This is a genomic window from Pseudomonas putida, assembly GCF_001976065.1.
Classification (GTDB): domain Bacteria; phylum Pseudomonadota; class Gammaproteobacteria; order Pseudomonadales; family Pseudomonadaceae; genus Aquipseudomonas; species Aquipseudomonas serbica.
The window spans coordinates 745,446-803,116 of sequence record NZ_MNAH01000001.1 but is presented as its reverse complement, the minus strand read 5'-3'; the positions used below and the strand labels follow the sequence as shown (position 1 = coordinate 803,116).

Sequence of the window (57,671 nt, the reverse complement as noted above, 5' to 3'; positions counted from 1 at the left end):
AAAGCCGCAACGGGCGAAGTGGTCAGCGCCGAAGACCTTGGCGGGGCCGATGTGCACTGCAAGATTTCCGGTGTGGCCGACCATTACGCCGAAAGTGATGAACATGCCCTGGCCCTGGCCCGGCGCAGCGTCGCCAATCTCAACTGGCGCAAGCAGGGTGACGTGCAGCAACGCACCCCCATCGCCCCGCTCTATGCCAGCGACGAGTTGTACGGTGTGGTGCCGGCCGATGCCAAGCAACCGTTCGACGTGCGCGAAGTCATCGCGCGGCTGGTGGACGGTTCGGTGTTCGACGAGTTCAAGGCCTTGTTCGGGACGACATTGGTGTGCGGGTTTGCCTACCTGCACGGTTATCCGATCGCCATTCTCGCCAACAACGGCATCCTGTTCGCCGAAGCCGCGCAGAAAGGCGCGCACTTCATCGAGCTGGCGTGCCAGCGCGGTATCCCGCTGTTGTTCCTGCAAAACATCACCGGCTTCATGGTCGGCCAGAAATATGAAGCCGGCGGCATCGCCAAGCACGGCGCGAAACTGGTGACCGCGGTGGCCTGTGCCAAAGTGCCGAAATTCACCGTGATCATCGGCGGCAGCTTCGGTGCCGGTAACTACGGCATGTGCGGCCGTGCCTACGATCCACGCTTCTTGTGGATGTGGCCGAATGCGCGCATCGGCGTGATGGGTGCCGAACAGGCGGCCGGCGTGCTGGTGCAGGTCAAGCGCGAGCAGGCCGAGCGAGCCGGCCAGGGCTTCAGCGCCGAGCAGGAAGCCGAGATCAAGCAACCAATCCTCGACCAGTACGAAGAGCAGGGCCACCCCTACTACTCCAGCGCGCGCTTGTGGGATGACGGCGTCATCGATCCGGCCCAGACCCGCGACGTGCTGGCACTGGCCTTGTCCGCGTCGCTGAACGCGCCAATCGAATCGAGCCGCTTCGGCGTGTTCCGGATGTGATTTTCTGTGGGAGCGGGCTTGCTCGCGAAGGATTCGCCGCGGTTCATCTGATGCACCGCGTTATCGTTCTTCGCGAGCGTGCCCGCTCCCACAAGGACCGTGGAGACGGATGAATATGAGCGACTTCAACACCCTCGAACTGCTGACCGACCCTCGTGGCTTTGCCACGCTGTGGCTCAGCCGTGAAGAAAAGAACAACGCCTTCAACGCCGAGATGATCCGCGAACTGATCCTTGCCCTGGACAAAGTGGCCAGCGATGCCAGCCTGCGGTTCCTGATCGTGCGTGGCCGTGGCAAACACTTCAGCGCGGGTGCCGACCTGGCCTGGATGCAGCAATCGGCTGAACTCGACTACGCCACCAACCTCGACGACGCCCGGGAACTGGCGGAGCTGATGTACAACCTCGCCAAGCTGAAAGTCCCGACCCTGGCGGTGGTGCAAGGTGCAGCCTTCGGTGGCGCGCTGGGCCTGATCAGTTGCTGCGACATGGCCATTGGCGCCGATGACGCGCAGTTCTGCCTGTCGGAAGTGCGCATCGGCCTGGCGCCGGCGGTGATCAGCCCGTTCGTGGTGCAAGCCATCGGCGAGCGCGCGACGCGACGCTATGCCCTGACCGCCGAACGTTTCGGCGGCCAACGGGCACGGGAACTCGGCCTGTTGTCGGAGAGCTACCCGAGCGCCGAGCTGGAACAGAAAATCCAACAATGGATCGACAACCTGCTGCTCAACAGCCCCGCCGCCATGCGCGCCAGCAAGGACTTGCTGCGTGAAGTCGGCGACGGCACGTTGACTCCGTCCCTGCGTCGCTACACCGAGAACGCCATCGCCCGCATCCGCGTCAGCGCCGAAGGCCAGGAGGGCCTGCGCGCCTTCCTGCAAAAACGTCCGCCGAGCTGGCAAGCCGCAACCACCACCAAGGAGCCGCGTTGATGAGCGCACCCGTCCTCACTACCCTGTTGGTGGCCAACCGCGGCGAAATCGCCTGCCGGGTGATGCGCACCGCCAAGGCCCTGGGCCTGACCACCGTGGCCGTGCACAGCGCCACCGACCGCGATGCCCGGCATAGCCGTGAAGCCGACATACGTGTCGACCTGGGTGGCAGCAAGGCCGCTGACAGTTACCTGCAAATCGATAAACTGATCGCTGCGGCCAAGGCCAGCGGTGCCCAGGCGATCCATCCCGGTTACGGCTTCCTGTCCGAGAATGCCGGGTTCGCCCGCGCCATCGAAGCGGCGGGCCTGGTCTTCCTCGGCCCGCCCGCCTCGGCCATCGACGCCATGGGCAGCAAATCCGCGGCCAAGGCCTTGATGGAAACCGCCGGCGTGCCGTTGGTTCCGGGCTATCACGGTGAAGCCCAGGACCTGGAAACCTTCCGCGCCGCCTGCGAACGCATCGGCTACCCCGTGCTGCTCAAGGCCACGGCCGGTGGTGGCGGCAAGGGCATGAAAGTGGTCGAGGACGTCAGCCAGCTGGCCGAAGCCCTCGCCTCGGCCCAGCGCGAAGCGCAATCGTCGTTCGGCGATTCGCGGATGCTGGTGGAAAAGTACCTGCTCAAACCCCGTCACGTGGAGATCCAGGTGTTCGCCGATCAGCACGGCAACTGCCTGTACCTCAACGAACGCGACTGCTCGATCCAGCGTCGGCACCAGAAAGTCGTCGAAGAAGCACCCGCCCCAGGCCTCAGCCCTGAACTGCGTCGCGCCATGGGCGAAGCGGCCGTGCGTTCGGCACAGGCGATCGGTTACGTCGGAGCTGGCACCGTGGAATTCCTGCTCGATGCCCGCGGCGAGTTCTTCTTCATGGAGATGAACACGCGCCTGCAGGTCGAACACCCGGTCACCGAAGCCATCACCGGCCTCGACCTGGTGGCCTGGCAGATCCGTGTGGCCCGTGGCGAAGCCTTGCCAATGACCCAGGAACAGGTGCCGCTGATCGGTCATGCGATTGAAGTGCGGTTGTACGCCGAAGATCCGGGCAATGACTTCCTGCCTGCAACAGGTCGCCTCGAGCTGTATCGCGAATCTGCGCCGGGTGCCGGTCGCCGGGTGGACAGCGGCGTTGAAGAAGGCGATGAGATTTCGCCCTTCTACGACCCGATGCTCGGCAAACTGATTGCCTGGGGCGAAGACCGCGAACAGGCGCGCCTGCGTTTGCTGAGCATGCTCGATGAATTCGCCATCGGCGGGCTCAAGACCAACATCAACTTCCTGCGTCGAATCATCGCTCACCCGGCGTTTGCCCAGGCCGAACTCGATACCGGGTTCATCCCTCGTTACCAGGAACAGCTGCTGCCACAGCCGGCCGCGCTCAGCGACGACTTCTGGCAAGCCGCCGCCCAGGCATTTGCCCAGAGCCTGCACAGCACGGCGCGTGGCGATGATCCGAGCTCGCCATGGGCAATCGGCAACGGCCTGCGCGCCGGCTTGCCCGCGCAAATCACCCTGCACCTGAGTTGCGAGGGCCAGGATCGCGCGTTGACGCTGGGCAACTCCCAGTCCCACAGCGCACGCCTCACCGGCGAGCAGTTGCTGATCGATCACGATGGCGTGCGCCGCCAACACCGGGCGATCCGCCGCGGTGACTATGTATACCTGCAATGGGAAGGCGAACTGCGCCGCATCGAGACCTACGACCCGATCACGGCCGTTGAAGCCAGTCACAGTCATCACGGCGGGCTCACCGCCCCCATGAATGGCAGCATCGTGCGCGTGCTGGTGGAGGCCGGGCAATCGGTCGAGGCCGGGGCGCAACTGGTGGTGCTGGAAGCCATGAAGATGGAGCACAGCATCCGCGCCCCCCATGCCGGTGTGGTCAAGGCGCTGTATTGCCAGGAAGGCGAGATGGTCAGCGAAGGCAGTGCGCTGGTCGAACTGGAAGAAGCCTGACCACAAGGTCGGTCCTGCGCATGGCGCGGACCGGCCTGGCTAGAACTTCACGGTGGCCTGGACCACCACGCCGATGATTCGGCATTCTTCGGTGAACAGGCTTTTCGGATAGGTCGGATTGAGCGGGACCAGGTAACGCTGCCCGCCCTCTTCGCTCATCTTGCGGAAGATCGCCTCATTGCTGTCGGACCATTGCGCGATCACCAGTTTGCCCGGCACGGCTTCAACGTCCGGGTCTACCAGGATCAACATGCCCTCGGCTACGCTGGGACCACTGGGTGCGGTCATGGCATCGCCAACCACCGTCAGCCAGAACGCCGCCCCCTGGGCGTGGTAGTCGGACAGTTCGAAACGGTACGGCGCCTGCTCCCCATCGCGCACCTGCGCGGTGTCCCGCCAGTCACTGACCGGGTAGCGAAAGTACGGGTTGTACTTTTGCGTCAGGCAAACCTCGTCGTCCTGTTCGTGCGCAGGCTCGCGAATCACCAGCGCCACTTCGAGAAAGCCCAGGCCCAGCGCCTGCAGGACACGATTCATGTCGTCGATGCCGGGCTGACGGCGTTTCGTCAACCAATGCCCGATGCCGCCCTGGGACATCCCGAGGCGGTCGGCGAGTATTTCCTGAGTGATCTTGAGCTCACTCATCTTGGCCTTGACCAATTCTATCCATTTATCCATGTGCGGCACGATACGTGGCGGCCCTCGCCCAACAAAACACAAAATGTAGTATTAATACTATTGTCACAAATACGTAACGTATTAGGATGAGTTCACGGACCTGAATTTATCACGGAGCTCGCTTTAATCATGAATATACCCAGCAATGACTTGCCCGACCTGCAAATCGATACGTCCCTCAACACTCCCCTGGGCTCCGCGGCCGCACAGCGAGCACTGGATTACTACTTGAAACCAGCTGTTGCAGAGGAAGGGGTGCAGGAGCATTTCTTTGACGTAAACCGTAACGTCAGTATCGAGGAAGCCCTGGTGCATGCTTCCGGGCTGCTACGTTGCGCCGCCGCCACTGCCTATGAGTCAGCGAGCCACCTGCACGGTTCGCATAGGGACCTGGCGCTCTCGACCGTGCATATGATCGACATGGCAAAGGCAATGGTGAACCGCTCCCTGGAGGGCGGCAAGAAACTCTAGCGAGAAGAGGCTGAAGCGAAGGGACAGGAAAGAATTTTCCTGGCGCGCAGGGAAAATCGTTTGACTTGCAAACGAGAATGATTATTATTGCATCAGCTGGTCGCGAGATCAGTCGATGGACCAGGTGACCTTAGGTCGGTCTCCTGGACTATCTCCTCATCAGGCTAATCACGGTTTTTGACCCGGCTTTTTGCCGGGTCTTTTTTTGCCAGTTATCTGGCTTATGGCTTCAGGCTAATGAAGTCTGTATGTGTCGCAAATTCAATGGCGCGGATCATATCAAAAGAATATCAGTTGACAAGAGAAGCCTCATGGCATTGGGGCAAACTGATGGCAAAATAGCACTTGAGAATCAATCGCATAATCTCTAAGCTGCGACGGCGTCAGGGAAGACGCCCCCCTCAGATTATCAAAACACGGCGATATGCGCGTCCGCACGCGGCTCGGTCCCGCCACACAACACGCCGGTTTCAGGGTCGCGCAGGATGATTTGGCCACGCCCGTAACTCGTCCGATCACACACCACCTGCACTTCGTGCCCGCGACGTGCCAGTGCCGCCGCCATGTCTCGCGAAGCGTCCTGCTCGATGCCTACCTTCATTTCGCCCAACCACTGCCAGCGCGGCGCATCCAGAGCCGCTTGTGGGTTGAGCCCGAAATCCACCAGGTTCATGACCATCTGCACGTGCCCCTGGGGCTGCATGTAACCACCCATCACGCCAAAAGGCCCCAGCGCCTCGCCGTCCTTGGTAAGAAACCCGGGAATGATGGTGTGAAAGGTCTTTTTCCCGGGTGCCAGGCAATTGGCGTGACCCGGATCAAGGCTGAACTCCTCACCGCGGTTTTGCAGGGCGATGCCGCTGTCCGGCAACACCACGCCGGAGCCGAAACCGTGATAGTTGCTCTGGATGAATGAAACCATATTGCCGTCGACGTCGGCGGTCGCCAGGTAGACCGTGCCACTGGCATGGGGTTCGCCCGGTTGTGGTGCCACCGCGCGTTCGCCGATCTGGGCCCGGCGCTGGCTGGCATAGGCGTCGCTCAGCAAGTCGTCCACTGCCACCCGCATGTGCTGCGGGTCGGTGATGTAGTGCAAGCCATCGCTGTAGGCGAGCTTCATGGCTTCGAGCTGACGGTGCCAAGTCTGTTGGCTGTCACGGTGGTCGAACGCGAAACCTTCGAGAATCTTCAGCGTCATCAAGGCCACGAGCCCCTGGCCGCTCGGTGGAATCTCCCAGACGTCGACGCCGCGGTAGTTGACCTTGATCGGCTCGACCCACTGGGCGCGATAGTCTTGCAGATCACTGGCGCGCAGATAGCCGCCCGTGGCGCGCGAATGGGCGTCCAGTCGTTGCGCCAGCGCGCCGCGATAAAAGCTTTCACAACCGGTGGCCGCCAGTTCGCTCAAGGTGCGTGCCTGGGCCGGATTGCGAAACAGCTCGCCGGCGCGCGGTGCGCGGCCATCGATCAGAAAGGTGTCGAACCAGCTTTCAAGCACGTCCTGACGATCCGGGGTGAAGTCTTCCAGCGCGGTTTGCCACTGCAACGCAACCACCGGCGACACCGGAAAACCATCCCGCGCCAGGCTGATCGCTGGCTGCAACAAATCCGTAAAAGGCAGGCGACCGAAACGCGTGGACAACTCTGCCCAGGCGGAGGGACAACCCGGCACGGTCACGGGTGTCCAGCCATGCAGCGGCATTTTTTCGTGGCCGGCCGCCTTCACCGCCTCGATGCTCAGGGCTTGCGGGGCTGCTCCGTTGGCGTTCAGGCCGTGCAGTTTGTTTTGCGTCCAGACCAACGCAAAGGCGTCGCCGCCAATCCCGCAACCGGTGGGCTCGACCACCGTCAGGGCCGCGGCCGTGGCAATGGCGGCATCGATGGCATTGCCGCCGCGACGCATGATTTCAATGCCGGCTTCGGCGGCCAATGGCTGTGAGGCGGCGACCATGCCGCGCTTGGCAAAGACACTTTGACGTTGTGAGGCGTAGGGATACTCATGGGCAGAAAACTTGAACATGGCAGGACTCACACAAATGGGTTGGATGGGCTCAAAGCACGCGACTGAGAAACGCACGGGTACGGGCGTGCCTGGGCTGGCTGAAAATCTGCTCGGGCGGCCCCTGCTCGATCAGTTCACCCTGATCGAGCACCACCACCCGGTCGGCTACCTCGCGGGCAAACCCCATTTCGTGGGTGACCACGACCATGGTCATGCCCTCCTCGGCCAACTCCTTCATCACTTGCAATACTTCGCCGACCGTTTCCGGGTCCAGGGCACTGGTGGGTTCGTCGAACAGCATCGCCTGGGGTTTCATGGCCAGCGCCCGGGCAATGGCCACCCGCTGCTGCTGGCCACCTGACAACATCGACGGGTAGTGATCGGCCTTCTCCGCCAACCCGACGCGCTTGAGCAGCGCCCTCGCCTGTTCAAGCGCCGCCGCGCGCGCTACACCAAGCACCTGGATCGGCGCTTCGATGATGTTTTCCAGGGCGGTCATGTGCGGAAACAGGTTGAAGCGCTGGAACACCATGCCGATGTCCCGGCGCTGGCGCGCAATGTTGCGTTCCGAATCCCGGGCCAGGCTGCCATCGGCCCGGGTGCGATAGCCCATGGGCCGACCGCCGACACGGATCTGCCCGGACTGGATCTCTTCCAGCAGGTTGATGCAGCGGATAAAGGTGGTTTTGCCGGAACCGGAGGCGCCGATCAGCACCACCACTTCACCGCGTTTCACTTGCAGGGAAATGCCCTTGAGAATTTCCAGGTCACCGAAAGACTTGTGAATATCCAGCGCCTCGATGACCAGTTCTTCACTCATGTGCGCCATCTCAACGCCCCCTCAACAGTTTCATGGTGTTGCGGCCGAACATCCGGCTGGCGGCCGGGGCCGGACGATCGGACTGGCCGAAGCGCTGTTCCAGCCAGCGCTGGAAAAAGCCCCACAGGGTGGTCAATGCCAGGAAGTAGATCGCGACCACCAGGTACAGTTCGAACACGCGGAACGTCGCCGAGGTCACCATTTGCGTGCTAAGCAGCAGCTCCTGCACCCCGATGACGCTGACCAACGTGGTGTTCTTCAGCATCACGTTGAACTCGTTGCCCAGTGGCGGCACGATCACCCGGAATGCCTGGGGCAGGACGATGCGCCGCATCAACTTGGCAAAGGTCATGCCCAGCGAACGCCCGGCTTCGTATTGCCCCTTGTCCACCGCACCGATACCGGCGCGGATGATCTCCGCCATGTACGCGCCTTCATTCAGGCCCAGGGCGATGATCGCCGCCTGGATGTTGCCCGGCACGATGAACCAGCCGAGGTCCAGGTCTTCAAAGCGGAATATCCCCCCCGCCGCCAATGCCGTGTACAGAAAGACGATCTGCACCAGCAATGGCGTGCCGCGCATCAGCCAGACATACAGCCGCACCGGGTACTGCAACAACGGGTTACTCGACAGCTTCATCAACGCCGCGACCAGCCCCAGCACGCAACCGAGCAACATCGCCGACACGCTGATCAGGCAGGTCAGCCACAGCCCCGTCAGGTAGACATCGCTGGGCTGCAACAGGTACTGCCAGAACACTTCCCAATTGAAATTCATTCGGTTTGTCCTCAGTCCAGTTTGTCACCGTCGACATGCCATTTACTGAGGAGCGCGGCGTAACTGCCGTCGGCGCGCATGCCTTGCAGGACTTCGTTCAACGCCACAGTCAACTGCGGGTCGCTTTTACGCACCCCGAAGCCGGTGAGAATGCGGTTGAACGCCGGGACCGCCGACTGGAACAGATCCGGTGCGAGTTGTTGATAATGGCCGGCGGATTCGACCGTGGTGCCGAAAGCGTCCACCTGATTGATGCGCAAGGCCTGGAACGCATCGGCGTCGACGTTGTACACCACCAGTTTCATCGGCGCCTTGCCGGCCGCTTCGAGTTTTTCGTTTTCCTTGCCCAGCAGTACCCGGATCGTCGAACCGTTGCTGACCGCCACCTTGAGCCCGGACAAATCCTCCAGGGCAGTCACCGCTTTCGGGTTGCCCTTGGGCACCACGATGGATTGGCTGGAGTACATGAAGTTGACGATGTCGATCACCTCGCGGCGCTCGGGCTTGTCGAACAACTGATCGACGATCATGTCGCACTGCTGTGCCAGCAGCGCCGGGATCAGCCCGGCAAAAGGCGAAATACGCCACTCGACCTTCTTGTCACCCAGGCGCTGGGCAATCGCTTCGCCCATGTCGACCTGCAGCCCCACCGGCTTTTGCTTCATGTCGAACGACACCAGCGGAGGGGAATCCATGCCAGAGCAATAAACGATCTTCTCGCTCTTGCTCAATCGCTCGGGCAACTCGGGGGCGGCGAACGCCCATTGCGAACACAGACTCAAGGTGAACACGGCAACTAACGCGCAAGGCTTGTGCATGGGCATGACTCCAGTTGGCTGCAAGGGTGCCCCCTGTAGGAGCTGGCTGGCCAGCGATTGGCTCTTGAGTCTTGCTTCGCTCATTCGGCCGCCATCGCCGGCAAGCCGGCTCCTACAGGGAGGTGGGGTATCTGCTTTATTGGTGGGCTTCGAGGAATTGAATGAGTCGAGGAATGGTGCCCTCGATGTGCTCGCAAACCACCGCGGCCGCCTTGTCCGGATCGCCACTGCGCAATGCGGTAATGATCGAGGCGTGCTCGTCCCGGGCGCTGCGGGGTTTGTCGGCATGTTGCAGCCACAGGCGCATGTGCGGCTCGATCACCGAATACAGCGCCGATATCTGGCGCATCAGGCGCGGGCGCTCACTCAGGCTGCACAGGTATTCGTGAAAGGCCCGATGGCGGCTGACCCACTCGGCACCGTCGTCCCGGAAGTCGTCCATCTCGTCGAGCAGGCGTTCGAGATGGCTGAAATGGCGCTCGGTGATTTTCGCAACCGCGACCCGGATGGCGAGGCCTTCAAGGGCGCTGCGCATCTCGAAGACTTCACGCATCTCCTCGATGTTGAGACCGCGCACGATTGCGCCGCGATTGGGCCGCAACGTCACCAGGCCATCGGCATCCAGGCGCCGAAACGCCTCGCGCACCGGCATGCGGCTCATGCCGATTTCACCGGCGATGTCCTCGGCGATCAGGCGCTCGCCTGTGCGGTAACGGCCTTTGCAAATGGCTTCCAGAAGAAAGTTGTAGGCCTCCTCTTCAGCGGTCACGGGCTGGCGCTCGGTGTAGACAGGGGCAAATTTCATCGGTGCTCCTTTTGTATTTTTGTATCCAATTATCCATATATCCAAAAAAGCACATTGCATGCCAGTTTTCACTCGCCTCATGCAGGTAGCTGATTGGATTGAAGTATTGACGTATGGGAGGGCCTGCTCCCGCCATGTGGGTGCGTAGCAAGCGAGTTGAAATGCCCCAAGTTGTCACCTGACGGCCACAATGAGGTGCGCGGGGTAACACGACAGAAAAACAAACCGCAGCAGGCCGGGTGAAACGATTTGTCCGCGCTGCTAACCCTCTACGCTTGCGTGTAAAGTAGCCGCCATAAAAACTCAATCAGGAACCCTGACCGTGGCCAAATCCTCACTCGAAATCAGTGCCAACTTTGACAGCGGCAACATCCAGGTCATCGATGTCAGCGACCCGCTCAAGCCCCTGCTGGCCATCCGCCCCGATACCAAAAGCAATCATTTCCAGTGGTTCCACTTCAAGGCCAGCGGCCTGCATGTCGGCCAGGACCATTGGTTTCGCCTGAACAATGCCAGCCAGTCTTCCTACAACAAGGCCTGGACCGGTTATCAGGCGGTGGCGTCCTACGACCACGTCAACTGGTTCCGCGTGCCGACCATTTTCGAGGGCGACTGCCTGCGTTTCAGCCTTGAAGCTGAACAGACCCACGCCTGGTTCGCCTACTTCGAACCCTACAGCCGAGGTCGCCACGACTGGTTGATCGAGCAGGCGCTGAGCAAGGCCGGCACTGAACTGCTGGCCACCGGCAAGAGTGTCGAAGGTCGCGACATTCAACTGCTGCGCAAAGGCACCGGCACCGAAGGCCAGCGCAAGGTGTGGATCATCGCCCAGCAACATCCCGGCGAACACATGGCAGAGTGGTTCATGGAGGGTGTGATCGAGCGTCTGGAAAAACACGACGACCCGGTGCTGAATAAACTATTGGCGAGCGCCGACCTGTACCTGGTGCCGAACATGAACCCGGACGGTGCCTTCCACGGTCACCTGCGCACCAATGCCATGGGCCAGGACCTGAACCGCGCCTGGCAGAGTGCGAGCCAGGAACTCAGCCCGGAAGTCTTTTTCGTCCAGCAGCAAATGGAGAAGTACGGCGTAGACCTGTTCCTCGACATCCATGGTGACGAGGAAATCCCTCACGTGTTCACCGCCGGTTGCGAAGGCAACCCAGGCTACACGCCGCGGATCGAAAAACTTGAGGAGCACTTCCGCAGCCATCTGAAACACACCACCAAGGACTTCCAGACCAAGCACGGCTACACCCGCGACGAACCGGGCCAGGCGAACATGACCCTGGCGTGCAACAGCGTTGGCCAGAAGTACGACTGCCTGTCGCTGACCCTGGAAATGCCGTTCAAGGATCATGATGATCATCCGAATCCGTTGACTGGGTGGTCGGGGAAACGCTCGAAGCAGTTGGGTAAGGATGTGTTGACCACGGTGGCTGATATGGTTGATTCGTTGCGTTGATTCAAGATCAAAAGATCGCAGCCTGCAGTAGCTCCTGCAGGGGTTCACCGCGCAGGCTGCGATCTTTTAGTGCTTCGATCAACCGCGATCCTTGCCTCGCAACATGCTGTCCAGCACGTCATCACGCCGCACCCAACCATGAAACAACGCCGCCGCCAGGTGCAGCAACACGGTCAGGAACAGCAGATACGCCAGATACCCGTGAGCCTTGCGCAAGAAGGCGAACACCTGCGCATTCGCCGGCACGATCGATGGCAACTGCAATGAACTGCTGAGCATCACCGGTTCGCCCGACGCCGAGATCATTGCCCAGCCCAGCAACGGCAAAATCAGCATCAAGGCGTACAGCAGGACGTGCGATGCCTTGGCCGCCAGCACTTGCCAGCCTGGGAGGTCGGTTGGCAGCGGCGGTTGTTGTGTCGAAAAACGCACCGCCAGGCGCACGATCACCAGCAGCAGGATGGCGATGCCCAATGGCTTGTGCAGGTGAATCAGCCATTCATGACGCTCGGACACCGAGGCGACCATGCCGGCGCCGATAAACAGCATGGCGATAACCATGAGTGCCATCAGCCAGTGCAGCAGGCGCGCCAGGGGTGCGAAATGCTTCGGTTGAGTGCTCATTGCTGGGCCTCCTGCTTGGCGGCGGGCAATTGGCTGACTTCGCTGGTGCGACGCAGGTAGGAATTGGAATAACCGGCCGAACGAGCGGCGAGCAACGGGTCGTCGGAACCTTCGATCCCGGCAGGCAACACCAGCGGGTCGTAGTTGATGTCGCGGCATTCGCCGTTGAGTTGCGGCTGGGTGCTTTCAAGGACCAGGGTCCCGGCGTTCAACACTTTGCGCCCTTCTGGCCAAGCCTTGCTGGCATCGTTGACCGGATCGCCGGGGTTGGCCAGGATAATGTTCAATTGCCAACGCAGCGGCCCTGCGGCAATGCGCTGGACCAGGTCCTTCTCCAGGAAATCATTGCCCTGCGGCGCTGTGGCACCCGGCGCGTCCTGGGCCACCGGCACCATGCTCCAGCGCACCGCTTGCCGTTGTCCTGCGGCGTTCACCAGGTAAAACGCATTGACGCTGTTGTAGGTTTCCGTGACGTAGCTGGCAGACGGTTTGGCGGTCTTGATCCAGGCCAGGAACGGCGCGGATTCCGGATGCGAACCGAAGAATGCGGGCACCGCGGCGGGGTCCGGTTTACCGGTCGCCGGAACCGGCGACTGGGCTTGCTGCAATTGATAGAACGCCTCGGGCGTGCCCACCGGGAACACCGGCATGCTGTTCATCCCGGTGCGCCATTGCTGGCCGTTGGCCTGGGTGAACCGCAAGGCCATGCTGCGGATCGGCACCGCGCTGTCCGGTGCATAGGGGTTGCCCGCAGGCAAGGCAAACCGACCAACCACGGGCGTGCGTGCCTCATTGAACACTTGCGCGCTGGAATAGCTGCGCGCCTCGCCACTGCTCTCGAAATGGCCGATCACGCACACGCCCTTGGAGTGATTACGGCGGAAACCCGGGTGCACGCCGTTGTTGGTTTCCAGCACATTGATGAGCTTCTTCGGCGTAAGACGCTGTGGGTCAAAGGTGCCGTTGACGTAGGCAAACGCCCCAGCCACTGCAGCAACGACCACGGCAATACCCGTCAGGCGCAGTATCAGGCTCGCGCCACTCAAGGGAGGCCGGGTTGGCGGTGATGATCGATCTACCATGAAAGACTCCAGGGCCATCGGCCACAAGTGAGAAGAATCAAGCAGACGAACCGCGCACCGGTTTATTCCCGGGTGCGGTGTTTATTTTTTCAGGTGTGGAATAACCTTGAATGCCGGGCGTCTTCCTAGTCCACAGCGTAGTGACTAGCCAGAATTTCATGAACGATATCGACGAACAGCTCAGAGAAATCATTCCCCGGTTGCGCCGATTTGCCCTGTCATTGGCGCGTAACCCCAGCAGCGCCGACGACCTGGTGCAGTCCTGCCTGGAGCGCGCGCTGTCGAGTTGGGGCGACAGGCGCGTCGATGGCGACTTGCGCGCCTGGCTGTTCTCGATCCTGTATCGACAGTTTCTCGATGCCCACCGCCGTACACGACGCTATGCGCGAATGCTCGAATTCTTTACCGGACGCGATGATGCGCAGCCTTCCGTAGAGCGCACCGTCATCGCCCAATCAACCCTCGATGCCTTCGATCGACTGCCCACCGAACAGCGCGCGCTGCTGCTGTGGGTGTCGGTGGAAGGCCTGAGCTACAAAGAGGTCGCCGAGATTCTCGACGTCCCCACCGGCACCGTGATGTCCCGCCTGTCCCGGGCTCGCCAGGCCCTGCGCCAACTCAGCGACGGCGAAATCAACCGCCCTTCCCTGCGGAGACTCAAATGATCAGCATGCCCCCCAGCGAGCGCGACCTGCACGCTTACGTCGACCATCAGCTCGGCGAGGAAGACCGGCGTCTGGTGGAGACTTTCCTGGCCAGTAACCCACAGGTAGCCGCGCAGGTTCGTGGTTGGCAGCAAGATGCCCAGCACCTTCGTGCGGCCCTCGGCGCCGCCTTGCAGCAGCCGGCCAACCCCGACCTTGATCCGGCCGTCATTCGCCAACGCATAAAGCGCCAGTCCCGTCGCCATCTGGCCAGCGCCGCGGTGTTGCTGATGGCGGTCAGCGTCGGTGGGTTCGGCGGTTGGCAGGCGCGTGAGATGTCCCTCGCCGCCGCCCCGGCACCGATGACCGACGCCCTGCAGGCCTATCGCCTGATTGCCCAGCAAGGCATCCTGCCGGCTGATTACAAGGCCGGCGACAACGGTGACATGCAAGGCTGGCTCGACCGTTATTTCACCCAGGCCAATCGCCTGCCGGACTTGTCGGGCGCCGGATTCAAACCGGCCAGCGGGCGCTTGCTCAGCACCGAGCAAGGACCGGCGGCGATGGTGGTCTACGAGAACCAGGGCGGGCAGAAGATCAGCTTCTACGTGCGCCCACCGGGCCCGAAGAACTTCCTGCTGCCACGGGGCAGTCGCCGCGATGGCGGGTTGCAGGCCGAGTATTGGTCCGGTAGCGGGTATAACTACGCGATGGTCAGCCCGGCGGATACGCCGGCGGCGCAGATGCTCAGGCAGACCGTGCAATTCTGACTACACCACAAATCCCTGTAGGCGCTGGCTTGCCAGCGAAGGCGTCCTTCCCGTCAACAACGATGCTGCCTGATCCACCGCTTTCGCTGGCAAGCCAGCTCCTACAGGGGGTTGCATGGCGGTTTAGAAATCGCGCTTGTAGAAGATGTCCCGCGAACTGGCCACGCCACCGGCGGCTTCCAGGTAAACATGCGATGCTCAGGCAGACGGTACAATTCTGACCACACCACAAATCCCTGTAGGAGCTGGCTTGCCAGCGAAGGCGTCCTTCCCGTCAACAACGATGCTGCCTGATCCACCGCTTTCGCTGGCAAGCCAGCTCCTACAGGGGGTTGCATGGCGGTTTAGAAATCCCGTTTGTAGAAGATRTCCMGCGAACTGGCCACGCCACCGGCGGCTTCCAGGTAAACATGCGATGCTCAGGCAGACGGTACAATTCTGACCACACCACAAATCCCTGTAGGMGCTGGCTTGCCAGCGAAGGCGTCCTTCCCGTCAACAACGATGCTGCCTGATCCACCGCTTTCGCTGGCAAGCCAGCTCCTACAGGGTTGCGTGGCGGTTTAGAAATCGCGCTTGTAGAAGATGTCCCGCGAACTGGCCAMGCCACCGGCGGCTTCCAGGTAAACATGCGATGCTCAGGCAGACGGTACAATTCTGACCACACCACAAATCCCTGTAGGAGCTGGCTTGCCAGCGAAGGCGTCCTTCCCGTCAACAACGATGCTGCCTGATCCACCGCTTTCGCTGGCAAGCCAGCTCCTACAGGGGGTTGCATGGCGGTTTAGAAATCCCGTTTGTAGAAGATGTCCMGCGAACTGGCCACGCCACCGGCGGCTTCCAGGTAAACATGCGATGCTCAGGCAGACGGTACAATTCTGACCACACCACAAATCCCTGTAGGAGCTGGCTTGCCAGCGAAGGCGTCCTTCCCGTCAACAACGATGCTGCCTGATCCACCGCTTTCGCTGGCAAGCCAGCTCCTACAGGGTTGCGTGGCGGTTTAGAAATCCCGTTTGTAGAAGATATCCAGCGAACTGGCCACGCCACCCGCGGCTTCTAGGTAAACCTTTTTGCTCAGCTTGTAGCGCAGGGCAATGGTGTTGGCCGGCTCGAACACGCCGACGCCATAACGCAGGCTGAGCTTCTCGGAAAGGTTGCCGCTGGCGACCACGCTGGTGGCGTTGCCACTGCCCTCGGTGTCGAGCTGAAAATCCTCGATACCCAGGTTCTTCGCCAGGCCGCCGGTGATTCCGGAGCTGCCCATCAGGCCCAGGCCGAGCGCGGCCTGGGCGAGCATGTTGTTGTCTTCTCCGTTGGTACTCAGTGGACGCCCCAGCACCAGGTAGGACAACGCCTGTTCCTGGCTCATGGCCGGTTCCGAGAAAATCTGCGTGGTCGGTTGCTCGGCGCTGCCGCTCAAGCGGATGCCGGCGATCACGTCGTCGGTCTGGCGGATGGCCTCGATGTCCAGGTACGGCTGGTCGATCGGGCCGGCGAACAGCAACCGTGCCCGACGCACCGATAGCCGCTGGCCGTAGGCGCGATAGCGGCCGTCGTTGAGCCACAGTTCACCACGGGTGTCCATGTTGTCGCCGATGTGCACATGCCCCTGCACGTTGGCGGTCAGGCCAAACCCGGCGAAACTCAGCTTCTCTTCGCCAACCACCACATCGATGTCCATTTTCATCGCCAGGGGTGGTTTGCCCTCTTCGGTCTGCTGGCCGATGATCACCGTGTCATCGGAGAGCTTGACCGTCGATGGCGGCAACTCGCGAATGGTGATGTCGCCCTTGGGCACCCGCACTTTTCCGGCGATGGCCAGTTCATCGCCCTTCAGCGAGATTTTCAGGTCCGGGGCCACTTCCACTTTCGCATAGGGTTCGACGCTGACTGGCAACTGCGAGCCCTTGAGCGCGAGGTCCACCACCGGCGCCTGGCCCCAGGCGACATTGCCGTTGAGGCTGCCCTGCCCGGCCTTGCCGCTTTTCCAGCCGCCGTTGAGTTGCACGCTTTCGCCAGCGATCACCGCCTGCAATTGCAGCGCCTGAATTTCCATCGGCAACTCGGCGCCGGACACCTCGCCGTCGCTGAGCATCAGATTGCCGTTGACCAGCGGCGCCAGCAGGCCGCCGGAAATCGTGCCGCTGCCATTGAGGCGACCGGTGAGTTTCTCGACCATGGGCACAAACGGCCGCGCCACCGACAGGTCCAGGCCACTCAAGCGGAACGTACCGGTCAGCGGCTTGTTCTTCGCCAGCGGGTTGATCTGCGCCTGCACCATCAATTCCCCGAGCTTGCCGCCGACGAAATTCAGGTTGCTATCGATGCGCTTGGGCGTAAGCGTGCTGGTGAGCTTCAAGGTCTGATAGGGGAACTCCAGCCACTGCTCTTTCTCGCGCACGCGCAGCGCCCCGCCGCTGGCATCGATGCTGATCACACCGTTGGGGCCGCTGGCTGGCAAGTCCAGTTGCACATCGGCGTTGAGTCGGCCTTGCCAGGCGAAATCCTTCGGCAGCCACTGCGCGAGGCTGTCGATGGGGAATTGCCTGAGGTGATAACGCAGCTTCGGCTCTGGCATCAGGCGCTGGTCTTCGCCGCACAAGCTGGCCGGGCCAGACGCCCAGCAATGGGCGCCAAAATTGATTTTGCCGTCCGCCAACCGCTCAAGTTTCGCCGGACCTTGCAGCTTCCAGTCCTGGCCACCGGCCTGGATATCGCCGCTGGCCAGGCGTCCGCGCCAGTTGCCCTGGTCCAGCGCTCCGTCGAGGCCGAGGGCAAGCTTGAGCTTCGGCCCTTGCAGGTCGAGGCTCAGCTTCTGGTTCCGGATGTCGCCCTGACCGCTGGCGGTCAGCGTGCCCAGAGCGGTATCGCCGGCCCGGATGCCGCTGCCCTTGAGGTCGATTTTCGCCCGTTGCGCGCTGTCGAGTGTCGCGTCCAGGTTCAGGCTTTGCAGGCGATTGTCCTGGAAGGCCAATTGCGTGCCTTGCAGCCCCAGCTTGCCTTGCGGTGCCTTGAGCGTGCCGGCGACATCGACCCGGCCATTGATCTGGCCGCGCAACTGCGGCCAGAGCTGGGCCAGGCGTAGCAGCTTGATGTCGATCTGACCGGTGAGCTTCTGTTGCAGGCTGCCCTTGCCGTTGATGCTGTTGTCGCCGAGGCGAATCTGCAGCGCATTCAGGTTCCATTGCTCGCCACTGCCATCGGCCTTGGCCTGCAGGACGGCCGGCTGGCCACGCAGCTTGCCTTTCAGATCCAGGTCGGCACTCAGGCTGAGTTTTTCGTTCTTCATCTCGCCTTTGCTGCGCAAGGGCCCGGCCAGGGTGCCCGGCAGTTCCGCGACCCAGTACGCCGGGTCGATCGCGGAAAGATCCAGCGCAGTGTCCCAGGCGATACCGTCGGCGAATTGCAGGTTCAGGTGCCCTTCGGCCTTGCCCTGCCCGGCGACGAGCTGGATTTGTTGCAGGTAGATTTTCGTCAGGTCGCCAGCGAACGGGCTGGCCAGGCTGAACGCCCCGGCCGGGCCATCCAGCGCGGCGTCGAAATGACCCAGGTACTTGCCGTCGGTGTAGGAGACATCACCGTTGAAGCTACGCAGGGCCACCTGGGGTTCGTCGATCAGCGGATAGAGACGGTGCCACGGGAAGTCCAGCCAGGCGATCCTGGCATCGGCGCTCAGGCCCTTGCTCCAGTCCAGTTGCCCGGTGAGTTTGAGGCTTTGCTTGTCGTTGGCGGTCAGGTCCAGCGCGGCGATCTGCGCGCCGTTGGCGTCGACCTTGCCTTGCAGCGCCAGCTCGACCGGGCCTTGTTCGGCTGGCAGCGTGGCCTTGCCGAGCAACTGATAACCGTTTTTCAGATCGCCGGCGCCAGTCAGTTCAAGCTGATTGAGTTGCAGGGTGTCGGGCAAATCGGCACTGGGCTTGAAGCCGTCGGCGGTGATGCGCACCTTGGCCGGCAGGTTTTCCACCAGGGGTTGCAGCTCACCGGCCAGTTGCCCGTTGAGGTAGCCGCTGCTGTCGGCCTGGAGGTTCAGGGTTTTCAGCAGGTCGCCATCGACTTTCAAAGCCAGCGCCCACGGCTCGGTGCCCGGAGCCGGCAGGGTCAGCTTGCCTTCGGCCTTGAGCGGCCAGTTGCCAGTCGGTTGCAGCAAGCCGGACAGGTGCAGGCTCAGTTCATCGCGCTGCAGTTGCACCGAGTCGATCTGCAACCCGTCGACCGTCCAATGCGCCGCCAGTTGCAAGCCCTTGAGTTGCTCGCTGCCGTTGAACAACAGGCTGGCGACCTGAATGTCCCCGAGTTCGAGCGCCAGCGGCAAATTCAAGTCAGGAAGCGTGATCGGCCCACTGCTCTCTTGCGGCGCGCCGGGCGGAAATTGCAGGCTGACCTGATCAGCCTTCAGTTGATCGATGCACAGGGTCATGCGCGTCAGGCACAGCGGCGACCAGGCGAAGATGACTTTATCGAGCTCGACCCGGCTGGCGTCTTGCTGCCACAGCACACGGTCGGCGCTCCACTGCCCGCCCAGGCGGCCCTGGAAATTGTCCAGGCTCAAACCCGGCACAAACCCGAGCGCCCAGCGACTGCCTGTGGCCGTGCCCAGCACCGTGGTCAACGTCAGGACCACCAGTACCAGCAATGCCAGAATGGCCAGCAGCGTTATTCTCAAACCACGCGTCACAGCTCGGGCCCCATGGAAAAGTGCAATCGAATGCCGCCATCGTCGTCCAGCGCATGAGCCAGGTCGAGGCGGATCGGCCCTACCGGAGAGACCCAGCGCACGCCGATACCGACCCCGGTCTTGAGGTTCGGCAGTTCAAGTGTATTAAAGGAATTGCCCTGGTCGACGAAGGTCGCCACGCGCCATTTTTCCGCAACGGAATACTGGTATTCGGCGCTGGCAGTGACCATGTAGCGACCACCAATGCGGTCACCCTGGTTGTTTTCCGGGGACAGGCTCTGGTAGTCGTAGCCACGCACACTCTGGTCGCCACCGGCGAAGAAGCGCAACGACGGCGGAATCGATTTGTAGCCGTTGGTGGCACTGCCGCCGACCTGCACCCGACCGAGCAGGCGGTGCTTGTCGAACACCGTGGTCAGGCCTTTGACCAGCGCGGTGCCGTACAGCAAGTTGTTATCGGAACCCAGGCCTTCCTTGGCGACCTTGCTTTCGAACTGCAGGCGATAGCCGTTGTGCGGGTCGATACGGTTATCGCTTTTCAGGTACGAATAGCTGACACCGGGCATCAATAAAGTACTGAGGCCGGAGTCGTCGCCAAGGCGGTATTCCTCACGCTGCCACTTGAGCGACACCACCCGCTGCCAGCCACTGGGCAACTTGCTGTGCCACTCGGGGCCGACGGTCAGCAACTTGCTGAGGCTGTCCTTGTCGGCGATTTCTTCGTTCTGGTAACCACCGGCGAAGCGCAGCTTGTCGGTCAGCGGCGGGTCCAGGGGAATGTCGTAGAACAACCCGACGTTCTGCCGGGGCGCCGAGACTTCGGTCTCCCAGCCATAACTGTGCCCCTGGGGGTTGACCCAGTGCCGGGTCCAGTTGGCCTTGACCCGGGGGCCGACGTCGGTGGAGTAGCCAAGACCAAGGCCCATGGTGCGTGGCTTGCGAGTTTCGAGCTTGACATCTACCGGGATCACATCGTCCTTGGACGCCGTCGGCGCCGCGTCGACCCGCACGCCTTCGAAATAGCCACTCGATTGCAGCGCCTGGTTGAGCTCGGCGATCAATTCGGAGTCATACGGCGTACCGGCCTTGAAGGGCACCATGCGTTGCAGCAGGTCTTCGTCGAACGGTGTGTCGCCTTCGAAACTGACTTTGCCCAGCGAGTAGCGCGGACCACTCTCGTAGATCAGCTCGATATCCGCCACGCCGGCCCGCGGGTCGACCGCCAACTTCTGACGGCTAAAACGGCCACTGAAAAACCCATAGCGCGAGGCCTGGTTCTGGATCAGGCGCTTGGCGTCCTCGTACTGACCGTGGTTGAGCACCGCCCCGGTTTGCAGGGCATGGCTTTTGGGCACACGAAAGGATTTGAGGGAGGCCGCCGGACCGTCGACGCGGATCGTGACGTTGCGCAAATGCACCGGCTCGCCGGGCTCGATGGTCAGCACCAGGCGCGGCGTCTTGCCACCCTTCACTTCACTGTCGATTTGCGGCTGGTAATAACCCAAGGCCTGGGCGGCCTTGCGCGCCTGCTCCTCGGCGCCGCGACTGAAGCGCAGCAAAGCCTCTTCGTCACGATCGCCGAGACTGCCGATATAGCCTTCGATATTGGCCTTCAGTGCATCGTTGGACGGTTTGATCCGCACATCCAATTCACTTTGCGCCAGTGCCGCGCAGCTGGTAATCAGCATCAGCACGCCACTGGTAATTCTTCCTGGAAACTTCATAGGCGCGGATGCTATCACGAGCGTGGAGCGTGATAGAGCCTGGCGTGCACGGAAAGTTCGACCTCAAGCTGTTGCCGAATGTAATACCTGCGGATTGGCGTGAAAAAACACGTGTTCGCGAATCGGTCCCACGGCCACCTCGCCGATCTCTTCGTAGCCTTGGCGTTTATAGAAGTCGAGATAACGAGGGTTGCCGGTGTCGAGAATCACTCCCTGGGAGTTTTCATCAACGGCGCACCAGTTATGCACCGCCTGCAACAGTTGCTCGCCAAAATGCTTGCCTTGGAATTGCGGGTGAACCCCCAGCAACGGCAGCACGTGTACCGAGTCGTTCGGCACGCAGGCCGCCACGGCGTCGTGGTATTCAAGGTAGCGGCGGGTACAGCGAAATCCGGTACTGAGCACCATGCGCAGGCGCCACGCCCAACTTTCGGTCACCCCCAGGCGCCGTTGTGGTGGCGCAATCAGGGCAATGCCGATCAGCCGGTCGTTGACCAACAGGCCAATGGCTGGCAACTCCTGGAAAAAGTGTTGCTTGACCAGTTCGCGCACGGTGGCGCGCACCCGTTGTTCATAGCCGGGACGCTCGGCTTCGAACAGGTAGCTGAACGTCGGCTCGTGCCGGTAGGCCTGATACAGCAGAGAACGCGCTTCGCGGGAATAGCCGCTGTCGAGCATGTGGATATCGGCAATGGCGGTGGAGGTTTCAGGCATGACGGTCGTTCTCCATGGCGCAGCTCGCAGGGCTGCGCGCTTGTTGTTACGAGCTCAATGGGGCTGAGACAGTTCCTTGCTGATCGCAAAACAGTGTAGGCAATGAAACCCGGTTCGTCCCACCGCGCACTGGCCCCCATTGCCCATGTCAGCTAGCATCGCCCTTTTGCCAGGACTGCCGAGCATGAAGATCGTCTCCTTCAACATCAACGGGCTTCGCGCTCGTCCCCATCAGCTGGCGGCGCTGATCGAAAAACATCAACCCGATGTGATCGGGCTGCAGGAAACCAAGGTCCACGACGATCAGTTTCCACTCGATGAGATCAAGGCCCAGGGCTACCACGTGTATTTCCATGGGCAAAAGGGTCATTACGGTGTCGCCCTGCTCTCGCGCCAGGAACCGCTGGCCCTGCACAAAGGCTTCGCCACCGACGAAGAGGATGCCCAGCGACGTTTCATCTGGGGCACCTTCGCCGACGCCAACGGCGTGCCGGTGACCATCATGAACGGTTACTTCCCGCAAGGTGAAAGCCGCGACCACCCAACCAAGTTCCCGGCCAAGCAGCGCTTCTACGGCGACCTGCAGGCACTGCTGGAAAACCAGTTCAAGAACGAACAACCGCTGGTGGTGATGGGCGACGTGAACATTTCCCCGGAAGACTGCGACATCGGCATCGGCCCGGACAACATGAAGCGCTGGCTGAAAACCGGCAAATGCAGCTTCCTGCCGGAAGAGCGCGAGTGGATGGCCCGGTTGAAGAACTGGGGCCTGGTGGACAGTTTCCGTCACTTGAACCCGGAAGTGGCTGACGTCTTCAGTTGGTTCGACTATCGCAGCCGTGGCTTCGAGGACGAGCCCAAGCGCGGGCTGCGTATCGATGTGATCCTCGCCTCCCACGGGCTGTTGCCACGGGTCAAGGCGGCCGGTGTCGACTACGAACTGCGTGGGATGGAGAAGCCGTCGGATCATGCGCCGATCTGGTTGGAATTGAGTTAAATCATTCGGGCGCCTTCCCTTGTAGGAGCCCGGCTTGCCGGCGAAGGCGTCCTTGAATATTGCATTGATCTGTCGGACGTTTTCGCTGGCAAGCCAGCGCCTACAGAGGTGTGGTTGCCGTACAGAGCTGTCATCTTTCGGACATCTTTCTGACTTATTCTCCCGGCACCTCCCCTGGTCTTGAAAGGTGCCGGCATGTCGCTGCGCGGGTTGCTCCTGATGATGCTCTGCACCTGGCTGCCGCTGTCGGTAATGGCCAGCGCCTTGCCGATCCCCGCGCAGGGCCCGGTGTTGCGCATCCAGGGCTCCAACACCATTGGCGCGGCATTGGGGCCGGCGCTGGTCGAGGGCCTGATGCGCGAACAGGGTCTGCTCAAGGTGCACAGTGAAGCGACGGACACAGCCAACGAGTCGCGTATCGTCGGTGAAACCCTGGAAGGCCGCCGGGTCGAAGTGCAACTGGCGGCCCACGGTTCCAGCACCGGTTTCGCCGCGCTGAAAACCGCAAGTGCCGATCTCGCCGCTTCTTCCAGGCCGATCAAGGACAACGAGCTGCAAAGCCTCATACCCCTGGGCGACCTGAAAAGCGCCGCCGCCGAACAGGTCATCGCCATCGACGGGCTGGCGATCATCCTGCATCCGCAAAACCCGTTGAACACACTCGACACGGGCCAACTGGCGCGCATTTTCAGCGGCCAGGTGAAAACCTGGGAAGAGCTCGGCGGCGAAGGCGGAGCCATTCATCTCTATGCGCGCGATGATCAGTCCGGCACCTTCGACACGTTCAGGGAGCTGGTCCTCAGCGGTCACGGCAAAACCCTGAGCGGCACCGCGAAACGTTTCGAATCCAGCGAACAACTGTCCGACGCTGTCAGCCAGGATCCCCACGGCATTGGCTTTATCGGCCTGCCCTACGTGCGCTCCGCCAAGACCGTGGCGATTGCCGATGGCCAGTCCATGGCCATGCTGCCGCTCAACAGCCTGATTGCCACGGAAGACTATCCCCTGTCCCGGCGCCTGTTCCTTTACCTGCCACCCAAGCGCAACAACCCTTGGGCGCAAGCGCTGGTGACCTTCGCGCAAAGCCGCAAGGGCCAGGCGATCGTCGCGGCCAACGGCTTTATCGCCCAGACGATCCAGGCCATGAACGTCACGCCGAATGCGTTGATGCCCGAGGGCTACCAGGCCCTGAGCCGCCACGCCATGCGCCTGACGGTGAACTTTCGTTTCGAAGAAGGCAGCGCCAGCCTGGACAACAAGGCCCGACAGGACCTGTCACGGGTGCTCGACTATATGAAGCAGCACGACAAGACCGATCGCCGGGTAACGCTGGTGGGTTTCGGCGATGCCAAGCTCGATCCGGCGCGCGCCGATCTGCTCTCGAAACTGCGTGCCATGGCGGTTCGCCGCGAACTGGTGAAAAGTGGCGTGGTGCTGCGTGACGTGCGCGGTTTCGGCGCCGAGATGCCGGTGGCGGCCAACAGCGAGGATGAGGGACGGATCAGGAATCGGCGGGTCGAGGTCTGGGTTTACTGAGCCTGTCAGGCCAGGTCCTTGCGCAAGGCGGCTGATCGAACCTGGCCGGAAATGCCGTCAGCCCAGCAGTTTCTCAAGCTGCGCAACGGTATCGACGGCGCCCATGGTCTTGGCGGCATCCAGCGCGGTGATGCCGTTGGCGTCTTTGGCTCGCGGATCGGCGCCCTTGCTGATCAGGTAGTCGACGACTTCGACGCGGTTGAACATCGCGGCCATCATCAGCGCGGTGCGGCCGTCGAAGGACGAACCCTCAACCTGTGCGCCCCCTTCGACCAGGGCCTTGATCACGGCCAGGTCACCCTTGAATGCCGCGCCGGCAATCGGGCTCTGGCCGTTGTCGTTGCGGATTTCCGGATCAGCCTTGTGTTCGAGCAAGACTTTTACCGTGTCCACGTGGCCGTGATAAGCGGCCAGCATCAGCAAGGTGTCGCCCTTGTGATTGCGCAGGTTCGGCGGCAGGCCCTTGCTCAGCAGCGCTGCCATCATGGCCGCATCACCTTCGCGCGCCTTGTTGAAGACCTGTTCGGCAAACTCGGCAGCTTCTTCGGGGGTCATCTGGCGGCTTTTGTCTGACATTGAACGCTCCACTTTCAGTTTTTCACAAAGCCGACAGTTTCCCGAGCGTGCTCGTCACTGTCACTTCTTTTTTCTGATGCGTGGCCATAGCCCTTTTCAATTGCCATCTTCAATGACCTCATATTCAGTAGCGATGCTTGCCACCCTGGATGTCTGCCAGCACCTGCTCGGTGACCTGCACATACGTCTCGGTTCCCGGCAACCAGGCATAGATCGGGTCTTCGCCGGTCCTGCCGGGGTCGAACGCTTCGTCCTTGAGGCGGGTCTTCTGGTATTTGAACGTCCCGGTGGTTTCCATTTTCACTTTTACCCGCAAAAACAGCGGCACCGCGTAGGCCGGCATGTGCTGTCGGGCGAAGGCCAGCAACTCGCTGAAATCCAGGGTCGCCAGGGATTCCGCGGGAGTGATCGCCGCCATCCCGGCACGGCCGTTGGTATTGCGCACTTCCACACCATAGGCCACGGCCTCGGAAATATTCGGGTGCATCAGCAGGACGTTCTCGACCTCGGTGGTCGACACGTTTTCACCCTTCCAGCGGTAGGTGTCGCCCAGGCGATCGACAAACTGGGCATGACCGAAACCGATGTTGCGCAGCAGGTCGCCGGTGTTGAAGTAGCGGTCGCCCTTGACGAACACGTCGTGCAGCACGACTTTTTCGGTCTTGCGCGGGTCGGTGTAACCATCCAGCGGTGCCTTGTCGTCGATCCTGGCCAGGAGCAGCCCCTGCTCGCCCTTGCCGACCTTGCGCATGAAACCATTGGCGCCGCGGGTCGGCGCACCGCTGTCATGGTCATACGCCGCCAGCTCCCAGGACATCAGGGAAAAGCCCACGGTATTGTCGAAATTGAGGATGTTGGTAAAGCCGATGTTGCCGTCACTGGCGGCATACAGCTCGCAGATATGCTCGACCGCGAAGCGTGTCTTGAACTCGGCCCAGGCGCCGGGACGCAGACCGTTGCCGATCATCTTGGTCACGCCGTGCTTACTGTCGTCGGCACTGGGAGGCTGGTCGACCAGGTAGCGACATAGTTCGCCGACATAGCCCAGGGTGGTTGCCCGGTACTTGCGAACGTCGCTCCAGAACTGGCTGGCACTGAACTTGCGGCGGATGGCGAACCCCGAGGCCCCGCTGATGGCCGAGCCCCAGCACACGCACAGGCCGGTGGCGTGATAGAGCGGCAACGGACAGTAGACGATGTCCTCGGGACGCATATCCAGGGCGATCATGCCGAAGCTGGCGCAACTGCGCATCCAGCGCCCGTGCTTGAAAACCCCGGCCTTGGGCAACCCGGTGGTGCCCGAGGTATAGATGTAGAAACAGGGATCGTCGAAAAAGACCTGCCGGCTGCTGGCGGGGTTGTCGCTGCAGGCATCGATGCTGGCCGTCATCAGGTTGACGAACCCCTCGGGCGCAATTCCCGGGTGGCTGTAGGTGTCCTGGTCGGCAACGAACCAGGTACGCGTCATTTCGATCGGTACCCGTTCGCGCACGGCCAGGTAGGCCGGGACCAGCTCCGCGCCAACGACAATGGCCGCCGGCGTCACCAGGTTCAGGCTGTGGGTCAGGGTATCGCGGGTTTGCGAGGTGTTGAGCAACGCGCCGATGGCACCGACCTTGGCCACCGCCAGGAGGGTCACCAGCAGTTCCGGGCGGTTCTCCATGAACACCGCCACCACGTCGCCCTTGCCAATGCCCTCGGCGATCAGGTGATGGGCGATGGAGTTGGCCCAACGGTTGACCTGGGCGTAAGTCAGTTGCACTTCGCCGCAGAGCAAGGCCGGGCCTTCGGGATTGCGCAGGGTGGCCTGCTCGAAACTCCAGCCCAGCCCACACGCCTGGGTCGGATCCTTGACGTTGGCAACCTTCATGCCCTTGACCACCCGAGGAATGGCTTTGGCAATGGAAGGCAGCTTGCGGAGCATCATGCCCCAGGTGATGGTGTCGCGCTGCGTGCGGCTCATGGCGGTTCCCGTTGAATCTTCTTATTGTCGGGCGGCATTGATCGACCCCGAAAATACGTCAACGGTTCTGCAGCTGTACACGCGGTTTTTGAAATGTTTTGTATCCGCGACAACCTCGTTTGAAATCATGAGCGCGTACGCGACAAATGGTTCCATCGAAACGCCGACGACCACGCAAAATGCAGGATGCACGATAGCCATTCATGCAGATTGCACGAAAGCAAAAAACATCAGAATCTATAAGTTATTGTTTTAATTGAATATTTTAGAGGCGCAAATACTGGCACAATCACTGCAACCGTCTACTCATGCTTGCCATTCAAGAGCTAACGGAGCTGATAGACATGAGCCTGATCCAAGAAAAATTCTCTTCCTTGTTCTCCAACTTCGACGTGACCACCCAGGATCGACCAGACGGTGGGATCCTGCTCACCTTGCGCAGCGAAGGCAGGGAATTCAAACGTTCGATTTCCTACCAGCAACTGCACAATGGCGACCAATTGTCGTGGGTCATCAGCGCCATCCGCCGCGATCTGGCCGAACAGGCCAGCGAGTTGCCGCAAATCTCCATGCTGCAAAGCCAGCAGCGCTTTGCCTTGCCGACCTATCATTCGCTGTAAGTGTCGCGCCGCGTTAAACCAACAGGCCGTGCAAGCTTGCGCTTCACGGCCTGGATTTGTTTGGTCAGTGACTGATCGCCAAGTCGTCCATTCGCGGGAATCGACCGGCAATGTCGTCGCCGGTGAAATTGGCCTGCCGAGGCTGGCCTACGGATAGACGCAGAGCCACGACAAAGGGCTGTTCGCCAATGTCCAGCCACTGCCGAGTGCCCGCCGGCAGCGCAATCAGGTCATTTTTCTCGCACAGCACGGCGTAGACGTAATCGTCGATGCGCACAGATATCAAGGCGCTTCCCGAAGCGAACAGCAGGACTTCGTCCTGGTCCTGACGCTGTTCGTCGAACAGACTGGTGCGAATCGAGTCTTTTTGCGGGTGATCGCGGTCGAGGCTGATCACATCGACCGCGCGCAACCCGTGCTCGGTCATCAGGCTGTCGATCGGCGCCTGATAGGCATTGATGACATCTTCGTGGCTGGCGCCGGGACGGATCTTCGCCGTGGCTGGCCAGCGGTCGAAGCGCACGCCCTGCTCGGCGAGGGTCGAGGCGATGTCTTCGAAATGGGTCAGCACCTTGTTGGGTAATTCAGGACTGGAAACGTGATAAACGGACAGGCTGCTCATCTGGGCAACTCCTTAAGGGTTCAAGAGGGAGCGCGTGTCCTCTTGCATTCGTGTGGCAATGATAACGGCTGCCGCCAGCGCTGCGAGGCTGGCAATACTAAAGGTTAAGGGGGCGCCAAGGGCATTCCAGCTGTAACCGGAATACAGCGCGCCCACTGCGCCACCGGTGCCGGCCAGGGCGGCGTACAACGCCTGGCCCTGCCCTTGCTGGCGTGGGCCGAAGCTGCGCTGCACAAACTGGATGGCCGCGGCGTGAAAGCTGCCGAACGTCGCTGCGTGCAACACTTGGGCAAACAACAACACCCAGAGGAATTCGGCCAACGAACCGAGCAGCAGCCAACGCAACGCGGCCAGAAGAAAACTCGCCAGCAGCACGCGCCGTACCGAGAAGCGCGCGAGGATCCGGCTCATCGCCATGAACATCAGCACCTCGGCCACCACGCCAACGGCCCAGAGCATGCCGATCACGCCCCGGCTGTAGCCCAGTCGCTCCAGGTGCAGGGTGAGAAAGGTGTAATACGGACCGTGGCTCATTTGCATCAGCGCCACGCACGCGTAAAACGCCAACACCCCGGGGCTGCGCAGTTGTGCAAGGAAACCCTCTCCGGTCAGTCGCTCGCCCTGGACGGGGTGGGCGTTCGGGACCCACAGGCTGCTGAGGACGATCCCGGCCATGATCAGCACCAGCGCCGCGGGGTAAATGTCCAGGCTGAGCCATTCGAACAAGCGCCCGAGCGCCACCACCGTGATGATGAAACCGATCGAGCCCCACAGGCGAATCTGGCTGTAGCGGGAGGCCTGGCCTTGCAGGTGCGCCAGGGTAATGACCTCGAACTGCGGCAGCACCGCATGCCAGAAGAACGCGTGCAAGGCCATGACCATCGCCAGCCAGGCATAGGTCTGGCTGACGAAGATCAGCGAAAAAGTCAGCAACGTGCACACTGCGCCGAAGCGCACGATGGCCAGCCGCCGCCCGGTATAGTCGCCGAGCCAGCCCCAGAGGTTCGGGGCCACGCAACGCATCAGCATGGGGATTGCCACCAGCTCGCCGATGCGCGCCGCGGAGAATCCCAGGTGATCGAAGTACAGCGCCAGAAAAGGCGCTGTCGAACCGAGCAAGGCGAAATAAAACAGATAAAAGCTGGAAAGCCGCCAGTACGGGAGCGCCGTCACCGTTGACTCAAATCTGGCCCAGCACCGGCGTGTTCACCCGCACATCAGCGTTCTGGCCACGATGACGCAGCAGGTGGTCCATCAGCACGATAGCCATCATCGCTTCGGCGATCGGCGTGGCGCGGATGCCGACGCACGGGTCGTGACGGCCCTTGGTGATGACGTCCACCGGGTTGCCATGGATGTCGATGGATCGGCCCGGCGTGGTGATGCTGGACGTCGGCTTCAACGCCAGGTGGGCCACGATCGGCTGGCCGGACGAGATGCCGCCGAGAATGCCGCCCGCGTTGTTGCTGAGGAAACCTTCTGGCGTCATTTCATCGCGATGCTCGGTGCCGCGCTGGGCGACGCTGGCGAAACCGGCGCCGATTTCCACGCCCTTGACCGCGTTGATGCTCATCAGGGCATGGGCCAGTTCCGCGTCAAGACGGTCGAAAATCGGCTCGCCCAACCCTGGCATCACGCCTTCGGCGACCACGGTGATCTTTGCACCCACCGAATCCTGGTCGCGGCGCAACTGGTCCATATAGGCTTCCAGCTCCGGCACTTTGTCCGGATCGGGGCTGAAAAATGCGTTCTGCTCCACCGAATCCCAGGTCTTGAACGGGATTTCGATCGGGCCGAGCTGGCTCATGTAGCCGCGAATGACGATGCCCTGGGTCGCCAGGTACTTCTTGGCAATTGCGCCGGCTGCCACGCGCATCGCGGTTTCCCGGGCCGAGCTGCGGCCGCCGCCGCGATAATCGCGCTCACCGTATTTGTGGTGGTAGGTGTAGTCGGCGTGTGCCGGACGGAACAAGTCCTTGATCGCCGAGTAGTCCTTGGACTTCTGGTCGGTGTTGCGAATCAGCAAGCCGATGGAGCAGCCGGTGGTGCGCCCCTCGAACACGCCCGAGAGGATTTCGACTTCGTCGGCCTCCTGGCGCTGGGTGGTGTGACGACTGGTGCCAGGCTTTCGCCGATCCAGGTCGCGCTGCAGATCCTCAAGGGAAATCTCCAGGCCCGGCGGGCAGCCATCGACAATGGCGACCAACGCCGGTCCATGGCTTTCGCCAGCGGTGGTGACAGTGAACAGCTTGCCGTAGGTATTGCCGGACATGCAGGACGCTCCGTGAAATGAACCTGAATACGTAATGCGCGCCAGTATACGCAGGCTATCCAAGTAGTTCATCCTCGAACCTATGCCCGAACCTTATGGGTGCTTGCGAGTCCAACCGGCACCTCGATGATGATGGCCCGACAATGCTGCGAGTTATAGCCTTGAGCCTTACCCTGATTTCCGGCTTCGCCCAGGCCACTGTCCTGCAGCGGCCGATCACCCTGGATACCGGCACCGGTGAGCTTTTCGGCTCCTTGTTGCTGCCTAAATCCGACACACCAGTGCCGGTTGTCTTGATCATTTCCGGCTCCGGCCCAACCGATCGCGACGGAAACAATCCCGAGGGCGGGCGCAATGACAGCCTCAAGCGCCTGGCCTGGGTGCTGGCCAAACACAACATCGCCAGCGTGCGCTACGACAAGCGCGGCGTGGCGGCGAGCCTGCCCGCTACCCCTGACGAACGCAATTTGTCGGTGGAAGCCTATGTGGCCGACACCCAAGCCTGGGGCCGCAAACTCAAGACCGACCCGCGCTTCAGCCAGCTGATCCTGCTGGGCCACAGCGAAGGTGCCTTGATCGCCAGCCTCGCGGCGCCGAGCGTCGATGCGGCGGCGGTTATTTCCGTGTCCGGCAGCGCCCGGCCGATCGACCAGGTGCTGCGCCAGCAACTGGGCAATCGCCTGCCTGCCCCACTGCTGCTGCGCAGCAATGAACTGCTCGACAGCCTCAAGGCCGGGAAAACCGACGACAACGTGCCAGCGCGCCTGCAGGTGATTTTCCGTCCCAGTGTGCAGCCGTACCTGATTTCGCTGTTCCGCCAGGATCCCGCTGCGGCGTTCGCGAAGCTGAAAATGCCGGCGCTGATCATCCAGGGCAGCAATGACATCCAGGTCGGGGTCAATGACGCCCGGTTGCTCAAGGCGGCCAAACCGGACGCCGAACTGGCGCTGATCGAAGGCATGAACCACGTCATGCGCATCGTGCCCAACGACGTCAAGCGCCAATTGGCTTCCTACAAAGACCCGCAATTGCCGCTGGCAGCGGAACTCGGCACGCGAATCCTCGCTTTTATTGACGGACTTCGCGCTTCTTGAGCGCTGTTGCCCTCCAGTCTTGAAAAAAACGGCCGATAAGCCTTTGTCGCCAGTGCCATCGCTGGCGACAAGCAGAGCTTGGACAGGATCTCGCCGTTATGACCGATACCCCGACTTCACCCGACACCACCGCTGAAAAAGAGGCACCGCCAGTGGTCGAGCTGCCCTGGGCGGACGTCGACGTCGAGCACCCGAAGATGCTCCGTCTGGCGCCGCTGCAGACCGATCGCAATACCGGTGGGCGGCCCCTGCGCTTTGTCGAGTTCGGTTATGCCGAGCGCCACGACAAGGCTCGCAGCCTGATGCGCATGCGCATCACCCTGCCCGGCCAGCGGGTGCGAAAGGAGCAGAATCATCTGGACGTGTGGGTCGATCACGCGGAAAAACGCGTGCATTTCGGACCTGACAGCGGCCTGCAAATCGAACCGCTGAACCGCGGCATCGGCCGCTTCATGGCCGCACACGGCATCAACTGGGCGAAAAAACGCTGGCCGGGTTACACCGTAGAGGGCACCGACCTCAACAACAAGGACGCGCTGAACGAAGACACGCGCCTGCGTCGCGATCACTTTTTGCGGGTGCACGGTTTCGACGTGGTCTACGCCGATGCCCAGCATTTGAAAGGCAGCGTCACAGAAGTCAGGGTTGGTGACTTGCTGGGCGACTGGAACACCGAGAAAGTCCAGGTGGTGACAATTCTCGAGGCGGCGCAGATGCTCCAGCAAGCCGAGCAGAACCTGGCCGAGCAGGAAGTCAAACTCAAGAAACACGAAGAGAAGGTCAGCAAATACCAGCGTGAAGACGCCGGTTTGCGCTTTACCATTGCGTGTCTGGTGGCGTTTGCGGTGTTTCAGGCGGGGTTGTTGATCTGGATTGCGACGCACCGTTGAGACGGTGACCGTTCCCACGCTCTGCGTGGAAACGGTCAGGACGGGTCAGACGCGGGACGCGAACAATGCCTGATGATCGCGGCACTGCTCGGCCGTCAACATGAACACACCATGCCCGCCGCGCTCGAACTCCAGCCAGGCGAAATCGACCTGCGGGTACAACGCCTCGACATGCACCTGGCTGTTGCCCACTTCGACAATCAGCAGGCCCTTCTCGGTGAGGTGATCCGCGGCCTCGGCCAGCATGCGTCGCACCAGGTTCAAGCCGTCATCGCCGCAAGCCAGGCCCAGCTCCGGCTCGTGCTGGTACTCGTCCGGCATGTCGGCGAAATCCTCGGCGTCCACGTACGGCGGGTTCGACACGATCAGGTCGAAACGCTGCCCCGGCAAGCCATCGAAACCATCGCCCTGCACGGTGTAGACACGCTCGTCGACACCATGGCGCTCGATGTTCTGGTTCGCCACCTCCAGCGCTTCGAAAGACAGGTCGGCCAGCACCACTTCAGCATTCTTGAACTCGTAGGCACAAGCGATGCCGATGCAGCCGGAGCCGGTGCACAAGTCGAGAATCCGCGCCGGCTCGGTACCCAGCCATGGGGTGAAACGGTTTTCGATCAGTTCGCCAATCGGCGAGCGCGGGATCAGCACGCGCTCATCGACAATGAACGACAGGCCGCAGAACCAGGCTTCACCCAGCAGGTAAGCGGTGGGCACCCGCTCTTCGATCCGGCGCTTGAGCAGGTGTTGCAGGTGGACGACTTCGTCTTCTTCCAGATTGCAGTCCAGGTAACTGTCGGAGATTTCCCACGGCAAGTGCAGCGCACCCAGCACCAGTTGACGGGCTTCGTCCCAGGCGTTGTCGGTCCCATGGCCGAAAAACAGATCCTCCCCATGGAAGCGGCTGACGGCCCAACGGATATGGTCACGCAGGGTACGAAGGCGGGAAGTGATCACGACGGTAAACTCCAGAAAAATCGACGGGCGATTCTACCAGTCAAATGCCGTCAGGACGACGCAGGAAAAACACCGGGGCAAATGTAGGAAACATCTGGTTTTCTCACCAACCATTGAACAAAACGGCATACTTGACAACGCTGCACGCCAGTAACGACGGTGCCTACGATGGTAGCGATTCACAGAAGCGCTCCGCCAGAGGACAATGTCGCAAAAGCCCCACCCGAAGGAGCCCCAGAATGTCCGTTCCACAAACGATGTTTCAACTCAGCGGCCGCGGTTATGCAGCAGCCAAACTGAGTCATGCGACCCTGATCATCATCGATGCCCAGAAAGAGTATCTCAGCGGCCCCCTGGCCCTGAGCGGCATGGATGCGGCTGTCGCGAACATCAAGCAATTGGTGACGGCTGCCCGTGCGGCCGGCCGGCCGATCGTGCATGTCAGCCATCTCGGCACCGTTGGCGGGCTGTTCGACCCGCGCGGCGAGCGTGGCCAGTTCATTCCAGGGCTGGAACCGCTGGCCGGCGAAATCAAGATCGAGAAGATCCTGCCCAGTGCCTTCCATGGAACGGACCTGAAAAAGCGCCTCGAGGAGTTGGGCTCGGTGGATCTGGTAGTGTGCGGTTTCATGAGTCATTCCAGTGTCAGCACCACCGTGCGGGCGGCGAAGAACCTGGGTTTCCGTTGCACCCTGGTGGAAGACGCCTGCGCCACCCGTGATCTGCCGTACAAAGGCGGCGTCCTGAGCGCCGAGCATGTCCAGCAGACCGAAATGGCGATCATGGCGGACAACTTTGCCGCCCTCGCCATGACCAACGACCTGGTCTGATCGGCGGTTTATGAGCGGCGCACCCCGCCGCTCATCCGCAAAAGCCTCTCGTTCGCCGTAAATGTCTTAGCCTCAGGAACATCCCGGTCAACTTCCGGTCGAAGGGCCGATACCCATTGAGGAAGGTCGGAATGAAGTTATCCGATGGTTTTGACGCTCGCCGCTTGCGGCCCAAAGGCCAAAGCAACTGGCGTTTTCGATTCGGCGCGGCGTTTGCCGCCTTGCTGGCGACCTGCGGCGTGCTGCTGGCGATGGCCGGTGCCGCCAGCCTGTTCGGCCACGTTCCCGCCCTGGGCGAGTTGAACAGCAACCGCGCGGGTGCGGCAGTGATCCTGGTCATCGGCCTGATCGTGCTGTACCTCGGTGTGTGGCTGTGGCGTCGCTGCCGCCGACGCTCGCGCCAGTCGAACGCGCTGAACATGTCCCCACACCTGATGAAAAAACACGACTGAGCGCAAGTCGCAGTTCAATGTCGCGCGTTTTCTCGCGCCCGATTCGCTTCGAGTTGGGTAAACTGGCCGCCCTTCGCGGAGGCTGACATGCAAGACGACGATTTTTCCCTGTTCAAAAGTGCGATCCAAGGCGTCAAGCCGATCAAGCACGATCGCGCCGAAACCGGCAAACCCAAGGCTGACCGCGCGCACATCGCCAAGTTGCGCCAGGCGGCCACCGTGCGCACCGATGCCACCACCGTTGACGGCCTGTCCGATCAGTTCGTCATCGACGTCGGCCCCGAAGACGAGCTGATGTGGGCGCGCGACGGCGTGCAGGAAAGCCAGATACGCAAGCTCAAGATCGGGCAGATTCCCTTCGAAGGCAGCCTCGACCTGCACGGCATGAGCGTGGAAAAGGCCCGGGAGACCCTCTGGGCATTCCTGGCTGAAGCGACCAGATTCGAAATCCGCTGCGTACGCGTCACCCACGGCAAGGCCGTGCGCCTGGACGGCAAGCGGCCGATGATAAAAAGCCACGTCAACACCTGGTTGCGCCAGCATCCACAGGTACTCGGCTTCACCTCGTGCCAGCCCAAGCATGGCGGTGCAGGTGCTGTTTATGTGATGCTCAAACGAACCATGATGGAAGGCCGCGACGAGTAATCCTCATGCTTCGAGCTTGCAGCGTCGTGTCCGTCACCGTACCCTTGCCCTTTGCGTAAAATCCCACAGGTAGTTTCATGTCCCTGGAACAGAATTACACCGCGATCCTTGGCCAACTGGGCGAGGATCCCTCCCGCGAGGGCCTGCTCGACACGCCAAAACGTGCCGCCAAAGCCATGCAGTACCTCTGCCGCGGTTATGAACAGACGCTCGAAGAAGTCACCAACGGTGCCCTCTTCAGCTCCGACAACAGCGAAATGGTGCTGGTCAAGGACATCGAGTTGTACTCGTTGTGCGAACACCACCTGCTGCCGTTCATCGGCAAGGCCCACGTGGCCTACATCCCGAGCGGCAAGGTACTGGGCTTGTCGAAAGTCGCGCGGATCGTCGATATGTACGCCCGCCGCCTGCAGATCCAGGAAAACCTCAGCCGCCAGATTGCCGATGCAGTCCAACAGGTCACCGGCGCCCTGGGCGTTGCAGTGGTGATCGAGGCCAAGCACATGTGCATGATGATGCGCGGTGTGGAAAAGCAGAATTCGTCGATGATCACCTCGGTGATGCTGGGCGAATTCCGTGAGAACGCCGCGACTCGCAGCGAATTTCTCAGCTTGATCAAGTAATTGGCAACACGAAGAGAACCGGCATTCATCGCCGGTTTTTTTTCGCCCGGGAAAAATCAGGTAAGCTGCGCGCCTTTCTCAATTAGCACCGTGAGGCTTCAAACGTGTTCGTAAAAGCGCTTCGTGTCGGCCTTGGCCAACTGATCATCTTCATTGACTTCATCACCCGCCCTGGCAAGAAGCAGCGCACTGCCGCTGCCCAGGCCAAGGTCGAAGCTGCGGCCAAGGACCTGACCCTGTATCAGTTCCATGCCTGCCCGTTCTGCGTGAAGACCCGCCGCACCCTGCGCCGCCTGAACGTACCGGTGGCCTTGCGCGATGCGAAGAATAGCGAACAGGATCGCCAGGCCCTGCTTGAGCAGGGTGGCAAGATCAAGGTGCCTTGCCTGCGTATCGTAGAAAATGGCCAGACGACCTGGATGTATGAGTCCAAGGTGATCATTGATTATCTGGATAAGCGGTTTGCTGCAGCCTGATGTAATTGTGGCGTGATTGACGGCCCCTTCGCGAGCAAGGCCGCCCCCACATTGGAATGCATTCAACTGTGGGAGCGGGCTTGCTCGCGAAGGGGCCGGCACAAACATCGAAGATCTCAGAAAAAATAAACCGGCTCGTGCGCCGGTTTATTTTTACCTTCAGGCCGCTTGCGCCGCCTGGCCCTGGCGCACCACCGCCGCCAAGCGCTTGAGCCCTTCCTCCAGCCGCGTCGGGTCGATATGGCTGAAATTCAGCCGCAGATGGCCGTGATGACTGTCCGGCTCGGGGAAGAACGGCTCACCGGGCATAAACGCCACGTCATTGTCCAACGCTGCATTGAGCAACGTCCGGGTGTCCAGCGGTTGCTTGAGCGTCAGCCAGAAAAACAGCCCGCCCTGTGGCACGTTCCAGTCCGCCAGATCGGCAAAGTGCGTTTGCAGCGCCGCCTGGAAGGCGTCGCGGCGCTCCCGGTAAAAACCGCGCAACTCACTCAGGTGCTGCTGGTAGGCCTCACTGCCGATCCATTGCAAGGCTTGCCACTGACCGACCCGATTGGTATGCAAGTCCGCCGATTGCTTGAGTTTCAACAGGTGCGGGAACAGGTCCGGGCTGGCGATCAGGTAGCCGACGCGCAGGCCCGGCAGCAGGGTTTTCGACACGGTGCCGGTGTAGATCCAACTGGACTTCTTCAGGCGTCCGGCAATCGGTTGGGCGCTGCCGCCATCAAAGGTCAACTCGCGGTAGGGCTCGTCTTCAATCAGGGTCACGCCAAACTCGTCCAGCAATGCCGCGACCGCTTCGCGCTTGGCTTCGCTGTATCGCACGGCCGATGGATTCTGGAACGTCGGGATCAGGTAGATGAACGCCGGGCGATGGTTTTCCAGCCGCGCGCGCAGTTGCGCAAGGTCCGGCCCATCGGCTTGCAGCGGCACGGTCAGGCAATGTGCACCAAACAGCTGGAAGATCTGCAGTGCCGCCAGATAGGTCGGTGCTTCGAGCAAAATCTCGGTGCCTTTGTCGATATAGAGCTTGGCCGCCAGGTCGAGAGTTTGCTGGGAACCACTGACCACCAACACCTGCTTCGCCTCACAGGGCACACCCAGCGCTCGCGCCTGTTCCGCCAGGGCTTCGCGTAAGGCCGGTTCGCCTTCACTCATGCCGTATTGGCCGATGGACAGCGGCATCCGGTCCCACTCGACCTTCGGCAGCATGGCTTCGGCCGGCAAGCCTCCGGCGAACGACATCACCTGCGGACGTTGGGCGGCAGCGAGGATTTCACGGATCAAAGAACTTTTAAGGCGCGAGACACGTTCGGAAAAAGCCATGGGAGTCACCGGTAGCGAGGCCTGGGGAAAATGAGTCAAACTTGTTGACCGAAATTACGACAGCTCGAGCGGATACGTCAACATGATTGACCTTAAAAACCCGAACTCCCAACAGCAGGCCATGGAAGCATTTTTCTTCGGCTACCAAGCCTTCACCGCCAAGGCCGATGAAATGCTCGACCGGCGCGGCTTGAGTCGGGTGCATCAACGCATCGTGTTTTTCATTGCCCGCTACCCGAACCTGAGCGTCAAGGAACTGCTGGCATTGCTTGGCGTGAGCAAGCAGGCACTGAACATGCCGTTGCGCCAACTCCTGGAAATGCATCTGGTGAACAGCGTGGCGTCCGAGACGGACAAGCGTAAGCGCCTGCTGGAATTGACCGACGACGGCGCGCGGTTTGAACAGGCGCTGCGACGTGAGCAGGTGAAACTGCTCGAGCGGGTGTTCGCCGAGGCTGGGGAGACGGCGGTGAATGGGTGGTTGGCGGTGAATATGGCGCTTGGGAAAAGTCATTCTGCGGCTGAATGAGCCCTCTTTCAGATTTGCATTGATCGATCTATCGCCTTCGCGAGCAGGCTCGCTCCCACAGTTGATCGCATTCCCCTGTAGGAGCGAGCCTGCTCGCGAAGGCGTCTTTCATGGCGATATATCCCTATTGCCAAACTTTTCGTCGACAAAATCAAAAACATTATTTGCTTTATTTGTATACAAAAGCATAATCCACTTCGTGCGAGTTCCTGACCTATCGGTCAACAATTTCGCAAGTGCCTCAAAGGGCCGCTGCCACCCTCATGGGTCCGGCCCTGGAAATAACAATAAAACTCTTGAGGAGTACCTCGCTGTGGAAAGCCGCAAATCCGAAGCATCGACGCTGGATCTCTCGCCGCCTTTACGCAATGGCTGGCTGGAGCGCATCTTTAAACTCAGCTTGCATGGCACCACGGTGAAGACCGAGTTGATTGCCGGTCTGACAACCTTCATCACCATGGCCTACATCATCTTCGTCAATCCCAACATCATGGCGGACGCCGGGATCGACCATGGCGCGGCGTTCGTCGCCACCTGCATTGCCGCCGCCCTGGGCTGCCTGTTGATGGGCCTGTACGCCAACTGGCCGGTTGGCCTGGCACCGGGCATGGGCCTGAATGCTTTCTTCACCTACACCGTGGTCGGCACCATGGGCTACAACTGGGAAACCGCGCTGGGTGCGGTGTTCGTCTCAGGTGTGCTGTTCATGATCCTGACCTTCTCGCGGATCCGCGAATGGCTGCTCAACAGCATCCCGGTCAGCTTGCGTTTCGCCATGGGGGCTGGCGTCGGCCTGTTCCTCGGGCTGATCGGCTTGAAAACCGCGGGCATCGTCGTCGATAGCCCGGCAACGTTGATCAAGCTCGGTTCGCTGCGCGAGCCTGGTCCGCTGCTCGCCGCCGTTTGCTTCCTGATGATCGCCATCCTCAGCTACCACAGGGTCTTCGGCGCGATCCTCATCAGCATCATCACCGTGACCCTGGCCGGTTGGGGCCTGGGCCTGGTGCACTACGAGGGCATCATGTCAGCCCCGCCGAGCCTGGCCCCGACCTGGATGGCCATGAACGTCGCCGGCGTGTTCAACGTCAGCATGATCAGCGTGGTGCTGGCCTTTCTCTTCGTGCACATGTTCGACACCGCCGGCACCTTGATGGGTGTAGCCCAGCGCGCCAACCTGGTGAACGCGGATGGCAAGATCGAAAACCTCTCGCGCGCCATGAAAGCCGACAGTGCGTCCAGTGTCTTTGGTGCGGTCGTCGGTGTTCCACCGGTCACCAGCTATGTGGAAAGTGCCGCGGGTGTAGCGGCAGGTGGTCGGACTGGTCTTACCGCAGTGACCGTAGGTGTGTTATTTATTGCGGCCATGTTCTTCGCTCCGCTGGCCGGGATGATCCCCGCCTATGCAACAGCCGGTGCGTTGATCTATGTCGCCATGCTGATGATGGGCGGCATGGCCCACATCGAATGGGACGAGGCAACCGACAGCATTCCGGCGATCGTCACTGCAATCATGATGCCCCTGACCTTCTCGGTCGCCGACGGCATCGCGCTGGGCTTCATCACCTACGTGGCGCTGAAGGCCGGTACCGGCAAGTACAAGGAAATTTCCGTCAGCCTGTGGGTGCTCTGCGCAATCTTCATTGCCAAGTTCATCTTCCTGTAACGCTCGGCGGTACGCGCTTCGAACCAGCCTCACCCCGTCGGGTGAGGCTTTTGTGCAAATGGAGGAAAGTGATGAGTCTGGAAACCTGGCTGCTGTTCAGCGGCGCTGCGCTGGTGGTGATCCTGATCCCGGGGCCACTGTCTTTGCTGATGATCAGCAACAGTTTGAATTACGGCCTGGTCCGTTCCTACCCGGCGTTTCTCGGCGGCGTCATTGCCTCGATCTGCCTGTTGAGTGCTTCGGCACTGGGTTTGGGCGCCCTGCTGCTGGCATCGGAACAATTGTTCAGCGCCCTGAAAATCGTCGGTGCGTTGTACCTGTTCTATCTCGCCTGGCAGAGCTGGCAGCAATCGCGCCAACCGTCCCATGGCGCCGAAGTGCCTCCGGCTGCAGCGGTTCCACGCTTTCGTGCATTGTTCGGGCGCGCTTTCATGTTGGGCGCCAGTAACCCGAAAGACATCCTGTTCTTTGCCGCGTTCCTGCCGCAGTTCCTGAGTGCCGAGCAACCGTTCCTGCCGCAACTGCTGGTGATGATCGCCACCTGGACAGTACTGGACCTGCTGTGCAAGCTGGCCTACGGCCTCGGCGCCCATGGCGCTGCGCGGTACTTGCGCAGCGGCAAGGGCCAGAACTGGTTCAACCGCGTCAGTGCCGGACTGTTCGGCGGTGCCGGTGCGGCTTCGTTGTTGAGTGGCCATTAAGGTCCTCTGACCCAAGTCGGCACACAAGTTGCTCGGTTCCAGCACCCCCACGCCGGAACCGAGCATGCTCCACTCCCATCTGACCACCCTCAACGCCGTCTCCCTGGTGCTCAACACCTTCAAGGCCGAAGGCCTGTCCAGCGAGGCCTTATTGGCCGGCAGCGGCATCAGCGCTACGGACCTGAGCCGGGCGGATACGCGTATTACCACCAATCAAGAGATGCAAGTCTGCGCCAATGCCGTCGCACTAAAGCGTGATATCGGCTTGGAACTGGGCCAGCGGATGCACGTTTCGTCCTACGGCATACTCGGCTATGCCCTGCTCACCAGTGCCACCTTCGGTGACGCGTTACGTCTGGCGATGCGTTATCCGGCGCTATTGGGAACACTTTTCGAGCTGAGCCTGGAAGAGGACGGTGAGCGCATCTGGTTCGTCGCCGCTGATTATCGAGAGAGCCCGGCACTGGCAGTATTCAACGCCGAGTTCTGCCTGGTATCGCTAAAAGTCATCTGCGATGACTTGCTCGGTCATGCCCTGCCACTGCGGGCTGCGCGTTTCGAACATGCCGCGCCCGACTATGAAGCGACCTACGCCGAACACTTCGCCTGCCCGCTGCACTTCGGGGCAGGCAACAATGCCTTTGCGTTCGACAAGCGCTGGCTCGACCAACCCTTGCCGCTGGCAGATGTCATCACCCACCAGGCCATGGCCGAACGCTGCCGCAAGCAGAACACTGAGTTCACCGGACGCCAGGCGTGGCTGGGGCGGATTCGCCAGTTGCTCCGTGCCCAGTTGAATGCGGCACCCGGGCTTGAGGGGTTGGCCGAACAAATGAACTGTTCCGCGCGCACCCTGCGCCGACACCTCAAGGACCTTGGGTGCAGCTATCAGGAATTGCTGGATGAACTGAGATTCGAGCAGGCCAAGCAGATGTTGTGTGAGGATCAGATGCCGATCTATCGGATAGCCGAGGCGCTCGGTTTCAGCGAGACCGCGAGTTTTCGCCATGCGTTTGTGCGTTGGAGCGGCGTTGCACCCAGCCAATTTCGGCCGCACCGATAACACTGTGGGACAAAAAAAGGCCTCTGCCTTGCCGACGCCTTCGCGGGCAAGCCCGCTTGTACAAAGTCACCATCCAGAATACGCCATAAAGGGGCGAATTTCGGTCAATGATTTTGGCCATATAAGTCCCCTTTTGGCCTTTCCTGCCGTTCTCCGAAACGCTGCGCGCCGCAAAACTGTGTGCAACCGAAACAGCCTGCGGAGAACAACAAAATGCTGACGATCTACTCGGACGATCACCACCTGCACCACGGCCGCTGTGAATTGATCGACGGGCAACTCAAGCCCTGCTTCGAGATGCCATCGCGTGCCGACCACGTGTTGCAACGGGTGCAAAAGCAGAACCTGGGGCCCGTCGAAGCGCCCAAAGATTTCGGCCTCGGGCCGATCGAACGCATCCACAGCCGCGACTACCTGGATTTTTTCAAAGGTGCCTGGGCGCGCTGGACCGAGTTCAACACCGACGGTGACCTGCTGCCCTACACCTGGCCGGCCCGCACCTTGCGCAGCATCAAGCCCACCAGCCTGCATGGTCAGTTCGGCTACTACAGCTTCGACGGCGGCGCGCCGATCACCGCCGGCACCTGGCAAGCGGCGTACAGCGCGGCGCAAGTGGCGTTGACCGCACAGGCGGAAATCCAGCGCGGCGCCCGCGCAGCCTTTGCCCTGTGCCGTCCACCAGGACACCACGCTGCCAGCGACTTGATGGGCGGTTATTGCTACCTCAACAACGCCGCCATCGCCGCCCAGGCCTTCCTCGATCAGGGCCACAAGAAGGTCGCGATCCTCGACGTCGACTATCACCACGGCAACGGCACCCAGTCGATTTTCTACGAGCGCAGCGACGTGCTGTTCACCTCGATCCACGGCCACCCGGAGGCCGAGTTTCCATTCTTCCTCGGCTATGAAGACGAGCGCGGCGAAGGCGCCGGTGAAGGGTTCAACTTCAACTACCCATTGCCCGCCGGCAGCGGCTGGGAGGCTTGGAGCGCTGCTCTGGAGCAAGCCTGCAACGAGATCGAAAGCTATGGCGCCGACATCGTCGTCGTCTCGCTCGGTGTCGATACGTTCAAGGACGACCCGATCTCGCAATTCAAGCTCGACAGCCCAGACTACCTGGCCATGGGCAAGCGCATCGCCGCCCTCGGCAAACCGACGCTGTTTGTCATGGAAGGCGGTTACGCGGTGGAAGAAATCGGCATCAACGCGGTGAACGTGCTGGAAGGTTTTGAACAATGAAACAGCTCAAGCATGCCCTTGCTCCGGCCCTGTGCGCGGTGCTGCTGAGCGCTAACGCTCACGCCGAAGAACGAACGCTACGCGTCTACAACTGGTTCGACTACATCACCCCCAAGGCCCTGGAAGATTTCAAGGCGCAGAACACCCAGACCAAACTGGTCTATGACATCTTCGACACCAACGAAGCGCTGGAAGCCAAGCTGTTGACCGGCAACTCCGGCTACGACGTGGTGGTGCCGTCCAACGTGTTCCTGGCCAAGCAGATCGAAGCCGGCGTATTCCAGCCGCTGGATCGCAGCAAGCTGCCGAACTGGAACCATCTCGATCCCAAGCTGATGAAGCTGATCGAGGCCAACGACCCTGGCAACAAGTTCGCCGTGCCCTACATGTACGGCACCATCCTGATCGGCTTCAACCCTGACAAGGTCAAGGCCGCACTGGGGGCCGATGCGCCGGTGGACAGCTGGGACCTGATCTTCAAGGAAGAAAACATCAGCAAGCTCAAGCAGTGCGGTGTCGCCCTCCTCGACTCGCCCTCGGAGATCCTGCCCCTGGCCTTGCAGCACCTCGGCCTGGACCCCAACAGCAAGAAACCTGCGGACTACGCCAAGGCTGAGGCGCTGCTGATGAAAATCCGTCCGCACATCACCTACTTCCACTCATCCAAGTACATGGCCGACATTGCCAACGGTGATATCTGCGTCGCGGTCGGTTACTCCGGCAGCTTCTCCCAGGCCGCCAACCGCGCCAAGGAAGCGAAGAACGGTGTGGTCGTCGACATGCGCCTGCCCAAGGAAGGCGCTCCGATCTGGTTCGACATGCTCGCCATTCCCAAAGGCGCGAAGAACCCTGAAGACGCCTACACCTTTATCAATTACCTGCTGCAACCCCAGGTGATCGCACCGGTCAGCGATTTCGTCGGCTACCCGAACCCGAACAAGGACGCCACGGAACGGGTCGACCCGGCGATTCGCAACAACCCGAACCTGTACCCGACCGAAACGGCGATGGGCACGCTCTACACCCTGCAACCCTTGCCACGGGATGCCGAACGCGCACGCACCCGGGCCTGGACCAAGATCAAGTCCGGGACCTAGTTGAAACAGAAGACCCGCGATGACGCGGGTCTTTTTTTGCCCACGATACATATCTACCACCTCGAGCCACTGACCGCCCTCTACCTTGCCGGGAACCAGCGTTGCCCCCCGCAACGCCCCACCGGACACAGGAAACGGCCATGCCCGACACGCCCGCCATCAACTCCGACACCCTGCTGACCCAACTGGTGGCAGGCCCTTCGATCAGGGAAGTCGCTGCAAACTCATTGCGCATCGTCCTCGACATCAACTACCCAAACCTGCACCTCGACCCGAATGTGACGATGGTGGTGACACCGGCCTGGATCATGAACGACGCTCAGGTCGTTCCCGGCAGCAGCCACTTTGAATCCCTGACCGACGTACTGGTACGACTGGCGTTGTCAGGCGTATCGGTGGCCTACCTCGACGGCGAGCACTTCCTGACACGGCAACTGGATGTCGAGCCGCCGATTCACCTTCCCGTTCAAATCGACACCGTCGGATGCCTGCTCAACAAACTGTCCAGGTTGTTGTTCATTGCCTATCAAGAGCAACAACTCGACTACTGGAACCGGTACCTGGCGGATTCGACGCCGCGCTGGCATCAGTTGCGCGATGCGCTACTCAACATCTGGAACGTCGACAAGGTGACGGGCTGGGACGAGGATCGTCGAAAAATGGCGCTCTCCCTTTTCCAGTTTCCCGACAAGCATGAACGGGAAGCTCACGACACCTACAAGTCCAAGGCTTGCCTGATCGATGTCGAAAGTCTTGAAAACGCAACGAGCGAACACTTGTGGATACTGGAAACGGCAGTACTGGTGGGCACACTGGGGGAGCGCACCCTTGTCATGACCCACTCGATTACCGAAGGGTTCAGGCACTACGACTCGTTGGCGGCGTTGGGCCAAACGCTGTCGCGGCGCATTAGCGTGACTGAAGGTGATCGCACGCTGCAATGGCGCCTCTACGAGCCCGAAGGGATGTTCTTCGATCACCAGGCCTGGGCGCTGATTGCCCTTGAGATCGACGCCATCGGTGCCATCGGTGACGCCGCCTGGACCCCCACCCTTGATCCGCAAGTGGCTGCATCGGCGAAGGACTTCTCGGAGCTTCACCAGCCTTCATCCTCACGTTACAGCCAGATCCGGCAGTTGTTGCCGGACTGGATGGCGAACGCCTCACCCACGGACCTGACACGCTACAGCCGACACATGATGGATCTGGCGTTGTTGCGCGAACAGCACCGCGCAAAAACCTTTGATGAAGGGATTGCCGCGCTCCCGGATTTTGCCATGCAGGCACTCATCGACCAGATGATCAAGGACCGGAAGATCAAGGATCAGGCAGCCGCGACGACGCTGAAACTGGCGGACATCGAAGTCAGCATCACCAGCCTTGTCGTCCTGGGTGCGGTCATCGTTCCCGGCAAGTCCCAGACCCTGAAAATCTCGCTCGTCGAATTTGCCTTGCAAAACCTGGCGGGCCTGCCGCTTGGCGACAGAACCGTGCAGTACAAGGATGGCGAGGCCGCGCCGGCGTGGTTGACACCGGCCTACCTGGAAGCGCTCGTCACCACCGTCAACATCGGCAAGACCTATCCCGAGCTGATCAAGAACACGCTGCTGGCCGATCCCCGGGAACGCCTGCGTCGACAGGACCTTTTTACCAGTCAGCTGCGCCTGCAACTGCCGCTGTTGGCGCTTCAACTGAAGATCCGCGGCAAGGCTGGCGGTATCGACGAACAGGGCTATCGATACGTGGCCGCCGCCTTGCAGGAAAAGCCTGTCGATCGATACGTCGATGGGCAGGAAATTGTCATTCGCCCGTTGGCGTTCATTCCGGGGGGACGTAAGAATAACGAGGCCGACGAAGTGGCCAACATGTTCCTGATCGGGCCGAAACGGGCGGACAAGGGACCATGCCTGCTGTTTCGACCGCTGCTCGAACATCCGCTGACGCAGTATTCCAGCGAGGCGAACCTGCTGTACGCGATCAGACACGATAAAGCGCTACGTCACTCGATCCTGGCCTGGCTGCCGGAAGACCTGTATTTCAACTATTCCCAATATGTCTTCCCCGGCGAACTGCCCTCCATCTGGACGCTTTCGCAATGGTTGGTCGACCCCGCCTCGACACTGGGCATGATGGGCGCTGTCACCATCAGGACTACCCCCCTTCCTGAACCGCCGCTGCAAGCAGTGTTCACCGCCAACGCCAATGCGCTGATCACACTGGCAGACAGGCAATCGGTCGCCAATGGAGAACGGCGTTGGGCAACGCTCAAGCAGGGGGCATGGCTGCTCTTCAATATTGCCCTGCCCTTCCTGGGGCGAACCGCCGGGACGGCCGCCTGGATCTGGCAAATCATGGATGACCTGCATGAAGCGAACGAAGCCCGCGAACTCGGCGACAGCGATCAACAATGGGCAGCGCTGACCGATCTGTTCCTGTCGCTGGGCATGGTGCTTGCCCATCACGCGGCCAATCGCGACAAACCTGTGTCGCAAAGCGTCGAGAAGGTTTCAACAGCTGTTGCCAAACCCCTGCCGCCGCCCAAAATCACCCTGAGTCAAAGGGCCGATGTCAGGCAGTTGCCGGCAAGCCATGAAACGTCCGTCTACGCCCAAGGCCTGTTGCCAAAAGTATCGCTGGGCGTCTTGCTGGACAGCTTGGCGATTGCACGGCCGGCGACATTGAAAGACATCCCCGCCGTATCCGGCCCTCACCGCTTCCTGATCCCGCTCGAACAGAAATGGTATGCCCGAATAGATCAACGCTGGTTTGAAGTGATGCTCAATGACAACGGTGACGTGCAGATCATCGACTCACGGCAAACGCCAGCCAGGACGGGCCCATTGCTGGTTCATTCCGAGAAGGGCGAGTGGTTCGTCGACACACGTCTGCGGCTGCGCGGCGGCGGTAGAGCCCGAAAGGAAATTGAACGCAAGAACCAGCAACTCAAGGAAGACTTGAGGAAGCAACTGACAGCCTTCGATGCCGGCAAGCTTGCATTGAACAAGGAACTTGAGGCGGCGGAAAAGGCGGCCACCGATTCGAACCTCCAGCCGCTGCTCAATCTGCTGAACTCACAGGTAGCGGCCTACGATGCCTACATCGACCAACTCAAGAACTTCAACGCCATTGAGCCCATCGCCAATTACCGCCCGGTCCTCGTCAGCTGCCTGGACTACCAGCTGTTACTGACACACAAATGGTTCGTCCGGCAAAACCGGGCGTTCGGTGAAAGCATGCGCCAGTCCCTGGCCCTGCTGGACAACGAGGCCATCGAGGGCACTCAGACACCTCGCCAGACCCATCAGCTCACCAGCGACATGACCCAAGGGTTCATCGAGAAGATCGAATTCACCCACGCCCGAATCGAGGAGATGATGCGTCTGGGTAAAGAGGCGGTGGAAACAGCCCGGCAATACAAAGCGCTGCTGCCGTCGTTCGACCTGCTGGATCTGAAGCTGTTCCAGGTCAACCTGGCGCAGGAGTTGTGCCTCAACGACAGCAACAACGTAGCCACCACGCAAGCGCGCCAGGCCATGCAACGACTGGTCGACGATGCCGGCCTTACCATCCAGTCGTCACTCGACCTGACTGGCGAAAATCATGAGCTGGCACTGGCGGAACACATCGACGCTTTCAATGATCTGGTCGAGCAATTCGCAACCCTGGACCAACGAATTGTCGATCTGCCCGAGGAGTATTCAGGGCAGTTGTTGCAGCCCCCGCTGGACCTGATGCGCCAGCAGGTCGAAGCATTCAGGGAGCGCAGCGTGAAACACCTCGCGAGCCTGCTCACCGAGCGCAAGATGCTGGAACCGACACCCGGCCCCTCACGCCCGGCCCCGGTGCCCAAGCGCGTGATCAAGACCCGATTCAAGGGAACGGTCGTGGGCAAGCTGCGCGAGCGCGCGGCCGCCAACGGCACCGACCTGCTCGACGTAACCTCACCACTGAGCGGAAAGGTCGTGACCTTTCACGAGAAAACGCCCGGTGTCTGGCTCGAACACGTGACGGGCACGCCCGCGCCTGCGCCAACCGTTCGCCCCGAGCTCAATGCCAGTGTCCAGGCGGGGCAGACATTACTCGGCGAGCTGGACGCCTTTACCCTGCGAACCGAGGCCCATGCCAAACGGCCGGGGCGTATCCCTGTTGAAATCGAGGATCTTTTCCAGCAACGGGCGCGCCGGATGAAGGAAGCGGCAGCCGCCATCGAAGAGGCACTTACCCTGCTGAACGTCACCGAAGCAGGCCCGGGCTCCGCCGTGGGTGTGGCGAAACAGCTCAATGAGGGAGCGGCCAGCCTTGACGAAAAGGGTCGCCTGACACGAATCAGCATGACCAAGCAGCAACCTCCCACTGCCGCTCGCGTCGAATGGCTGCACAGCAAAGGCTTGATCGCCATCGTCAAGACACCGGGGCGAAAGCGACTCAAAGGCCACCGCAAGGACTATCTCGAGGAGTATGAAATTCGCGACGCCAGCTCCGCCAAAGTGCTTTGGTACGCCCACTTCCACTACCCTAGCCCCTCCAGCGCTGTCGAGGCCTACAGTGCCGCGCACTTGAAAACCGAATCGCAACGAACTCTCGGCGGCGCATTCGACCTGCGCACGGCCGGCAACAACAACGAAATGATCGCCATCTACCGCAGCGAGATCAGCCCACAGCTGGCTCGATCCTTGTTCCTGTCCAAAGCCATAGCCTCCTCTTCGACATCCTGAGCCACGCGCCGCCAAACCTGGAGGCCCGCAATCACGCGGGCCTCTTCAAAGCATAAATAGTTACCGCCTTGGGCTCTCGGCCTCCCGTTACCTTGGATACAAGCGGCATTTGCTGCCCTCATCAACGCACCCAGGTACTTATCCAACATGACCAGCACCCCCTCACCAGGCGCCCCGGATGACTCGACGGCGCTCATGGAACAAAGCGATCTCGTCAGCCAGACCAGCCACGGCCCGCTGCCGAGCGAAGTCGCATCCGACCTGCTACGCGAGAAACTGGCAACCCTTTATCCAGAATTGAAAATCGATCCCGACAAAACGCTCATCGCCACCCCGAAATGGCTGGTGGTCAACGATCAAGTCGAGACGGGACCGATCGAATTCATGTCACTCACCGCTACGCTCGTCCGGCACAGCCTGTATGGCACGACCGCCAACTACCTCGAAGGCGAACATTTCCTGACCCTGGAATCCGACGCCAACGACCCGGTTCATCTTGCTGTCAGCATCGAAGACATTGCCTGGGCCCTCAATGATTCAGTGCCTCGGTTATTCCTGGAACTGCAGAAGCGACAGCTCGACTACTGGAACCACAACGGCCAGAAGATCCCCCGCTGGCAGGAGCTGTCCGATTCGCTGCGCAACGCGCTGAATGTGCAAACGATCAAAGGCTGGGACGCCGACGAATGCGCGATGGCGCGCGAGGTGTTCAATAATCCGGACAGAGCCACACGAAAAAATTCGAACAGCGACCTGTCGGCCATTCAGGCATGCCTGATCGACATCGACATCGTTGAAACCACGGCCAACAGACACCTGTTGATCGGCGGGGCCGTGGCGCTCAAGGCCACATGCCGTGAACGCGAATTGCTGGTGATGTACACCATCGAGCGCGGTTATGAGTCGTTCAGCTCAATGGAACAATTGGGCAATTCGCTGCCCGCCCGCCTGGGGGATCCGCTCGAAGGGCGCACCATGACATGGCGGCTTTTCGAGCCTGACGGCAACGTTTTTGACCACATGGCCTGGGCCCTGGTCTCATCACAGCTCGATGCCATCGACGCCATGAGGTCTGCGGAGAACCCCGTGAACGATGACGCGGAACTTCAAAGCGGGCTCGACGAAACCGAACACGCGCGGCTCAGGCAACTGCACGCGGCGATTCCCGATTGGTTGCGCAACGCCTCGCCCATGGACATTCAAGACTACAGCCGCTACATCACGGCATTGGGCAAGCTTTATCGCCAGCCAGAGCACAAGGCAGCGAGAAACGAGATTCCGTCCATCACCGATTATGCCCAGCGCTTGATGGTTGAAGCGATCATCGCCGATACCCGCGCAATCGATGCTGCGAAACTGCCGCTCAATGAGCTGCGGATCAACATCACCAACAGTTTTACCGCGGATAACTTCACCCTGCCCAACCCACTCGACCACCGCACCGAGACCCTTGCCGATTTTGCCCTGGAAAACCAGGCGCCCTACATGGCGACGGTATCGTTCCTGCACGATCAGGCTGTGCCGCAATGGCTCACACCGGCATTCCTCACCAGTCTGGCGGCACAGGTCGACATCGGCGAGGCTTACCCTGCCCTGATCAAGCGCAAGCTGATCAATGAACCTGTCGAATCCCGACGCCAGGAAAATTTCTACTGCGACCAGTTGCGCCTGCTGTTACCGTTGCTGGCTCTCGAAGGCAAGGTCAAACACGAGTCGGGCATTGATGAACACGGCTACCGGTTCATCTGCGAGTTGTTCGACAGCAATACCGACACCCCCCACACCATCGCCATCTACCCGCTCAAGCTGACGCCGCAACACCGTCTGATCAGCAGCAGTGACACCGTCCAGAACATGTTCCTCATCTGCCCTCGAGAGGTCGAAAGCGGGCCTTGCCTGCTGTATCGACCGATGCAGGACCAGCCCCTGCTGCAGTTTCCCTCTCGACAAAACCTGCTGTACGCGTTGCATCAACCCGGGGAGCTGCGGGACTCCGTGCTGGCATGGCTGCAGGACAATACCCGCAGCTATGAGTATGCCCAGTATGTTTTCCCCACCGGCCTGCCATCCCCGTGGATCGTCGCTGAACAGCTGGTCAACCTGTTGAAACAAGGAGACGGGTTCGGACGCGTGACATTCGAGTATGACGAAATAACCGGGAATGTCCTGTCGACACTGTTCAAAAGCAATGCCCAGGCCTTGGTCGACCTGGCGGACCGCCAGTCACAATCAAACGCCGAACGGCGCTGGAGTTTGCTCAGGGAAAGCAGCTGGGCATTGTTCGCCGTCACTTCGAATTTTCTCACCGGCGCTGTCGGAACGGCCGTCTGGGTCTGGCAGACCATTAACGAAATCCAGCAGGCCATCGACGCCAGGGATCGAGGCGACACCTTCATCGAATGGACGTCGGTATCGGACCTGCTGCTGATCACCGGCATTATCCTCAGCCAGCACGCGGTGATGCGGCGCAATGCCCTGGCCGGCTCTAGACTTGCGCGGTCGTCGATCGAGAAACCATCGCAAGCCGGGGTCGAGCCCGTCGCCGTCAAGTTCGACCCGGTGCCGCTGGTCGCCGAACTGGCCCCCGAGCACCGCTCCTCGCTCGAAGTGGCCGGCTCCGTACCTCGTCGAACCCCGATGGCGCTGGGTGCCTACCTGGACACTTTCAAAGTCGTGGCCATCGATATTACTGACAAGAACGTGACAAAGATCAACGTAAAACCTCCTCATCTCTATCAAATCGCCAACGGCACCTTTGCCCAGGTCGGCGAGCGATGGTTCAAGGTCATGGTCAGCGGCGAGGGTCAGGCGCATATCGTTGACCCTGACGACTTGAATCGCAGCGGTCCGCTGCTCACTCATGATGCCAAAGGCCATTGGTTCATCGACCTGCGCTTGCGCCTGCGCGGGGGTGGCGGCAATGCCTTCAGCAAACCCCAGGTCGCTTCCAGTGAGGTGCGCCTGCTGGAACTGGAGGCGGTCCTGGGTTCCTTCAACGATCAGGCGAAGGTGATGGAAACCGAGCTTTCAACGTTGCAAACCGACATACAAAAGGCCACCTCGGAAAATTTCACAAGCCTCAGCCTGGCGTATTCGGAAAAGCTGGGCCTTACCATTACCGCGTATCAGCAAGCGCTGGAAAAGCTCCGTGAATGGCGCACCCTCGGCGGGACGAAAAACTATGTCTATGAACTGCTGAGCCTGAGCACGTCACTGCAGAAGAGCCTGGCGCTGTGGTTCGTCATCAAAAGAACCGAGTATGCCCGGGCGACAAGGATGATGACCGACGCTGGCCAGACAGAACCGATGCCCATAAAAACCTACGTGGCCAACATTCAGCTGGCGACTGACCTGAGCCAGGAAATGGTCGAAAAACTCGAGCTTTCACAATCGACCATCGAGGGTCTGCGTGCGGCTGGAAGGGCCGGCATCGAGAGAGCGATGGAATTCAAGAAACTTTCGCCATCGTTCACCGTGCTCGATCTTAAAGCCAACGAGTTAGGCATGGCCCAGGAGCTGTGTCTTGAAGACAAGGACAGCCCCCTGATGACCCAGGCAAGGGATGCCGTGGGCAAGATCATCGTGAGCTCCGCCAAAGCCGCCATTCAAGTGGTGGACTTTACAAAGTCGGGCAAAGACAACAGCCCGTTGCAGACACGGATCGAAGACCTGGACACGCTGATTGAAACCTTCGCCGACGCTGACCAGCGCCTCCAGGAACTGCCGGACACCTACCCCGACCTGGTCAGGCGCCCCCGACTCCAACACCTGCGAGGGTTGATTGCCGAATTCGCGCAATTGGCTCAGACCCGACTCCAGGCGTTGCTGCCGGAGCCAGAACCAAAGCCGGTACAACGACCCACGACGAGCAGTCACCCGTCCTCTTCCCATCAACCGGCCAAAGTCCGGAAAACCCGGCCCAAGGCCCCCTCCAAAAGCGAACCTGGCAAAACTGCGGATGATCCCCTCACACCCATCGCGCCAGTCATCCGCCGGCAGCCGGCCTCGACACTCAAGGATGTGGAGCTCATCGAGGCCGCCATTGAACTGAACCTGGATACAGCCAGATTCATCGAGCGCAACGGTAAAGACGCGTTGCGCCCAAGGCGCATACCCGCTGACATACAGGATGTGTTCGATCAACAGGCGCTCAGACTGGAGCAAAGCGCCAACAGCGTCGACCAGGCGTTGATCCGGATGAAAGACGAAGACGGCGACCCGCCGCCGGTGAGCGGCTTGGGCCTCGAATTGCGTACGGCGGCCCGCCGAATGCGTGAAGCAGGCGTCAGCGTTCGAGCGGCGCTGTACAAGCAGCGCAAACCGACGCAAACCGCTTTCAAATGGCTGCAGGAGAACACGCAGGTTGGCATCGAACCCGGCCAGCGAGGGCGAATCCAGACCAAAGGGATGGGCGACTTCTTCCAGGAGTACCGGATTCTCGACAAGACCAACGGCAAGGCTTTCTGGGTGGCGCATTTTCACTATGAAAATTTATCCAGCCCTGCCGACCGTCCTACTGCGGCACACCTTAAAGTTGCCGACGAGTATCTGAAGACCTTGTCCGCCGAACAACAAACCGCCTTGAACACGATCGAGCCCATTGATGGTGTCCTGCGAAAGCTCGTCGACCCCGAGCTGCGCAAGCTGTTTTGGCCACTGGAACCAAAAGCCAGGCGCTGAGGCTATTCGCGCCAGGCCCTGTCCAGACGTCCGAGCGCGTCATTGATCGCAGCCTCGGGCACCGCCGCAAAACCGAGGACCAGCCCCGCACGCTGGTCCGCCGGCTCCTGCGAATCCGGCAACCAGTAGCTGCTCAGCCCGTTGATTTCGACATCGACCCTGGCGGCTTTATCGATCAGTTCACGCTCACGGGCCAAGGAGTCGACCGCGACCGTCAAGTGCAGCCCTGCCGCCACGCCCGGCAGATCGCCAACTCCGGCGATGTCCTGCGGCCACCCCGTCAATAAGGTGTTGCGTCGGCTCAACGCTGCGCGGCGCATGCGCCGGATGTGCCGTTGAAAGTGTCCGGCGGCCATGAATTCGGCCATCACCGCCTGGGTGCTGACCTCTGAATGTCGTACGTCTACCGCTCGACGCTGCGAAAACGCGTCCACCAGCGCCGGTGGCAGCACCAGATAACCCAGGCGCAAGGCCGGAAAGGCGACTTTGCCGAACGTTCCGACGTAGAGCACCCGTCCCTGCCGATCAAGTGCCGCCAGCGGCGCCAGGGGGGCGCCGCTGTAACGGTATTCACCGTCGTAGTCGTCCTCGACGATCCAGCCGTTGGCGCGCTCGGCCCAGGCCAGCAATTCCAGACGCCGCGCCAGGCTCATCACCACCCCCGTGGGGTATTGATGTGAAGGCGTCACATAGGCCAGGCGACAATCGCCCAACCCCGCCAACGCCTTGCAATCGATGCCCTCGTTGTCCACCGCCACGCCGTGCAATCGTGCGCCGGCCACCGCGAACGCATGACCCGCCGCGCGGTAGCCGGGGTTTTCAATTGCCACCCCGTCCCCCGGCTCCACCAGCAACTGCGCACAGAGGCTGATCCCCTGTTGCGCGCCACTGGTGATGACGATTTGCCCGGCAGTGCACTGCATGCCACGGGAACTGCGCAAATACGCGGCGATCATCCCGCGCAACCGCGCGTCCCCTTCAGGTGCGCCATAACACAGCTGTTGCAAATCCGGTTTACGCCAGAACGCCGCATTCAATTTGGCCCACACCTCGAACGGAAACAGATCGAACGCTGGCACGCCGACCCGAAAAGCCCGGGGCGGACCACTCGGCGGCGTTGGCAAATGGTTGTTTTCGACACGCTGTAGCGCACCGCTGTAGAGGCGCTTTTCAGGCGCTACCAGCGGCAAATCCAGCCATTGCTTCGACGCAGTCGCCGACCCTTTTTTCGTAGCTTTCTTGCCCGGCAATGACGCCTGGGGCAGTTGCGCGACATAAGTCCCGTCCCCCACCCGCCCCTCGATAAACCCTTCGGCGTAAAGCTGATCGTAGGCGCGCACCACACTGTTGCGAGAGATCACCAGCGCCGCCGCCAGGTCACGGCTGGCCGGCAACCGCGTGCCACTGGCCAGTCGCCCATCCAGCACCCTGGCCCGCAAGGCCTGGTAGAGCTGGCGGCTCAACCCCTGACGCCGGTCGAGTTCGATACCCGCCGGGTTGAAGGATAGGGACAGCGGCACATCCGTCATGAAAATGGACCCATGAAATTCGACGTTAATGGCTCTTACAACAGACCAATAGCCTGCCTAGGATGCAGACATCCGCCAAGGAATATTTCCATGTATACGCCCAATGGTTTCGCCTTCAATGATTTGCAAGCGCTGCAGCAACAGATCCTCGGTACCCGCCTCGCCCTGTTGGTCACCCATGGCGAACAGGGCCTGCAAGCCAGTCACCTGCCCTTGCTGCTGAACCCCGACGAGGGACCGAACGGCACCCTGTATGGCCATTTCGCCAAGGCCAATCCACAGTGGAAGGAACTGCAGGACGGTGCCGAAGCACTGGTTATCTTTGCCGGTGCCGAAGCCTATGTGAGCCCCGGGTTCTACCCGAGCAAGGCCGAGCACGGCAAAGTCGTGCCGACCTGGAACTACGTCGCCGTGCACGCCTATGGCAGCGCCGAAGTGTTCACCGATGCCGATCGCCTGCGCACGCTGGTCAGCGCCTTGACCGATCGACATGAAGCCGGTCGTGCGCAACCGTGGAAAGTCGCCGATGCACCCGCCGATTACATCGACGGCATGCTCAAGGCCATCGTCGGTTTCGCCCTGCCGATCCAGCGCCTGCAAGGCAAACGCAAGCTCAGCCAGAACCGCAATGCCGCCGATATCGCCGGCGTGCGCGAAGGGCTGGCTGCCAGCCCCGACGCACAGGACCAGGCCCTCGCCCACTTGATGCCCTGAGGAATGAACATGAGTCAGATCGAAATCCGCCCGGTCAACGCCGACGACCACGCCGCCTGGCTGCCGTTGTGGCAGGCTTACCTGCGCTTCTACAACAGCGAACTGCCGGACGTCGTCAGCCAAAGCACCTGGCAGCGCCTGCTCGACCCGAACGAACCGACCCACGCCGCCCTCGCCTGGGCTGACGGCAAAGCGGTAGGCATGGTGCATTTCATTTACCATCGTTCGAACTGGAGCATCGAAAACTCGTGCTACCTGCAGGACCTGCTGGTGGTACCGCAAACCCGAGGCACGGGCGTCGGCCGTCAGTTGATCGAATTTGTCTATGCCACCGCCAAGGCAGACGGCTGCTGCAAGGTGCATTGGTTGACCCACGAAACCAACGCCACGGCGATCCAGCTCTATGAGCGCATCGCCGAGCGTCCGGGTTTCATCCAGTTTCGCAAAGCCATTTAAGGTTCAAGGAGAACAGCATGACTTCACTCGCCGACTGGAAAGGCGTCCCGGCCCCGACCGTCCAACTGATCGAAGGGCGTTTCATCCGCCTGGAAAAACTCGACCCGGCGCGCCACGGCGACGACTTGTTCAAGGCCCTGCAAGGCCCGGGGGCCGACCCGAAACTCTGGGACTACCTGCCTTACGGTCCCTTCCCGGAGCGCAGCGTCTTCAACGACTGGCTGAACAACCACGCCGCCAGTAGCGATCCCTACTTCTTCAGCGTGATCGACCGCGCCAGCGGCGAGGTGCAAGGCATCCTCAGCCTGATGTCGATCGTCCCGGCCCAGGGCCGCATCGAAATTGGCCACGTGACCTTCGGCGCGCCGATGCAACGCTCCCCCAAAAGCACAGAGGCCGTCTATCTGCTGGCCAAGGAATCGTTCGCCCTCGGCTACCGGCGCCTGGAGTGGAAATGCAACAACGGCAACGCCCGCTCCAAGTACGCCGCCGAGCGCCTGGGTTTCAGTTTCGAAGGCGTCTTCCGCCAGCACATGGTGGTCAAGGGACAGAACCGCGATACCGCCTGGTATTCGATCATCGATTCGGAGTGGCCGGCGATTGGCGCAGGGTTCGAACGCTGGTTGAGCGACGAAAACCAGACGGCTTCGGGACAGGTCAAAGGCCTGGCGGAGTGTCGGGGGTAACACACCGGCGAGGGAGTGAAAACTCCCTCGCCTTGGCCGCTGCCCCTGACGCTCAGGCCTGCCTCAAGGCGCCCTCGAACGCAGGCGTCAACCCCGACAACTCCAGCTTGCGAACAAAGTCGCCGAGACGCTGCTGCCGGTAGGCGTCCACGTCCAGGTCACGGTAATCGTAGAAACCCTGGCCATCGCGCAGGCCATTGCGGCCGTTTTGCATATTGTCGGCGATCACCTGCGGCGACTCGAAACGTGGAGACAGCGCACCACTGAGATAACGCGAAGCGTAGTAGAGAATGTCGCCTCCACCCCAGTCGATGAACTCCAGCAGGCCCAGCACCGAGAAGCGCAAACCAAAGCCGACGCGCACCGCGGTGTCGATATCCTCGGCGCTGGCCACGCCCTCTTCCACCATCCGCGCCGCTTCGTTCATCGCCAGTGCCTGGATGCGCGGCACGATGTAGCCCGCCACCGGATTGCACACCACGGGCACCTTGCCGATGCGTTTGAGCAGTTGCAGCAGCCGCTCCACCACCTGGGGGCAGGTCGCTTCACTGCGGCTGACTTCCACCAGCGGCATCAGGTGCGCGGGATTGAGCCAGTGCGCGTTCACGAAGCGCTGAGGCCCGCTGACCATTTCGCTCAACTCGGTGACCAGGAAGGTCGAGGTGGTCGAGGCGATGATGGCCGTCGCCGGGACATGTTCGCTGACCCAGGCAAAGGTCTGCTGCTTGACCTCGATGACTTCCGGCACGGCTTCGAACACCAGGTCGCACACGTGCATGGCCTCGGCGGCCTCGGATCTGGACAACAGCG

48 protein-coding genes (2 of these 48 cut by a window edge) are annotated in these 57,671 nt (G+C 61.0%); 28 read left to right on the top strand and 20 right to left on the bottom strand.

Features of this window, described 5'->3' with window-relative positions:
- The 3 genes from BKX96_RS03695 to BKX96_RS03685 form a co-directional block, all read left to right on the top strand.
- A protein-coding gene (locus BKX96_RS03695) for a carboxyl transferase domain-containing protein (RefSeq protein WP_077182721.1) crosses the window boundary here: on the top strand, nucleotides 1–951 show its 3' portion. 657 nt of this gene lie to the left of the window's left edge; the window shows 951 of its 1,608 coding nt (coding positions 658–1,608); its start codon lies off the left edge, out of view; its stop codon occupies nucleotides 949–951.
- A gap of 115 nt (nucleotides 952–1,066) precedes the next feature.
- Complete coding sequence (locus BKX96_RS03690; RefSeq protein WP_046815546.1) at nucleotides 1,067–1,882, top strand: gamma-carboxygeranoyl-CoA hydratase; 816 nt, start codon at nucleotides 1,067–1,069, stop codon at nucleotides 1,880–1,882.
- Nucleotides 1,882–3,837 carry an acetyl/propionyl/methylcrotonyl-CoA carboxylase subunit alpha gene (locus tag BKX96_RS03685; RefSeq protein ID WP_077182720.1) on the top strand — a complete coding sequence of 652 codons (1,956 nt, stop codon included), beginning with the start codon at nucleotides 1,882–1,884 and terminating at the stop codon, nucleotides 3,835–3,837. Before BKX96_RS03690 ends, BKX96_RS03685 begins: the two co-directional genes overlap by 1 nt.
- A gap of 39 nt (nucleotides 3,838–3,876) precedes the next feature.
- On the opposite strand, the gene BKX96_RS03680 is transcribed toward BKX96_RS03685, so the two are convergent.
- Nucleotides 3,877–4,515, bottom strand: coding sequence for a LexA family protein (locus tag BKX96_RS03680; RefSeq protein ID WP_077182719.1), 639 nt, complete (start codon nucleotides 4,513–4,515; stop codon nucleotides 3,877–3,879).
- A gap of 129 nt (nucleotides 4,516–4,644) precedes the next feature.
- Here BKX96_RS03680 and BKX96_RS03675 point away from each other — a divergent pair, with 129 nt between their 5' ends.
- A complete protein-coding gene (locus BKX96_RS03675) occupies nucleotides 4,645–4,986 on the top strand; it encodes a DUF6124 family protein (protein ID WP_046815549.1) in 342 nt (113 codons plus the stop codon).
- 409 nt (nucleotides 4,987–5,395) lie between these two features.
- On the opposite strand, the gene BKX96_RS03670 is transcribed toward BKX96_RS03675, so the two are convergent.
- The 5 genes from BKX96_RS03670 to BKX96_RS03650 all read right to left on the bottom strand — a co-directional run bounded on the left by BKX96_RS03670 (nucleotide 5,396) and on the right by BKX96_RS03650 (nucleotide 10,209).
- A complete protein-coding gene (locus tag BKX96_RS03670; protein WP_077182718.1) occupies nucleotides 5,396–7,006 on the bottom strand; it encodes a gamma-glutamyltransferase family protein in 1,611 nt (536 codons plus the stop codon).
- 31 nt (nucleotides 7,007–7,037) lie between these two features.
- Nucleotides 7,038–7,817 carry an amino acid ABC transporter ATP-binding protein gene (locus BKX96_RS03665; RefSeq protein WP_046815551.1) on the bottom strand — a complete coding sequence of 260 codons (780 nt, stop codon included), beginning with the start codon at nucleotides 7,815–7,817 and terminating at the stop codon, nucleotides 7,038–7,040.
- Between the two features lies 1 nt (nucleotide 7,818).
- Complete coding sequence (locus BKX96_RS03660; RefSeq protein WP_046815552.1) at nucleotides 7,819–8,586, bottom strand: amino acid ABC transporter permease; 768 nt, start codon at nucleotides 8,584–8,586, stop codon at nucleotides 7,819–7,821.
- A gap of 11 nt (nucleotides 8,587–8,597) precedes the next feature.
- A complete protein-coding gene (locus tag BKX96_RS03655; protein WP_046815553.1) occupies nucleotides 8,598–9,404 on the bottom strand; it encodes an ABC transporter substrate-binding protein in 807 nt (268 codons plus the stop codon).
- A 136-nt stretch (nucleotides 9,405–9,540) separates the two neighbouring features.
- Nucleotides 9,541–10,209, bottom strand: coding sequence for a GntR family transcriptional regulator (locus tag BKX96_RS03650; RefSeq protein WP_046815554.1), 669 nt, complete (start codon nucleotides 10,207–10,209; stop codon nucleotides 9,541–9,543).
- A gap of 316 nt (nucleotides 10,210–10,525) precedes the next feature.
- On the opposite strand from BKX96_RS03650, the gene BKX96_RS03645 reads away from it, so the two are divergent.
- Nucleotides 10,526–11,677: a M14 family metallopeptidase gene (locus BKX96_RS03645; RefSeq protein ID WP_046815555.1), complete on the top strand. Its 1,152-nt coding sequence runs from the start codon at nucleotides 10,526–10,528 to the stop codon at nucleotides 11,675–11,677.
- A gap of 78 nt (nucleotides 11,678–11,755) precedes the next feature.
- Here the strand turns inward: BKX96_RS03645 and BKX96_RS03640 are convergent, their stop codons facing one another.
- The gene (locus BKX96_RS03640; protein WP_077182717.1) at nucleotides 11,756–12,301 is read right to left on the bottom strand and encodes a cytochrome b; all 546 of its coding nucleotides are present in this window, start codon (nucleotides 12,299–12,301) and stop codon (nucleotides 11,756–11,758) included.
- Nucleotides 12,298–13,383: a catalase family peroxidase gene (locus BKX96_RS03635; RefSeq protein WP_077182716.1), complete on the bottom strand. Its 1,086-nt coding sequence runs from the start codon at nucleotides 13,381–13,383 to the stop codon at nucleotides 12,298–12,300. Before BKX96_RS03635 ends, BKX96_RS03640 begins: the two co-directional genes overlap by 4 nt.
- Before the next feature lie 158 nt (nucleotides 13,384–13,541).
- Between BKX96_RS03635 and BKX96_RS03630 the strand changes: the two genes are divergently transcribed.
- The gene (locus BKX96_RS03630; RefSeq protein WP_046815558.1) at nucleotides 13,542–14,048 is read left to right on the top strand and encodes an RNA polymerase sigma factor; all 507 of its coding nucleotides are present in this window, start codon (nucleotides 13,542–13,544) and stop codon (nucleotides 14,046–14,048) included.
- Complete coding sequence (locus BKX96_RS03625; protein WP_046815559.1) at nucleotides 14,045–14,797, top strand: anti-sigma factor family protein; 753 nt, start codon at nucleotides 14,045–14,047, stop codon at nucleotides 14,795–14,797. The genes BKX96_RS03630 and BKX96_RS03625 overlap by 4 nt, the downstream gene beginning before the upstream one ends.
- A gap of 1,003 nt (nucleotides 14,798–15,800) precedes the next feature.
- On the opposite strand, the gene BKX96_RS03620 is transcribed toward BKX96_RS03625, so the two are convergent.
- The 3 genes from BKX96_RS03620 to BKX96_RS03610 all read right to left on the bottom strand — a co-directional run bounded on the left by BKX96_RS03620 (nucleotide 15,801) and on the right by BKX96_RS03610 (nucleotide 21,913).
- On the bottom strand, nucleotides 15,801–19,475 hold the full coding sequence (locus BKX96_RS03620) for a translocation/assembly module TamB domain-containing protein (RefSeq protein ID WP_077182715.1): 3,675 nt from the start codon (nucleotides 19,473–19,475) through the stop codon (nucleotides 15,801–15,803).
- The gene (locus BKX96_RS03615; protein WP_046815573.1) at nucleotides 19,472–21,199 is read right to left on the bottom strand and encodes an autotransporter assembly complex protein TamA; all 1,728 of its coding nucleotides are present in this window, start codon (nucleotides 21,197–21,199) and stop codon (nucleotides 19,472–19,474) included. Before BKX96_RS03615 ends, BKX96_RS03620 begins: the two co-directional genes overlap by 4 nt.
- 63 nt (nucleotides 21,200–21,262) lie before the next feature.
- Nucleotides 21,263–21,913 carry a GNAT family N-acetyltransferase gene (locus tag BKX96_RS03610; RefSeq protein WP_020800047.1) on the bottom strand — a complete coding sequence of 217 codons (651 nt, stop codon included), beginning with the start codon at nucleotides 21,911–21,913 and terminating at the stop codon, nucleotides 21,263–21,265.
- A 184-nt stretch (nucleotides 21,914–22,097) separates the two neighbouring features.
- Between BKX96_RS03610 and xthA the strand changes: the two genes are divergently transcribed.
- Both xthA and BKX96_RS03600 read left to right on the top strand, forming a co-directional pair.
- The gene (gene xthA / locus BKX96_RS03605; protein ID WP_077182714.1) at nucleotides 22,098–22,910 is read left to right on the top strand and encodes an exodeoxyribonuclease III; all 813 of its coding nucleotides are present in this window, start codon (nucleotides 22,098–22,100) and stop codon (nucleotides 22,908–22,910) included.
- Between the two features lie 195 nt (nucleotides 22,911–23,105).
- Entirely contained in the window at nucleotides 23,106–24,446 is a 1,341-nt protein-coding gene (locus tag BKX96_RS03600) for a substrate-binding domain-containing protein (protein ID WP_077182713.1), read from the top strand.
- A gap of 57 nt (nucleotides 24,447–24,503) precedes the next feature.
- Here the strand turns inward: BKX96_RS03600 and BKX96_RS03595 are convergent, their stop codons facing one another.
- Both BKX96_RS03595 and BKX96_RS03590 read right to left on the bottom strand, forming a co-directional pair.
- A complete protein-coding gene (locus BKX96_RS03595; RefSeq protein ID WP_046815577.1) occupies nucleotides 24,504–25,022 on the bottom strand; it encodes an ankyrin repeat domain-containing protein in 519 nt (172 codons plus the stop codon).
- A gap of 124 nt (nucleotides 25,023–25,146) precedes the next feature.
- A complete protein-coding gene (locus tag BKX96_RS03590; RefSeq protein WP_046815578.1) occupies nucleotides 25,147–26,985 on the bottom strand; it encodes a long-chain-acyl-CoA synthetase in 1,839 nt (612 codons plus the stop codon).
- Nucleotides 26,986–27,329: 344 nt separating this feature from the next.
- On the opposite strand from BKX96_RS03590, the gene BKX96_RS03585 reads away from it, so the two are divergent.
- Nucleotides 27,330–27,605, top strand: a complete 276-nt coding sequence (locus tag BKX96_RS03585; protein WP_046815579.1) for a DUF3509 domain-containing protein — start codon at nucleotides 27,330–27,332, stop codon at nucleotides 27,603–27,605.
- Between the two features lie 64 nt (nucleotides 27,606–27,669).
- Here BKX96_RS03585 and BKX96_RS03580 read toward each other — a convergent pair whose 3' ends face one another.
- Genes BKX96_RS03580 through aroC form a run of 3 tightly spaced genes read right to left on the bottom strand, consistent with a single transcriptional unit; the run spans nucleotide 27,670 to nucleotide 30,499 of the window.
- Nucleotides 27,670–28,227, bottom strand: coding sequence for an acireductone dioxygenase (locus BKX96_RS03580; protein WP_077182712.1), 558 nt, complete (start codon nucleotides 28,225–28,227; stop codon nucleotides 27,670–27,672).
- 12 nt (nucleotides 28,228–28,239) lie between these two features.
- Nucleotides 28,240–29,400, bottom strand: coding sequence for an MFS transporter (locus tag BKX96_RS03575; RefSeq protein WP_046815581.1), 1,161 nt, complete (start codon nucleotides 29,398–29,400; stop codon nucleotides 28,240–28,242).
- Nucleotides 29,401–29,407: 7 nt separating this feature from the next.
- Nucleotides 29,408–30,499, bottom strand: coding sequence for a chorismate synthase (gene aroC, locus BKX96_RS03570; protein WP_046815582.1), 1,092 nt, complete (start codon nucleotides 30,497–30,499; stop codon nucleotides 29,408–29,410).
- Nucleotides 30,500–30,594: 95 nt separating this feature from the next.
- Between aroC and BKX96_RS03565 the strand changes: the two genes are divergently transcribed.
- Together BKX96_RS03565 and BKX96_RS03560 are read left to right on the top strand one after the other, a co-directional pair.
- Nucleotides 30,595–31,593: an alpha/beta hydrolase gene (locus BKX96_RS03565; protein WP_077182711.1), complete on the top strand. Its 999-nt coding sequence runs from the start codon at nucleotides 30,595–30,597 to the stop codon at nucleotides 31,591–31,593.
- 98 nt (nucleotides 31,594–31,691) lie between these two features.
- On the top strand, nucleotides 31,692–32,483 hold the full coding sequence (locus tag BKX96_RS03560; protein WP_046815584.1) for a hypothetical protein: 792 nt from the start codon (nucleotides 31,692–31,694) through the stop codon (nucleotides 32,481–32,483).
- 45 nt (nucleotides 32,484–32,528) lie between these two features.
- On the opposite strand, the gene prmB is transcribed toward BKX96_RS03560, so the two are convergent.
- Nucleotides 32,529–33,437 (bottom strand): 50S ribosomal protein L3 N(5)-glutamine methyltransferase, encoded by a 909-nt coding sequence (gene prmB, locus BKX96_RS03555; protein ID WP_046815585.1) that lies wholly within the window; start codon nucleotides 33,435–33,437, stop codon nucleotides 32,529–32,531.
- 239 nt (nucleotides 33,438–33,676) lie between these two features.
- Between prmB and BKX96_RS03550 the strand changes: the two genes are divergently transcribed.
- From BKX96_RS03550 to BKX96_RS03530, 5 genes are all read left to right on the top strand, one after another.
- Nucleotides 33,677–34,267, top strand: a complete 591-nt coding sequence (locus tag BKX96_RS03550) for a cysteine hydrolase family protein (protein ID WP_046815586.1) — start codon at nucleotides 33,677–33,679, stop codon at nucleotides 34,265–34,267.
- A gap of 131 nt (nucleotides 34,268–34,398) precedes the next feature.
- Nucleotides 34,399–34,719 (top strand): hypothetical protein, encoded by a 321-nt coding sequence (locus BKX96_RS03545; protein WP_046815587.1) that lies wholly within the window; start codon nucleotides 34,399–34,401, stop codon nucleotides 34,717–34,719.
- An 87-nt stretch (nucleotides 34,720–34,806) separates the two neighbouring features.
- Nucleotides 34,807–35,364: a Smr/MutS family protein gene (locus BKX96_RS03540; protein WP_046815588.1), complete on the top strand. Its 558-nt coding sequence runs from the start codon at nucleotides 34,807–34,809 to the stop codon at nucleotides 35,362–35,364.
- Nucleotides 35,365–35,441: 77 nt separating this feature from the next.
- Nucleotides 35,442–35,987: a GTP cyclohydrolase I FolE gene (gene folE, locus BKX96_RS03535; protein WP_046815589.1), complete on the top strand. Its 546-nt coding sequence runs from the start codon at nucleotides 35,442–35,444 to the stop codon at nucleotides 35,985–35,987.
- A 104-nt stretch (nucleotides 35,988–36,091) separates the two neighbouring features.
- Nucleotides 36,092–36,463, top strand: a complete 372-nt coding sequence (locus tag BKX96_RS03530) for a glutathione S-transferase N-terminal domain-containing protein (protein ID WP_077182710.1) — start codon at nucleotides 36,092–36,094, stop codon at nucleotides 36,461–36,463.
- A gap of 159 nt (nucleotides 36,464–36,622) precedes the next feature.
- Here BKX96_RS03530 and BKX96_RS03525 read toward each other — a convergent pair whose 3' ends face one another.
- Complete coding sequence (locus BKX96_RS03525) at nucleotides 36,623–37,789, bottom strand: aminotransferase-like domain-containing protein (protein ID WP_077182709.1); 1,167 nt, start codon at nucleotides 37,787–37,789, stop codon at nucleotides 36,623–36,625.
- Nucleotides 37,790–37,871: 82 nt separating this feature from the next.
- Between BKX96_RS03525 and BKX96_RS03520 the strand changes: the two genes are divergently transcribed.
- The 8 genes from BKX96_RS03520 (at nucleotide 37,872) to BKX96_RS03485 (ending at nucleotide 53,476) form a co-directional block, all read left to right on the top strand.
- Nucleotides 37,872–38,318, top strand: a complete 447-nt coding sequence (locus BKX96_RS03520) for a MarR family winged helix-turn-helix transcriptional regulator (RefSeq protein WP_046815592.1) — start codon at nucleotides 37,872–37,874, stop codon at nucleotides 38,316–38,318.
- 313 nt (nucleotides 38,319–38,631) lie between these two features.
- Nucleotides 38,632–39,981, top strand: a complete 1,350-nt coding sequence (locus BKX96_RS03515) for an NCS2 family permease (protein ID WP_034151285.1) — start codon at nucleotides 38,632–38,634, stop codon at nucleotides 39,979–39,981.
- 71 nt (nucleotides 39,982–40,052) lie between these two features.
- Nucleotides 40,053–40,682, top strand: coding sequence for a LysE family translocator (locus BKX96_RS03510; RefSeq protein ID WP_046815593.1), 630 nt, complete (start codon nucleotides 40,053–40,055; stop codon nucleotides 40,680–40,682).
- 64 nt (nucleotides 40,683–40,746) lie between these two features.
- Nucleotides 40,747–41,745 carry an AraC family transcriptional regulator gene (locus BKX96_RS03505; RefSeq protein WP_046815594.1) on the top strand — a complete coding sequence of 333 codons (999 nt, stop codon included), beginning with the start codon at nucleotides 40,747–40,749 and terminating at the stop codon, nucleotides 41,743–41,745.
- A gap of 213 nt (nucleotides 41,746–41,958) precedes the next feature.
- The gene (locus BKX96_RS03500; RefSeq protein WP_077182708.1) at nucleotides 41,959–42,984 is read left to right on the top strand and encodes a histone deacetylase family protein; all 1,026 of its coding nucleotides are present in this window, start codon (nucleotides 41,959–41,961) and stop codon (nucleotides 42,982–42,984) included.
- The gene (locus BKX96_RS03495) at nucleotides 42,981–44,081 is read left to right on the top strand and encodes a polyamine ABC transporter substrate-binding protein (RefSeq protein WP_046815596.1); all 1,101 of its coding nucleotides are present in this window, start codon (nucleotides 42,981–42,983) and stop codon (nucleotides 44,079–44,081) included. Before BKX96_RS03500 ends, BKX96_RS03495 begins: the two co-directional genes overlap by 4 nt.
- Before the next feature lie 140 nt (nucleotides 44,082–44,221).
- Nucleotides 44,222–48,796 (top strand): dermonecrotic toxin domain-containing protein, encoded by a 4,575-nt coding sequence (locus tag BKX96_RS03490; protein ID WP_077182707.1) that lies wholly within the window; start codon nucleotides 44,222–44,224, stop codon nucleotides 48,794–48,796.
- A gap of 147 nt (nucleotides 48,797–48,943) precedes the next feature.
- Nucleotides 48,944–53,476 (top strand): dermonecrotic toxin domain-containing protein, encoded by a 4,533-nt coding sequence (locus tag BKX96_RS03485; RefSeq protein ID WP_077182706.1) that lies wholly within the window; start codon nucleotides 48,944–48,946, stop codon nucleotides 53,474–53,476.
- Between the two features lie 2 nt (nucleotides 53,477–53,478).
- On the opposite strand, the gene pdxR is transcribed toward BKX96_RS03485, so the two are convergent.
- Nucleotides 53,479–55,005 carry a MocR-like pyridoxine biosynthesis transcription factor PdxR gene (pdxR, locus tag BKX96_RS03480; RefSeq protein WP_077182705.1) on the bottom strand — a complete coding sequence of 509 codons (1,527 nt, stop codon included), beginning with the start codon at nucleotides 55,003–55,005 and terminating at the stop codon, nucleotides 53,479–53,481.
- Nucleotides 55,006–55,095: 90 nt separating this feature from the next.
- On the opposite strand from pdxR, the gene BKX96_RS03475 reads away from it, so the two are divergent.
- Genes BKX96_RS03475 through BKX96_RS03465 form a run of 3 tightly spaced genes read left to right on the top strand, consistent with a single transcriptional unit; the run spans nucleotide 55,096 to nucleotide 56,861 of the window.
- Entirely contained in the window at nucleotides 55,096–55,719 is a 624-nt protein-coding gene (locus BKX96_RS03475) for an FMN-binding negative transcriptional regulator (RefSeq protein ID WP_046815600.1), read from the top strand.
- Between the two features lie 9 nt (nucleotides 55,720–55,728).
- Nucleotides 55,729–56,175, top strand: coding sequence for a GNAT family N-acetyltransferase (locus tag BKX96_RS03470; protein ID WP_046815601.1), 447 nt, complete (start codon nucleotides 55,729–55,731; stop codon nucleotides 56,173–56,175).
- Between the two features lie 17 nt (nucleotides 56,176–56,192).
- Nucleotides 56,193–56,861, top strand: a complete 669-nt coding sequence (locus tag BKX96_RS03465) for a GNAT family N-acetyltransferase (RefSeq protein WP_046815602.1) — start codon at nucleotides 56,193–56,195, stop codon at nucleotides 56,859–56,861.
- Between the two features lie 52 nt (nucleotides 56,862–56,913).
- Here BKX96_RS03465 and BKX96_RS03460 read toward each other — a convergent pair whose 3' ends face one another.
- A protein-coding gene (locus BKX96_RS03460) for a 3-hydroxybutyryl-CoA dehydrogenase (protein ID WP_046815603.1) crosses the window boundary here: on the bottom strand, nucleotides 56,914–57,671 show its 3' portion. 241 nt of this gene lie beyond the right edge of the window; 758 of the gene's 999 nt are visible here — the last part of the coding sequence; its start codon lies off the right edge, out of view — the gene reads right to left on this strand; it ends in the stop codon at nucleotides 56,914–56,916.

Coding starts and splice junctions, on each gene's coding strand:
- BKX96_RS03560 (WP_046815584.1), top strand. CDS start 31,692: ATGACCGATACCCCGACTTCACCCGACACCACCGCTGAAAAAGAGGCA.
- BKX96_RS03545 (WP_046815587.1), top strand. CDS start 34,399: ATGAAGTTATCCGATGGTTTTGACGCTCGCCGCTTGCGGCCCAAAGGC.
- pdxR (WP_077182705.1), bottom strand. CDS start 55,005: ATGACGGATGTGCCGCTGTCCCTATCCTTCAACCCGGCGGGTATCGAA.
- BKX96_RS03580 (WP_077182712.1), bottom strand. CDS start 28,227: ATGAGCAGCCTGTCCGTTTATCACGTTTCCAGTCCTGAATTACCCAAC.
- BKX96_RS03475 (WP_046815600.1), top strand. CDS start 55,096: ATGTATACGCCCAATGGTTTCGCCTTCAATGATTTGCAAGCGCTGCAG.
- BKX96_RS03470 (WP_046815601.1), top strand. CDS start 55,729: ATGAGTCAGATCGAAATCCGCCCGGTCAACGCCGACGACCACGCCGCC.
- BKX96_RS03490 (WP_077182707.1), top strand. CDS start 44,222: ATGCCCGACACGCCCGCCATCAACTCCGACACCCTGCTGACCCAACTG.
- BKX96_RS03640 (WP_077182717.1), bottom strand. CDS start 12,301: ATGAGCACTCAACCGAAGCATTTCGCACCCCTGGCGCGCCTGCTGCAC.
- BKX96_RS03680 (WP_077182719.1), bottom strand. CDS start 4,515: ATGGATAAATGGATAGAATTGGTCAAGGCCAAGATGAGTGAGCTCAAG.
- BKX96_RS03625 (WP_046815559.1), top strand. CDS start 14,045: ATGATCAGCATGCCCCCCAGCGAGCGCGACCTGCACGCTTACGTCGAC.
- BKX96_RS03590 (WP_046815578.1), bottom strand. CDS start 26,985: ATGAGCCGCACGCAGCGCGACACCATCACCTGGGGCATGATGCTCCGC.
- BKX96_RS03565 (WP_077182711.1), top strand. CDS start 30,595: ATGGGTGCTTGCGAGTCCAACCGGCACCTCGATGATGATGGCCCGACA.
- BKX96_RS03585 (WP_046815579.1), top strand. CDS start 27,330: ATGAGCCTGATCCAAGAAAAATTCTCTTCCTTGTTCTCCAACTTCGAC.
- BKX96_RS03595 (WP_046815577.1), bottom strand. CDS start 25,022: ATGTCAGACAAAAGCCGCCAGATGACCCCCGAAGAAGCTGCCGAGTTT.
- BKX96_RS03690 (WP_046815546.1), top strand. CDS start 1,067: ATGAGCGACTTCAACACCCTCGAACTGCTGACCGACCCTCGTGGCTTT.
- BKX96_RS03675 (WP_046815549.1), top strand. CDS start 4,645: ATGAATATACCCAGCAATGACTTGCCCGACCTGCAAATCGATACGTCC.
- BKX96_RS03525 (WP_077182709.1), bottom strand. CDS start 37,789: ATGGCTTTTTCCGAACGTGTCTCGCGCCTTAAAAGTTCTTTGATCCGT.
- BKX96_RS03660 (WP_046815552.1), bottom strand. CDS start 8,586: ATGAATTTCAATTGGGAAGTGTTCTGGCAGTACCTGTTGCAGCCCAGC.
- aroC (WP_046815582.1), bottom strand. CDS start 30,499: ATGTCCGGCAATACCTACGGCAAGCTGTTCACTGTCACCACCGCTGGC.
- BKX96_RS03630 (WP_046815558.1), top strand. CDS start 13,542: ATGAACGATATCGACGAACAGCTCAGAGAAATCATTCCCCGGTTGCGC.
- BKX96_RS03610 (WP_020800047.1), bottom strand. CDS start 21,913: ATGCCTGAAACCTCCACCGCCATTGCCGATATCCACATGCTCGACAGC.
- BKX96_RS03500 (WP_077182708.1), top strand. CDS start 41,959: ATGCTGACGATCTACTCGGACGATCACCACCTGCACCACGGCCGCTGT.
- folE (WP_046815589.1), top strand. CDS start 35,442: ATGTCCCTGGAACAGAATTACACCGCGATCCTTGGCCAACTGGGCGAG.
- BKX96_RS03550 (WP_046815586.1), top strand. CDS start 33,677: ATGTCCGTTCCACAAACGATGTTTCAACTCAGCGGCCGCGGTTATGCA.
- BKX96_RS03685 (WP_077182720.1), top strand. CDS start 1,882: ATGAGCGCACCCGTCCTCACTACCCTGTTGGTGGCCAACCGCGGCGAA.
- BKX96_RS03520 (WP_046815592.1), top strand. CDS start 37,872: ATGATTGACCTTAAAAACCCGAACTCCCAACAGCAGGCCATGGAAGCA.
- BKX96_RS03485 (WP_077182706.1), top strand. CDS start 48,944: ATGACCAGCACCCCCTCACCAGGCGCCCCGGATGACTCGACGGCGCTC.
- BKX96_RS03600 (WP_077182713.1), top strand. CDS start 23,106: ATGTCGCTGCGCGGGTTGCTCCTGATGATGCTCTGCACCTGGCTGCCG.
- BKX96_RS03665 (WP_046815551.1), bottom strand. CDS start 7,817: ATGGCGCACATGAGTGAAGAACTGGTCATCGAGGCGCTGGATATTCAC.
- BKX96_RS03655 (WP_046815553.1), bottom strand. CDS start 9,404: ATGCACAAGCCTTGCGCGTTAGTTGCCGTGTTCACCTTGAGTCTGTGT.
- BKX96_RS03650 (WP_046815554.1), bottom strand. CDS start 10,209: ATGAAATTTGCCCCTGTCTACACCGAGCGCCAGCCCGTGACCGCTGAA.
- BKX96_RS03495 (WP_046815596.1), top strand. CDS start 42,981: ATGAAACAGCTCAAGCATGCCCTTGCTCCGGCCCTGTGCGCGGTGCTG.
- BKX96_RS03505 (WP_046815594.1), top strand. CDS start 40,747: ATGCTCCACTCCCATCTGACCACCCTCAACGCCGTCTCCCTGGTGCTC.
- BKX96_RS03670 (WP_077182718.1), bottom strand. CDS start 7,006: ATGTTCAAGTTTTCTGCCCATGAGTATCCCTACGCCTCACAACGTCAA.
- BKX96_RS03510 (WP_046815593.1), top strand. CDS start 40,053: ATGAGTCTGGAAACCTGGCTGCTGTTCAGCGGCGCTGCGCTGGTGGTG.
- BKX96_RS03615 (WP_046815573.1), bottom strand. CDS start 21,199: ATGAAGTTTCCAGGAAGAATTACCAGTGGCGTGCTGATGCTGATTACC.
- xthA (WP_077182714.1), top strand. CDS start 22,098: ATGAAGATCGTCTCCTTCAACATCAACGGGCTTCGCGCTCGTCCCCAT.
- BKX96_RS03465 (WP_046815602.1), top strand. CDS start 56,193: ATGACTTCACTCGCCGACTGGAAAGGCGTCCCGGCCCCGACCGTCCAA.
- BKX96_RS03635 (WP_077182716.1), bottom strand. CDS start 13,383: ATGGTAGATCGATCATCACCGCCAACCCGGCCTCCCTTGAGTGGCGCG.
- BKX96_RS03540 (WP_046815588.1), top strand. CDS start 34,807: ATGCAAGACGACGATTTTTCCCTGTTCAAAAGTGCGATCCAAGGCGTC.